This is a genomic window from Streptomyces typhae, from assembly GCF_009755605.1.
GTDB lineage: Bacteria > Actinomycetota > Actinomycetes > Streptomycetales > Streptomycetaceae > Streptomyces > Streptomyces typhae.
This window is the reverse complement of record NZ_WPNZ01000029.1, coordinates 57302-113598: the sequence shown is the minus strand read 5'-3', so window position 1 is coordinate 113598 and position 56297 is coordinate 57302. Positions and strand designations below refer to the sequence as shown.

The following is a 56297-nucleotide window of genomic DNA, read 5'->3' as shown; positions in this document are numbered from 1 at the left end:
TACGTCGACGGGCAGCTGTTCCACAGCGTCGACCAGAACCGGGTGGGCGCCGACGCCTGGAACGCCATGACCGGCCACGCGGGCTACTTCGTCCTGCTCAACGTGGCGATGGGCGGCGCGTTCCCGAACGGCGTCGCGGGCCGGTCCACGCCGGTCGCGGCCACCGTGCCGGGCCGGTCGATGGCCGTGGACTACGTGGCGGTGTGGACGCGCGGCGGCGGGGGCGGCGACCCCGGTACCCCCTCCGCGCTGCATCTGCGCCAGGGCGGCACCCTCGGCCCCGCGGCCGGTTCCGCGTCGGCCGCCACGCTGGCCTCCGCGGGCGGCGCCAACCACGACGGCGCCCCGCACGCCCCGGCGACCTTCACGGCGACCGGCGTCGACGGCGCGTACAACGGCGGCTCGACGCAGTTCGACGTGCTGGCCGACGCGGGCACGGCGGTCGGCAACGGCCAGCAGGTGCGGGTGAGTTACGACCGTACGGGCGACGGCTCCTGGGAGCGCACGGAGACGTACCAGTACTTCGCGACCGACCCGGTGCCGGGCTACGAGCGCTACACCCAGGCAAGCGGGCTCACATCCGCCACCGGGTCGCACGGCACGATGACCGGCGGCACGGTCCGGGTCGAGGTCTGGAACGCCATCGGGAACGCGCCCAGCACGATCGGCACCGGCAACCAGTCGGTGGTGCGGATCCCCTTCGGCTGACGGGCCGGCTTCCTCAGCGCCGGGGCGCCGGCTCCTTCTCACCGAAGGCGTCGGCGTCGGCCTGGTTCTCGGCCTCGGCCCCGGCGGCAGGGTCGGAGGCGGAGGCGGAGGTCTCCCCGCCCGTCGCCGCCCCGCCCATGGCCGCCGACGCCGCCTTGTCCTTGCGGGGCAGCAGCAGCGCGACGACGACCGTGCCCACGCCGAGGATCACCGCGCCCACCAGGCTGGTGTGCGCGACGGCATCCGAGAACGACGCGCCGACGGCGTGCCGCATCTGCTCGGCGCCCTGGGCGAGTTCGCCCGCCTGGGCCTTGAGTTCGGCGGCCTTCTGCGGCGTGGTGCCCGGGGCGCCCGCGCGTTCGGCGAGCTGCTTGGCCTGCTCGCCGATGGCCTGGGCCACGCCGCCGCCCGCGCCGACGGAGTCCTGCGCCTGCTCCAGGGCGGACGCCGGGAGCTTGCTGCCCGCGGTCTCGTCGGCGAGGCCTGAGGAGTAGGAGCCGGCGAGGACCGAGCCGAGGACCGCGATGCCGAGGGAGCCGCCCAGCTCCAGGGAGGTGTCGTTGACGGCACCGCCGACACCGAGTTCGGACTCGGGGAAGGCACCCATGATCGCGTCCGTGCAGGGCGAGACGGCGAAGCCGAGGGACAGGCCGAGGATGGCGAGGGGCAGGACGAAGTCCCCGTACGAGGAGGTGGCGGAGACCTGGGTGAGCAGTGCGAGCGCCGTCGTACCGCCGACCATGCCCGCCGTCACCATGACCTTGGCGCCGAGCCGCGGCGTGAGCACACCGGTCAGCGCGGAGCCGACGAACACGGCACCGGCCAGCGGCAGCATCCGTACGCCCGTCTCCAGCGGGTCGTACTCCAGGACGAACTGGAGGTGCTGGGTCAGGTAGTAGAAGGCGCCGAAGACGGCGACGAAGAACAGGGCGACGGCGAGGTTCGCGCCGGAGAAGCCGCGCTGGGCGAACTTGCGGACGTCCAGGACCGGGCGCGGGTGCCGCAGCTCCCAGCCGACGAACAGGGCGAGGCCCACCGCGGCGATGACGGCGGCGATCACCGCGCTCGCGCCCCAGCCGAAGCCCGGCCCCTCGATGATCATGTAGATCAGCGCGCCGATCCAGACGACGGAGAGCAGCCCGCCGACGTAGTCGATCCGGCCCGCGCCCGCCGCCTTGGACGGCGGTACGAGGACGAAGGCGCCGATGATCGCGAGCACCGCCACGGGGATGTTGATGAGGAACGTCGCGCCCCAGCCGGAGTCCTTCAGGAGCGCGCCCGCGATCAGCGGTCCGGCGGCGATCGCGATGCCGGAGGTCGCCGCCCACAGGGTGATCGCCTTGGCCCGCTCGGCGCGCGGGAACGTCGCGGCGAGCAGCGAGAGGGTGGCGGGCATGATCATGGCGGCGCCGACGCCCATCACCGCGCGCGACGCGATGACGGCGGTGGAGCTGTCGGAGAGGGCGCCCGCCCCCGCGCCCGCGCTGAGGACGAGCAGCCCGAGCACGAGTGCGCCGCGGCGGCTGTACTTGTCGCCGATCGCGCCGAACAGCAGCATCAGCGCGGCGTACGGGACGGTGTAGGCGTCGATGACCCACTGGAGGTCGGAGCTGGAGAGGTCGAGGTCGCGGGTCATGTCGGGCGCGGCCACCGTCAGCGCGGTGTTCGTCATGACCGCGATCAGCAGGCTCAGACAGAGGACGAGCAGCGCCCACCAGCGGCGGGCGTAGGGCTGGTCCATCCGCTCGACCGGCTCCTTGATCAGCAAAGACATCGGGCATCCCTCGGCAGGTCTTCGGGCGCGGGCAGAGGTCCCGCACAGCATTTTGCACAGCGCTGTGCAATTACACGTCAGTGTGCAATGTAGCCGACGCGCGGCAATCTTGCACACTGCTGTGCAAGTACGGGGGTGGCGGCACAATGTCGCCATGAGCCGTACGAAGCCGACGCCGCCGAGCGCCGCGCCAGCCGCCTCGCCCGCCGCCGCTCAGGGGGACCCCGCCGCTCCGGGGAACTCCGCCGTCGCTCCGCGGGACACACCCCCGGCGTCGGCCGCCTCCACCCGTGCCGACGCCAACCGGCGCCGCATCCTCGATGTCGCCTTCGCCGAGCTGACCCGGGACCCGGACGCGTCCATGGACCAGATCGCGCGCGCCGCCGGGGTCGTCCGCCGGACCGTGTACGGCCACTTCCCGAACCGGGAGGCGCTGGTGACGGCGATCCTCGACGAGGCAGTGACGGCGGTGGCGGCCGCGCACGCGGCGGGCTACGAGGGCGTCGACGACCCGCCGCGCGCCATCGCCAGCGCGATGCTCGCCGTCTGGGACGTCACCGACCGCTACCGCCTGCTGCTCTCCCTGGCGCAGCGCGCGGTCACGATGGAGGGCATCCGCGAACGCCTCGCCCCCATCCACGCCACGGGCACCCAGATGCTGCAACGCGCCCTCGACGAGGGCAGGTTCACCACCCCGCTGCCCGCGCGGGCCCTCGTCTACGTCCTGGAGAACATCATGTTCGGCCTGATGGAGGCCGTGAACGACGGGGTGCTCGGCTCGGAGGAGGCGGGCCGGGCGGCCGCCGTCACCTTCCTGACCGGGGCAGGCCTGCCCGCCCAGGAGGCAGCAACCCTCGTCTCCGAAGTGGCCTCGACCAAAGCCCCCTAAGGGGCGCGGGGAACTGCGCGGCCAGCCACGGAAAAGCCGCAGACGCGTCTGCACAGTTGCTCGGCAGACGCGTCTGCGGCTTTTCGCGCGCTGAGCGCGCAGTTCCCCGCGCCCCTTACGGGGCGCAGGAGTGGGGCCCCGGGCCCCACTTCGAGCGAACGTCGCCCCGCGCGACGACCCCGCACAGGAGAGCGGTCCGCGGCCCCGCGGCCCCACCGCGTTCCACGAGCACCAGCTTGTCCTCGGTGAACCTGCCGCCCCCGGCGGCCCCGTGCGCGTCGATACGGCCGGTGGCCCCGTCGAACCCGCCCTCGCCGAGGCCCTGGTGGAGCACGGCCTGGAGGAGGCTGCGGTCGAGGCGTTCGTCGTGGCCGCCGGTGCCGCGCCACGCCTCGTCGATGCCGAGGGCCAGATAGCGCATGGCGTCCCAGGCGAGCGCCACATGGGCGTCGTCGCGCATCGTCGAGGTGCGCGCGTCGCGGTCCTTGCCGTACACGGTGTCGTACGCGGACAGGAAGGCCGCGGCCTCCCCGTTGCCGAGGGCCGCCAGGGCCGGCGCGCGGCCGTGGGAGACGTAGTGCAGCGTGAGACCGCCGAAGACCTGCCAGGGCCTCGGCACCTCGGAGAGCGCGGTGGTCACGTCGTCGTCACCGAGGACGCCGAGCTTCGGGCAGCGGCGCGAGATCCGCGCGATCTCGTTGAGGAACAGCTGGAACTGGCTGCCGCGTGCCGCCCACACGACGGCGGTGCGCGGCTCGTCGGCCACGGCGTCGCACACCTCGCGCGCCAGGTCCTCCACCGCGTCGAGCTTCGTGCCGTCCAGGGGGTCGGTCAGGGGTGCGGGCTCCGGGGCGTCGGCGGGTGTGTACAGCAGGACCCGCGTGTCGCGCCGGTACTCCCTGCGGAAGGAGGCGGCAACGCTGGCGCTGTAGGCGTCGGCGGGGTCGGCGACCAGCAGGGTGCGGCGCGCGGTCCTGCCGCCCCCCGTCATCCGGGCGTGCCGGACGAAGGAGGCCATGACGGTGGCGGCGCGGGAGTCGGTCGGCGCCATCTGGTAGTAGTGCCCGCTCTGCCGCAGCAGTCCGTCCGCGGTGCCCGACGTGCCGACCATGGGGATGCCCGCCTCACCGAGGGTCCTTATGGCCTTGTACGTCTGCCTGCGGCTCTGCCCGAAGCCGATGACGCCGACGATGGACCGGTCGCGCTCGGCCAGTTCGACCACGCGCCGGGCGACGTCCGGGGCGTCCTTGAAGCGGTCGCCCGCGTTGGCGGCGAGCACCCTGAGCGGCACCCGTTCGCCGGAGCGCAGGGCCTGGGCGTTGACGTAGCGCTGGGCGAGGGCGATGCCGCGCAGCTCGGCCAGGGTGCCGCCGCGCACCGGGTCCTCGGCGCGCGCACCGCCGCTGAGGGGCCCGAAGTAGACGACGGTGCGGCTCGCGGGCCCAGTGGGGGCGCTCCCGCCGAGCCCCTGTTCCTTCTGCACCTCGCCGTTCTGCCGCTCGATCAGTTCGAGCACGTCGCGTACGGCGCGCTCGCCGCTGCCGCTGCCGAAGGACGCGGCGCCCTCGGCGACGCCCACGCACTGCCCGTCGGTGCCGAGGAACGTCGAGCCCCGGCACGCGTCGGTGTCCCGGTTCCCGAACGGCGTCCCGCCGATGAGCCCGACCATGATCAGGAGCAGCACGGTCATCCCCCCGACCGTGCTCGCGGCCTCGGTGCGCGGGCCCCAGCGCGGGGCGGGCGGGGCGAGCGTCGGCCTGCGCCGCAGCCAGTACGTGGCCGCCGGGTCGTCCGCGGCCTCGCCGACGTCGCGGCCCACGGTCACGACCATGCCGGTGGGGCGGCCGGGCGCGGTGCCGTGCTCCGCGACGTTGGCGAGTTCCGCGCCCGCCGCCGACAGCGTCGCCGCCTCGATGTCGGGGATGCGGTGGGCCAGGGACCGCACGCCCCCGGCGACCGCCACCACCGACGTGCAGCCCAGGTCCTCCATGGCGGAGCGGAGTTCGCGCAGGAAGCGCTGTTCGCGCGAGTCCTCGTCCCCGGCCTCCGCCACGAGCAGGACGAACCGGCACACGCGCCGGCGCCGCCACGGATGGAACAGCCGCTTACGGCAGGCGGCGTCGAGGTCGGCGAGCAGGGCGAGCAGCAGGATCCGGTCGAACTTCTCGGGGTCGACGCCGTGCACGAGGTCGCGTGCCGAGCGGAAGAAGTCGGTGGGCGGCGTGCCCTGCTGGAGCCGCGCCCACTGCGCGTACCACCGCGGCCGGCGTCGTGACCTGCCGAGCATCAGCCGCTGGGCGCGCCAGGCGTAGACCGCCCGGGGAAGGCGCTGGAACAGCGGTCCGGCGAGGAAGTTCCACAGGAGTTCGAGCAGGGTGCCGCCGCTGGCGTGATCGCGTCCGCCGAGCCACCACAGCACCCGGGCGGGCGCGGAGCCCTCCCGGTGGGCTTCGTAGGCGCGGTCCTTCAGCTCCTGATGGTGCTCCATCGCGAAGTCGGCGGCGGGCGGGGCGGTCACGATGGACCGCAGCAACTGGTAGCAGGGCAGCCGGAGTCGGCCCGTGCCCTCGGGCATGGTCTCCATCAGCTGCCGGATGACGTGCGAGAACAAGTGCAGTTGGGCGAGCACCGGGTCGTCGGGCGGCGCGCCCGCGGACCCGTCCGGGGAGTCCAGGTGGGCGTGCGGGGCGAGCATCGTCTCGCGGCCGTGCAGCCGCCCGTGCAGCCCCGCGACGATGCCGCGCCCGACCTGTCCCTCGCCCGGCTCGCTGAACAGCACCACCGGCACCCGGCTGCGGTGCCGCCGCGGCTGGGTGACCAGTTTGTCGAACGCCTCGACGAACCGCTCGACCCCCGCGAACGCGGGGATCCCTCCGTTGTCCGGCTGTGCCATGAACGCTCCGCCCTTTCCCCCGTAGCAAACCTCAGGCTGGTGTAGCACCACGGGGCGGAGATACGCAGCGCTTCGCGCAACTACCGCACGACGGGAGGGCGGTGCGCGAATCCCGGACCGGCGCCGTGACCGAATCGCACCCGGTCCCGCGGTGGACGCCGTAGCGTACGTGTCGATCACTGCCGAACACCGCGGCATTGCGGTGGCACACACACGGCGTCCGGACGCACCGGGCGCGGCACGGGGGAGGCACGCATGGCGTGGGAGGAGTGGGAGCAGCTCAAGGCCGCGGCGATCGCGCGGGAGTCCTCACGGATGCAACTGAACCAGGTGCCACCGGAACCCGGCGGCGACGGCGGCACCCTGGTGTCGAACAAGGCGGCCTGGTCCAGGGCCGGTCACGACGTCGGTTCCTTCCGCGAGCCCCTCGCGGGGGCCCTGCGGGCGCTCTCCGACGGCCAGGGCGGCCTCGGCGCGGACGCCGGCTGCCGGACCGGCGCCGCCCAGAAGGACGTGTACGACTCCTGGGAGCGCTACGTCGAGAGGCTGGGCAAGCGGTGCGGGAGACTGGCGGGCCTCCTGGAGAAGGCGGGCAGCGACCAGTACAGGACCGACGAGTCCATCATGACCGCGATCGGCAACCTGAAGGTCGCGTACGCCGACACTCCGGCGCTCGGCGGCGACGGCCCCGGACCCGGCGGCCAGGACCCCGGCGGTCAGGGCCCCGGCGGCCACGGCGAGGGACGGTAGCCGCACCCCATGGACCTCAAGACCCTCAAGGGCCTCAGGCCCGCCGAGTACGCGCAGGCCGCCGCCGGATACCGCCGCACCTCGGACCTCGCGGGCGCGGCCCACGACCGCGTGACCAGCCGGATCACCGTGGCCATGCGGACGTCCCTGAAGGGCGAGGCGGCGACGGCGGCCATCGGGCAACTCGTCGGGCTGGGCGAGAACTTCCACTACGTCCAGACCGAGTGCGGTCTCGTCGCCTCGGCCCTCGACGCGTTCTCGTACGAGATGGAGGCGGCGAAGAAGAAGCTCGACGCGGCGCTCGCGGACGCGCGGGCCGGGGGCCTCACCGTGCACGCCGACGGCTCGGTCGGCTACCCGCCGGGCGGTGAGAAGGACAAGGACGGCAAGGTCCCCGACGGCGGCACCGCCACCGGCCTGACGGACTCCACCGCCTCGGCCGTCGGCCGCCAGGCGGCCGGGTTCGACCCCAACCCCAAGGCCCGCCTCGCCCAGGACTGCGCGGACGCGATCGCCACGGCACTGAAGGAGGCCACGGAGGCCGACACCAAGTGGGCCCCGAAGCTGCTGGCCCTGAAGGCCGACGACGACCTGACGGTCAGCGACCGCGACTGGGCCGACGCATCCTCGGACACCGCGGGCGTACGGTCCGCGGGCAAGGAGTACCTCGACTCGCTCCCCCAGCCGCCCCCGAAGGGCGACCCCAAGGCCAACGCGGAGTGGTGGCGGTCCCTCGACGCCGACGAACGCGCCACCTGGACCGCCCTGCGCCCCGACACCGTCGGCAACCTGGACGGCCTCCCCTCCACCACCCGCGACGAGGCCAACCGGATGGTCCTGGCGCAGGCCCGGGGTTCCGCGCAGGTCGCGTACGAGACCTGGCTCGGGAAGCACCCCGAGCCCCCTCGGTACACGGAATTCACCAATCCGCAGACCGGGGAGGTGAACAGGCGTGTGCAGAATCCGGACTGGTGGAAGTGGGAGAAGGAGCGCAGGGCCGCACACAAGTCCATTGACGGGATGGATGCCATCCAGCGCCGTTTCGACGCGTCGGGAGCGAAAGGTGTTCCTCAGGCGTACCTGCTGGGCTTCAGCACCGAGGGGGACGGCCGCGCGATTGTCGCCAACGGGAATCCGGACACCGCCGATCACCAGGCGGTCTATGTGCCGGGCACAAAGGCTTCGCTCGGGAACATCGAGGGAGACATCGGACGCGGGGTCAAGATTTGGAACGCGGCCGACGCCAAATCCGGCGGGGAATCCGTCTCCACCGTCACCTGGCTCGGGTACGACGCCCCCGACACCGTCTTCAAGGACGCCACCTTCAAGCACTATGCGTACGACGGTGCGCCGGCGTTCAACCGGTTCTTGGACGGCCTTGAGACATCTCATACCGGCGACACGGCACCGCACCGCACGGTGATCGGCCATTCGTACGGTTCGACCCTGATCGGCGCGTCGGCCCAGACGGGGGACCTCAACTCCGACGACGTCGTCTTCGCGGGCAGCCCGGGTGTCAGGGTGTCGCATGCCGACCAGATGGATGTGCCCAAGGGGCATGTGTGGAACGAGGAAGCCAAGAACGACTTCGTCCCCGAGGGCGGCCGCCTTCTCCTCGGCGGGCGCGAGAGCGTCTGGGAGGAACCCCAGATTCCCAGCGACGCGGATTTCGGCGCCAACCAGATGACCACGGACACCGAGGGTCACAGCGGCTACTGGGATGAACGCTCCAGAAGCCTGCAGAACCAGGCCCTGGTGGTGGTCGGCAGGGAGGACGACGTGAAGTTGGTGGAGCGTCCTCCCGGACCTCCCGAAGAGCTGATGCGGGCAAAGTAGGAGAAAACCTGACGTGAAGATCCGAACGCGTACGGCAGTGTTCGCCGTACCCCTTGCACTCGCGACTCTGGCAGGATGCGGAATGGGTGACGACAAAGACAGCGGATCCGACGGTGTTCCGTTCGCCGGCACGAGCACCTCACGCGACGCTTCCGATGCGATGAAGAAGACATCCAGCGGAATCTACGAACTGATCGGCGTGAAGGGAAAGGCCTCGGAGAACTTCCCGGGAGTCACGGAGTGTGCGGGCAAGGACAGCAAGACGCACTTCCGCATCTACCATCCCTGGAGCTTCGTTCCCGCCTCGGCCGGTGATCTCGACGAAGCGATGGAGCGCCTCAAGAAAGAGCTGCCGGAACACGGGTGGAAGATCGTCGAATACGGGCCCGACACCAGCAAGAACAGGAACATCAACCTGACTGCCGACAACGACAAGAAAAAGGTCAGCGTAAACATCATCGCCATGGCGAAGGGCAAGCAGCCCATGCTGAGCCTCGACCTCGTCTCCGGCTGCTACCAGGTCCCCGACGGCGAAGAGGTCGACCTCTACCCCTCATGACGCCGACGCCCCGGCCCAGTACCGAGGGGCCGGGGCGATCGGGGCCGGGGGCTACACCTTGGCCGGGGTCTTCTCCAGCGGGACCGCGTCCGCCGACGCGGGCGCGGACCCGTGCTCGTCCAGCAGCGTCCGCTCGTCGAACGGAAGCCCCCCGTCGAGGACCAGAGCGACCCGCTCTCGATCCACCTCCTTCGTCCACGTCCCGATCAGCAGCGTCGCCACCGCGTTCCCCGCGAAGTTCGTGAGCGCCCGCGCCTCGCTCATGAAGCGGTCGACGCCGATGATCAGGCCGACGCCGTCGACGAGGCCGGGCTTGTGGGACTGGAGGCCGCTGGCGAGGACCGCGATGCCGGATCCTGAGACGCCCGCCGCACCCTTGGAGGCGATCATCATGAAGAGGAGCAGCGAGATCTGCTCGCCGATGCCGAGCGGCTGGTCCATCGCGTCGGCGATGAACAGCGACGCCATCGTCAGATAGATCATCGTGCCGTCGAGGTTGAAGGAGTACCCGGTCGGCACGGTGATGCCGACGACCGGACGGCTCACGCCGAGGTGCTCCATCTTCGCGATGAGCCGCGGCAGGGCCGACTCGGAGGAGGAGGTGGAGAGGATGAGCAGGAACTCGCGGCCCAGATACCTGAGCAGCTTGAAGAGGTTCACGCCAGTGGCCAGGCGCAGCAGGGTACCGAGGACGAGCACGATGAACAGGGCGCAGGTCACATAGAAGCCGATCATGATGGTGGCCAGGGCCCTGAGCGCGTCCGTGCCGGTCTCGCCGATGACGGCGGCCATCGCGCCGAACGCACCGACGGGCGCGGCCCACATGATCATGCCGAGGATGCGGAACACCAGCTTCTGGATGTGCTGCACACCGCGGAGCACCGGCTCGCCCGTCCTGCCCATGGCCTGGAGGGCGAAGCCGACGAGGAGCGCGACGAGGAGGGTCTGGAGGACCTCGCCCTCGGTGAAGGCGGAGACCATCGTCTTCGGGATCATGCCGAGCGCGAAGTCCACGAGACCCTCGTCGGCGCTGTCGGCGGCGGTGTGGCCCGCCTTCTTGTCCGTCGGGCTCAGGTCCATGCCGTCGCCGGGGTGCAGGATGTTGCCGACGATCAGGCCGATCGCCAGGGCGACGACGGACATCGCCATGAAGTAGGCGAGCGCGAGCCCGCCGACCTTGCCGACCTTGGCGGCCTGCCGCACCGAGCCGACGCCGAGAACGATCGTGCAGAAGATGATCGGCGAGATCATCATCTTGATCAGGTTCACGAAGCCGGTGCCGAGGGGCTTGAGCTCCTTGGCGAAGTCCGGGGCGATGAAGCCGACGGCGATGCCGAGCAGTACGGCGCCGATGACGGCGATGTACAGATAGTGGGTCCGGTCCCGCTTCGCGGGCGGCGTGCCCGTACCGGCGGCGTCGGCCGCCGTCTGTCCCTGTGCCACGGGGTGCCTCCTTGGGCTGCGCGTACGGCTGTGTACGGCTGTGGACGTCTGGCTGTGTACGTCTGCGGATGTCCTCGCTGGCCGTGCGGCTCACGTGCTGGCGATGTCCTGGAATGCGCCGGCGGAGTCCTGGTGGGTGTACCGGTGGGTGCACCGGCGGCCTGCCGGTCGCTGCACCGGCGGCCTGCCGGTCGCTGCACCGGCGGGTTGCCGGTCGCTGCACCTGCTGGCGTGCGCTCGGACGGGTCCCCGGACGTGACGGCGATTCCGGGTGACTATCTCCCGGCCTGTGACGGCGGTCACCGTTGCGTTCATTTAGTTCGCACACGGACGTCACGGCAGACTGGCACCATGCCCCAGGCCCCCCGACCGCCCCGCAGACCCCGTGGCCCCCGCAGCCTCGCCGGTCAGCTCTTCGCGATGCAGGTGGTCCTGGTGGCGGTCGTGGTCGCGGGCTGTGCCCTGTTCACCTACCTCAGCGACCGGCACCAGGCCGAGGAGGCCGCGCGCCGCCAGGCCACGGCGGCGGCCCGCGCGGTCGCCGACGCGCCCTCGGTGCGTGCGGCGGTCCGCGCCGACGACCCCTCGCGCCAACTCCAGCCGTACGCGTCGGACGTGCGGCGGCACACCGGCGTCGCCTTTGTCACGATCATGGACGTGCGCGGCATCCGCTGGACCCACCCCGACCCGGACCGCATCGGTGAGCGCTTCCTCGGCCACACCGCCGAGGCCCTGCGCGGGGCGACCTTCACGGAGACCTACACCGGCACCCTCGGCGCGTCCGTGCGCGTGGTCACGCCGATCCGGAACGGCGGCGCCGCCGGGGCCGGGGACGACGGCCGCATCGTCGGCCTGGTCAGCGCGGGCATCACCATCGAGACGATCAGCGAGAACGCGCGCGGTCAGCTGCTCGCGCTGCTCGGCGTCGCGGTCGGCGCGCTCGGCATCGGCGCCGTCGGCACCTACGTGATCAACGCGCGGCTCCGCCGCTCCACCCACGGCATGAACGCCACCGAGCTGAGCCGCATGCACGACTACCACGAGGCCGCGCTGCACGCCGTGCGCGAGGGGCTGCTCATGCTCGACGGGCGGCGGCGCGTCGCCCTCATCAACGACGGCGCCCGCGAACTGCTCGGCGCGCCCGAGGGCGTCGTCGGCCGGTACGTCACCGACCTCGGCCTGCCCGCGCCGCTCACCGGCGCCCTCCTCGACACCCGGCCGCGCATGGACGAGGTGCATCTGTCGGCCGACCGGGTCCTGGTCGTCAACACCTCGCCCGTGTCCGGCGGTGACCGCGAGGGCACCGTCGTGACCCTGCGCGACCACACCGAACTCCAGGCGTTGGCGGGCGAGTTGAACTCCGAGCGCGGGTTCACGCGGGCGCTGCGCTCGCAGGCCCACGAGGCCGCGAACCGGCTGCACACCGTGGTGTCCCTGATCGAGCTGGGCCGCGCCGACGAGGCGGTGGAGTTCGCCACCGCCGAGCTGGAGCTGGCCCAGGCCCTCACCGACCAGGTCGTCGCCGCCGTCAGTGAACCCGTCCTCGCCGCCCTGCTCCTCGGCAAGGCCGCCCAGGCCAACGAGCGCGGTGTGGAGCTGGTGGTCTCCGCCGGCACCGGCGTCGACGACGGCATGCTCCCGCCGGGCCTGCCCCCGCGGGACCTCGTCACGATCCTCGGCAACCTCGTCGACAACGCGGTGGACGCGGCGCAGGGCTCCCCCGCGGCCCGGGTGACGGTCACGGTCCGCGCCACCCCGGACGGCCTCCTCCTGCGCGTCACCGACACCGGCCCCGGCGTGCACCCCGACCGGCGCGAGTCGGTCTTCGAGCACGGCTGGAGCACCAAGGCCGCATCGGGCCGGGGCCTCGGCCTGGCCCTGGTCCACCAGGCGGTGACGCGACACGGCGGCACCCTGACCCTGACAGCACCCGGGGAGGGCGGAGCCGAGTTCACGGCGACGCTGCCCAGGACGACCGCCGCGGCGGACGCCACCGCCACCGCCGCGGCCCCACGTACAGAAGACGGGTCCGACAGATGACCAAGCCCACCATCAGAGTCCTGGTCGTCGAGGACGACCCCGTCGCGGCGGACGCCCATGTCCTCTACGTCAACCGGGTCCCCGGGTTCGAGACCACCGCCACGGCCCACACCGCCGCCGAGGCCCGCCGCGCCCTCGACCGCGCCCCCGTCGATCTGATCCTCCTGGACCTGAACCTCCCGGACGGCCACGGCCTGGCCCTCGCCCGCACCCTGCGCGCGGCGGGCCACCGCGCGGACGTCATCGCCGTGACGTCGGCGCGCGACCTGGCGGTGGTCCGCGAGGGCGTCTCCCTCGGCGTCGTGCAGTACGTCCTGAAACCCTTCACGTTCGCGACGCTCCGCGACCGCCTCACCCGCTACGCCGAGTTCCGCGCCGCCGCGGGCGAGGCGACCGGGCAGGACGAGGTCGACCGCGCCCTGGCGACCCTGCGCGCCCCCGCGCCCGCCGCGCTGCCCAAGGGCCTCAGCGGCCCCACCCTGGAGCGGGTGACCCGCACGCTCCAGGACGCGGCGCCCGACGGCCTCACCGCGGCGGCGACCGCGGACACCACGGGCCTGTCCCGCATCACCGCGCGCCGCTATCTGGAGCACCTGGTGACCACCGGGCGCGCCGCCCGCAGCCCGCAGTACGGCCATGTGGGCCGCCCGGAGCTGATCTACCGCTGGCTCGCCGGGGCCTGAGCGCGGGCCTCCAAACCCGTACGCAATAACAACGTTGTCACGTTACTGACAAGCACGGACACGCATCGCCACCCGCCCGGCCCAAGCCCGTTGCAAGGGCATTGACCTTGCTCCGAGCGCACGCTTACGTTCACCGGCAGCAGCCCCGCGCGGCAGCGCCCCGCGCCGCGGCGCAGCTCGCGTCGGACCGTAGGAGGTCGAGCCCCGTGCGCCCCACCGCCCCCGTACCTCTGCTCCTGACAGCCGCTCTCGCCGCCACGGCCCTGACCGCGTGCGGCGGCGGCTCCGGTGACGACCCGGACACCGTGAAGGTCTCGTACAAGCAGTCCATGGACAACAAGATCCGCGTCATGGACGACCACCTGGAGTCGATGAAGAAGCAGTTCGAGGACGCCAACCCGGGCAAGAAGGTGAAACTGGTGCCGATCAAGGCGCCGGACGCGGAGTACTACACGAAGGTACAGCAGATGCTGCGCTCCCCGAAGACCGCCCCGGACCTCGTCTACGAGGACACCTTCCTCATCAACTCCGACATCACCAGCGGGTATCTGAAGCCGCTCGACCCCTATTTGCAGAAGTGGAAGGAGTGGCCGCAGTTCGTCGACACGGCCAAGGCGGCGGCGAAGGCCGAGGACGGCAAGACGTACGGCGTGCCGGACGGCACCGACACGCGCGGCCTGTGGTTCAGCAAGGACATCTTCGAGAAGGCGGGCCTGCCCGCGGACTGGCAGCCGAAGAACTGGGACGACATCCTCGACGCGGCCCGCACCATCAAGAAGAAGGTCCCCGGCGTCGTCCCGCTGAACGTGTACACCGGCAAGCCCGGCGGTGAGACCTCCTCCATGCAGGGCCTGGAGATGCTCCTGTACGGCACCGGCGAGGACCCCCTCTACGACCCGAAGGCCAAGAAGTGGGTGGTGGGCAGCCAGGGGTTCAAGGACTCCCTGAAGTTCGTGGAGACGGTGTACGAGGAGAAACTCGGCCCGGACGTCGAGGACGCCCTCGACCCGAACATGGCGACGCGGGTGCGCGGCGAGTTCCTGCCCGAGGGCAAGCTCGGCATCAACCTCGACGGTTCCTGGCTGCCGCAGGACTGGCTGGAGGGCTCCGGGCACGAGTGGCCCGAGTGGCCGAAGGAGCTGGGGCTCGCGGCGATGCCCACCCAGCACGGCCAGGCGCCCGGCAAGGTGAGCATGTCCGGCGGCTGGACGTGGGCGATCCCCGCCAAGGCGGGCAACCCCGATCTGGCGTTCAAGTTCGTCGAGACGATGCAGACCAAGGAGAACGCCAAGAAGTGGTACATCGCGAACTCCGGGATCTCCGTCCGCAAGGACGTCGCCGAGGACCCGGAGTACGCGCGGGCGCAGCCCGGCACCGAGTTCTTCACCGACCTGGTCGCCTCGACGCACTACCGGCCCGCGTACCCCGCGTACCCGAAGGTGTCCACGGCGATGCAGGAGGCGATGGAGCTGGTGACGACGGGTGACGGCTCGGTGGACAAGGCGGCGTCCGGCTACGACGACGAGGTGAGGTCCGCGACGGACGGCAAGGTGACCGAGAAGTGAGGGAGCCCCCGGGGCAGGGGCACCGCCGCGACGTCACGAAGTCCCCGGGGGCAAGCCCCGGGCGCCGCACCCGTGCCCTGGCCCGGGCCCTGCCCGTGTCCCCCGCGGTCGTCCTGATGCTCCTCTTCCTCGCGGGGCCGATCGCCTACTGCGCGTACATCGCCTTCACCGACCTCCAGCTGACAGGCCAGGCGCACGAGTCCTTCGTCGGCTTCGACAACTTCCGCGCGGCCTTCCGCGACGAGGACTTCCTGAACGCGGTCTGGCTGACGCTGGTGTTCACGTTCCTGTCGTCGATCGTCGGGCAGAACACGCTGGGCCTCGCCCTCGCGAGCCTGATGCAGCGGGCGTCCAAGCCGGTCCGCACGGTCACCGGTGCCGTCGTGATCACGGCGTGGGTGCTGCCGGAGGTGGTGGCGGGCTTCCTGCTCTACGCCTTCTTCCGCCGCGACGGCACCCTGAACGCGATCCTGGACTTCCTGCACCTGCCGTCCCAGAACTGGCTCTTCACGCTGCCGATCCTCGCGGTGTCGTTCGCGAACATGTGGCGCGGCACCGCCTTCTCGATGCTGGTGTACTCCGCGGCCCTGAACGACATCCCCAAGGAGATCACCGAGGCCGCCGAGGTGGACGGCGCGGGCGGCTGGCGCAGGCTGTGGCACATCACGCTCCCGATGATCCGCCGCTCCATCGGCACCAACCTGATGCTGAACACCCTTCAGACGCTCTCCGTCTTCGGCCTGATCTGGGTGATGACACGCGGCGGCCCGGGGAACCGCAGCCAGACCCTCCCCTTGTTCATGTACGAACAGGCCTTCCAGAAGAGCATGATCGGCTACGGCACGGCGGTGGCCCTGCTGCTGCTCCTCGTGGGGTCCCTGTTCTCGCTCGTCTACATGCGTCTGCTGCGTACGGAGGTCTGAGTGTCACGGCGTACGGAAAGCCGGATGTCGCCGCGTACAAGGAGCCAGGGAACAAGGAGCCAGGGAACGCGGCCTACGAGGAACCGGATGTCGCAGCGCGTGCGAAGTCGCAGGCTGGCCGCGGACATCGGGCTCCTGGCGGTCGCGGCGGCGTTCGCGGTGCCGCTCGCGTGGGTGCTCCTGTCGGCCGTCGACCCCAGGGCCGACGTGGGCATGAAGACCCCGGACGGCATCACGTTCGACAACTTCGACGCGGTCCTGACCGACGAGATCACGTACACGCCGATGCTGAACAGCCTGCTCCTGTGCGGCGGCGGCACGCTTCTGACGGTGGTCAGCGCCGCCCTCGCCGCCTATCCCCTCTCCCGCTACACCTCGCGCCTCAACCGCCCCTTCATGCTCACCATCCTGTTCGCGACGAGCCTGCCCATCACGGCGATCATGGTGCCGGTGTACGCGCTGTTCGTCCGGGTCGACCTCATCGACACCATGCAGGGCACGATCTTCTTCTTCGCCGCGTCGCAACTCCCGTTCGCCATCTGGCTGATGAAGAACTTCATGGACGGCGTGCCGAAGGAGCTGGAGGAGGCCGCCTGGACGGACGGCGCGTCGCCCCTCCAGTCCCTGCTGCGCATCGTCCTGCCCCTGATGGGGCCGGGGGTGGCCGTGGTGACCGTCTTCTCCTTCGTGATGATGTGGGGCAACTTCTTCGTCCCGTTCATGCTGCTCCTCTCCCCCGACCAGATGCCGGCGGCCGTCAGCATCAACGACTTCTTCGGCAGCAAGGGCGCCATCGTCTACGGACAGCTCGCGGCGTTCTCGCTCATCTACTCGACGCCGGTGATCCTGCTGTACGTACTGATCGCGCGGCGGCTCGGCGGCGGCTTCGCGCTGGGCGGGGCGGTGAAGGGCTGAGGGGCGCGGCGCCCGGCCGGGGGCGCGGTGGAGGGCTTTCGGCGCGGTGAGAGGCTTCGGGGCGCGGTGAAGGGCTCGGGGGCGTGCGGTGGGGCGCCTCGGTGGATGTGGCTTCCTACGAGCGCAAGCCTCGTGCGAACACACCGTAGTCGCACCGTCGCCACACCCATACCGTGTGCCCGTGCGACCGAGCCAGCCCACACCCCCCTTCAACTTCCCCGCTGCGCGCCGCCTCCGTGAAGCACTGGGGATGGCGCCGGGCCACGTCGCCTACGGCATGCGGGCGAGCTACGGCCTCTCCCATGTCACTCCCGACACGATCGTGTCGTGGGAGCGGGGCCTCAGCACGCCGGACGCGGCCGAGCTCGCCGCGCTCGCGGCGACGCTGTGGTGCTCACCCGGTGAGCTGATGGGCGCCCCCACGACCCTGCGCGAGCACCGTCTCGCGCGCGGCCTCGCCCCGGAGGACGTGGCGCGCGGCGCGGGCGTGGAGCTCCAGGCGTATCTGCGGATGGAGGAGACGGACCGGTGGCGCGGCACCGACCGCCAGTCGGCGGCCCTCGCGCGCACGCTCGGCCTCTCCCTGCGCGACTCCGTCACGGTGACGGGCCGCGCCGACGAGCTTGCGGAGCTGCTGCGCAGCGCGGTACAGAGCCGCTGGCAGGGCCAGGTGCGCCCGGTGAGCAAGCTGCTCGCCCTGGACAAGCGCGCCGTCGAGGGCCCGCTGCGGCACCTGCACGAGGAGTACCAGACCCGGATGGTGCGCACCCTGAGCTGGGGCGTGGGTGCGGGCGCGGACGCCTCGGGCCACGCGGGCCGGGACTTCCTGGACCACGTCCTGGACCACTTCTGGCCATTGCTGCCGGGTGCGGCCTAGAAGGTGCCGGGCCTATGAGGGTGCCGGGCCTGGAAGGGTGCCGGGCCTAGAAGACCGACTCCGCCTCGTCCATACGGTCCTTGGGGACCGTCTTGAGCTCGGTGGTCGCCTCGGCGAGCGGGACCATGACGATGTCCGTGCCCCGCAGCGCGGTCATGTTGCCGAAGTCCCCGCGGTGCGCGGCCTCCACGGCGTGCCAGCCGAAGCGGGTGGCGAGCACCCGGTCGTACGCCGTCGGCGTGCCCCCGCGCTGGACGTGGCCGAGGATGACCGGCTTGGCCTCCTTGCCGAGGCGGCTCTCCAGCTCGTACGCGAGGGCCGTGCCGATGCCCTGGAAGCGCTCGTGGCCGAACTGGTCGATGGCGCCCTTGCCGTAGTTCATGGTGCCGTCGGCGGGGTGGGCGCCCTCGGCGACGCAGATGACGGCGAACTTCTTGCCGCGTGCGAACCGCTCCTCGACCAGCTTGACCAGGTCGGCCGGGTCGAAGGGGCGCTCGGGCAGGCAGATGCCGTGGGCGCCGCCCGCCATGCCGGACTCCAGGGCGATCCAGCCCGCGTGCCGCCCCATGACCTCGACGACCATGACGCGCTGGTGGGACTCGGCGGTGGTCTTCAGGCGGTCCATCGCCTCGGTGGCGACGCCGACGGCGGTGTCGAAACCGAAGGTGCGGTCGGTGGAGGAGATGTCGTTGTCGATGGTCTTCGGCACGCCCACGACCGGCACGCCCGCGTCCGACAGCATCCGCGCCGCGGTGAGCGTGCCCTCGCCGCCGATCGGGATGAGCGCGTCGAAGCCGCTCCGCTCGATCAGCTCCTTGGCGTTGTCGCAGGCGGCGCGGAAGCGGGCGCGCTCCAGGCGGGAGGAGCCGAGGATCGTTCCGCCACGGGCCAGGATGCCGCTGACCGCGTTCAGGTCGAGGGCGCGGTAGCGCCCGTCGAGGAGGCCCGCGTATCCGTCCTCAAAGCCGATGACCTCGTCACCGTGGTGCGTCACGGCGCGGTGCACGACCGACCGGATCACTGCGTTGAGACCCGGGCAGTCGCCGCCCGCGGTGAGAATTCCGATACGCATCGCGCTGTGTCTCCTGCTCGCTGCTGATACTTGTGAGCCGATCCGATTGTTCCACGGCCCCGACAGGGCCGCCGCCTCTTGTCCGGCGGGCGGCTTATCCAGCTGCGGAGGTATTGTCAAGAGGACGCGGCCAACAATATCGGGTGTTTTTCCGGCGCCGCCGGGACAGACGAAACAGCCAGGGCAGCCGAGCAGGCATGTGGGACCAGCGAAGAAACGGAGAGCACGCGTGACGCGCAGCGTGTACGTGACCGGGATCGACCGGGGCGACGGCCGGCAGGTCGTCGAGCTGGGAGTCATGGAGCTCCTGACCCGCCAGGTGGACCGCGTGGGTGTCTTCCGCCCCCTGGTGCACGACGGGCCCGACCGCCTCTTCGAGCTGCTGCGCGCCAGGTACCGGCTCTCGCAGGACCCGGCGACCGTGTACGGCATGGACTACCACGAGGCGTCCGCGCTCCAGGCCGAGCAGGGCACCGACGAGCTGGTCTCCCGGCTCGTCGACCGCTTCCACGCCCTCGCGCGCGCGTACGACGTGGTCCTGGTGCTCGGCACCGACTTCGCCGCCACCCAGCTCCCCGACGAGCTGTCGCTGAACGCGCGGCTCGCGAACGAGTTCGGTGCCTCGGTCCTGCCCGTGGTCGGCGGCAAGAACCAGACCGCGGAGTCGGTGCGCGCCGAGACCCGCAACGCCTTTCGCGCGTACGAGTCCCTCGGCTGCGACGTCCTCGCCCTGGTGACCAACCGGGTGGCGCCCGCCGACCGCGACGGCATCGAGGAGAGCCTGGCGGCGAGCCTGCCCGTGCCCTGCTACGTGCTGCCGGACGAGCCCGCCCTGGCGGCGCCGACCGTCGCCCAGATCACCCACGCCCTCGGCGGCAAGGTGCTCCTCGGCGACGACTCGGGGCTGGCCCGTGACGCCCTGGACTTCGTCTTCGGCGGCGCCATGCTGCCGAACTTCCTGAACGCCCTGACCCCCGGCTGCATGGTCGTCACCCCCGGGGACCGCGCCGACCTGGTGGTGGGGGCCCTCGCCGCGCACAGCGCGGGGACGCCGCCCATAGCGGGCGTGCTGCTGACCCTGAACGAGCAGCCGGGCCCGGAGATCCTGCGCCTCGCCGACCGGCTCGCGCCCGGCACGCCGGTCGTCGCGGTCACGGGCGGGTCCTTCCCGACGGCGGCCGAGCTGTTCGCCCTGGAGGGCAAGCTGAACGCGGCGACGCCCCGCAAGGCGGAGACCGCGCTCGGCCTCTTCGAGCGGTACACCGACACCACGGACCTGCTCGGGCGCCTCTCGGTCCTCGCCAGCGACCGCCTGACGCCGATGATGTTCGAGCACAAGCTCCTGGAGCGGGCCCGCGCCGACCGCCGCCGCGTCGTGCTGCCCGAGGGCACCGAGGAGCGCGTGCTGCGCGCCGCCGACGTGCTGCTGCGCCGCGGCGTGTGCGACCTGACGCTGCTCGGGCCGGTGGAGACCATCCGCAAGAAGGCCGCCGACCTCGGCATCGACCTCCAGGACTCGCAGGTCACCGACCCCGCGACATCCGAGCTGCGGCAGGACTTCGCCGAGGAGTACGCGCGCCTGCGCGCCCACAAGGGCGTGACGGTGGAGCTCGCGTACGACGTGGTGGCGGACGTGAACTACTTCGGCACGCTGATGGTGCAGGGCGGCCTCGCCGACGGCATGGTGTCCGGCTCCGTGCACTCCACCGCCGCCACCATCCGCCCGGCCTTCGAGATCATCAAGACCAAGCCGGACGCGTCGATCGTGTCGTCCGTCTTCTTCATGTGCCTCGCCGACAAGGTCCTGGTGTACGGCGACTGCGCGGTCAACCCGGACCCGGACGCCGAGCAGCTCGCGGACATCGCCGTGCAGTCGGCGGCCACGGCCGAACAGTTCGGCGTGGAGCCGCGGATCGCGATGCTGTCGTACTCGACCGGCACCTCGGGGTCGGGCGCGGACGTCGACAAGGTCCGCGAGGCCACCGAGCGGGTGCGGGCCGGGCGCCCCGACCTGAAGATCGAGGGCCCGATCCAGTACGACGCGGCCGTCGAGCCGTCCGTCGCGGCCACCAAGCTGCCGGGCTCCGACGTCGCGGGCCAGGCCAGCGTGCTGATCTTCCCGGACCTGAACACCGGCAACAACACCTACAAGGCCGTGCAGCGCTCGGCGGGCGCGATCGCCGTCGGCCCGGTCCTCCAGGGGCTGCGCAAGCCCGTGAACGACCTGTCCCGCGGGGCACTCGTCCAAGACATCGTGAACACGGTGGCCATCACGGCGATCCAGTCCCAGGCCCCGGCGGCCCTTCCCTCGTAGCGTCCCTCGTGGGGCATCCGCGCCCCCGCTCCTCCCACAGAAAGCAACTCCTTCGTGACCGCGACCCGTGTACTCGTCCTCAACTCCGGCTCCTCGTCGGTCAAGTACCAGCTGCTCGACATGGCGGACGGCACCCGGCTCGCCGCGGGCCTGGTCGAGCGCATCGGCGAGGAGACCTCCCGGCTGCGGCACGAGCCGCTGGCCGCCGGCGGCGACAGCAGGGAGCGCACCGGGCGGATCGCCGACCACGAGGCGGCGCTGCGGGCGGTGTCCGACGAACTGTCCGCCGACGGGCTCGGCCTTGACTCGCCGGAGCTCGCGGCGATCGGGCACCGGGTGGTGCACGGCGGCCTGAAGTTCACCGAGCCCACGGTGATCGACGACGCCGTGCTCGCGGAGATCGAACGTCTGGTGCCGGTGGCCCCGCTGCACAACCCGGCCAACATCACCGGCATCCGCACCGCGCGGGCGCTGCGCCCCGACCTGCCGCAGGTCGCCGTGTTCGACACCGCGTTCCACACGACGATGCCGGAGTCCGCGGCGCGCTACGCCATCGACGTGGAGACGGCCGACCGGCACCGGGTGCGGCGCTACGGCTTCCACGGCACCTCGCACGCGTACGTGTCGCGCGCGACCGCGAAGCTGCTCGGCAAGGCACCCGAGGACGTCAACGTCATCGTCCTGCACCTGGGCAACGGGGCGTCGGCCTCGGCGGTGCGCGGCGGGCGCTGCGTGGACACCTCGATGGGTCTGACCCCGCTGGAGGGCCTGGTCATGGGCACGCGCTCGGGCGACGCGGACCCGGCGGTGATCTTCCATCTGACGCGGGTGGGCGGCATGTCCATCGACGAGATCGACGTCCTGCTCAACAAGAAGAGCGGCCTGGTGGGCCTGTGCGGCGACAACGACATGCGGGAGATCCGCCGCCGTATCGACGCGGGCGACGAGCAGGCCGCCCTCGCCTTCGACATCTACATCCACCGCTTGAAGAAGTACATCGGCGCCTATTACGCGGTGCTCGGCCGGGTGGACGCCGTCGTGTTCACGGCGGGGGTCGGCGAGAACGCGGCACCGGTGCGCGAGGCTGCCGTCGCGGGCCTGGAGGAGCTGGGCCTCGCGGTGGACGGCGAGCTCAATTCCGTACGTTCCGACGAGGCACGGCTGATCTCGCCGGAGTACGCGCGGGTCGCCGTCGCCGTGGTGCCGACGGACGAGGAGCTGGAGATCGCCGACCAGACCTACGCACTGGTCGGCAAGGAGAATTCCTGACCGGCGGCCGGCCGCATTCTGCCCGACGGCACGGCTGAGCACCCACCCGCCCATTTGTAGATTCCACCAGACGGAATATTCCGAAGCGAAACAAACCGATAGGATCGCCCCCATGCGCCGTTCCAAAATCGTCTGCACGCTGGGCCCCGCCGTCGACACCGAAGAGCAGCTCGTCTCGCTGATCGAGGCCGGCATGAACGTGGCCCGCTTCAACTTCAGCCACGGCACGCACGCCGAGCACCAGGGCCGGTACGACCGGGTCCGTGCCGCGGCCGAGCGGACGGGCCGAGCGATCGGCGTCCTCGCCGACCTGCAAGGCCCCAAGATCCGCCTGGAGACCTTCGCCGAGGGACCCGTCGAGCTGGTGCGCGGTGACGAGTTCGTCATCACCACCGAGGACGTGCCCGGCGACAAGTCGATCTGCGGCACCACCTACAAGGGCCTGCCGGGCGACGTGACCAAGGGCGACCCGGTCCTGATCAACGACGGCAACGTCGAGCTGAAGGTGACGGGCGTCGAGGGCCCGCGCGTGAAGACGATCGTCATCGAGGGCGGCGTCATCTCGGACCACAAGGGCATCAACCTGCCCGGCGCGGCCGTGAACGTCCCCGCCCTGTCCGAGAAGGACATCGAGGACCTGCGGTTCGCGCTGAAGATGGGCTGCGACCTGGTGGCCCTCTCCTTCGTGCGGGACGCGAACGACGTCAAGGACGTCCACAAGATCATGGACGAGGAGGGCCGCCGGGTCCCCGTCATCGCCAAGGTGGAGAAGCCGCAGGCGGTGGCGAACATGGAGGCCGTCGTCGCGGCCTTCGACGGCGTGATGGTCGCCCGCGGCGACCTGGCGGTCGAGTACCCCCTCGAAAAGGTCCCGATGGTGCAGAAGCGCCTCGTGGAGATGTGCCGCCGCAACGCCAAGCCGGTGATCGTCGCGACCCAGATGATGGAGTCGATGATCACCAACTCCCGCCCCACGCGCGCCGAGGCGTCCGACGTCGCCAACGCGATCCTGGACGGCGCGGACGCGGTGATGCTGTCGGCCGAGTCCAGCGTGGGCGCGTACCCGATCGAGACCGTCAAGACGATGTCGAAGATCGTCCAGGCGGCCGAGCAGGAGCTGCTCTCCAAGGGCCTCCAGCCGCTGGTCCCCGGCAAGAAGCCGCGCACGCAGGGCGGTTCGGTGGCCCGTGCCGCCGCCGAGATCGCCGACTTCCTGGACGGCAAGGCCCTGGTCGCCTTCACCAAGTCCGGCGACACGGCCCGCCGCCTCTCCCGCTACCGCGCGGCCCAGCCGATCCTCGCCTTCACCACGGACGCCAGCACCCGCAACCAGCTCGCCCTGAGCTGGGGCGTGGAGACCTACGTCGTCCCGCACGTCGACAACACCGACGCCATGGTCGAACTCGTCGACGCCGAGGTCCTCAAGCTCCAGCGCTACAACGAGGGCGACACCATGATCATCACCGCCGGCTCGCCCCCCGGGATCCCGGGGACGACGAACATGGTCCGGGTACACCACCTGGGCGGCGGCGAACGCGACTGACACGCTCCCGCAACGCACCGAGGGCGCCCCCTGGAAATTCAGGGGGCGCCCTCGGCGTTCCGCGGCTCCCGGAGCGGTGTGCGGGCCGGTCGGCGACCGGCTCGGGGTCAGTCGGTGATCGACTGGTGCAGGCCGGGGATGGTGAGGTCGCCGCCGAACTGGCCCGCCTGCTGGACCTTCACGTTCGTGAAGTAGATCAGCGGCAGGTTCAGCGGTGGCGGGTGCTCGGGGTCGAAGGTGATCGGGATCAGGCCGAAGAGGTTGCCGGAGATCCGCTCGGTGTACATCGTCGTGTCGCCGTTGCGGATCGTGGACATGGAACCCTTGGCGGCCTCGACGTGGTACTTCTTGCCGCCGGGACCTTCGACGATCTGGTGCAGGTCGCCGATGTCCGTGCCGCCGCTGATGATGTACTTCAGCGCCTGCTTCGTCCGGCCGTCGGGCATCTTCAGGTTCACGACGCCCTTGTAGTCCGCGCCCTTCAGGAGCAGCGAACTGGCCTCCAGGTGCCAGGGCTGGTTCGGGATCGGCGCGGGTGCCTGCTCGTCGTCCCCGTCGACCTTCTTCTCCACCACGCACGGGAACGGCTTCTTGCCGTCCTCGTCCGGCGCCATGGGGTCCTGATCCTTGGCGTCATCGGAGTCCTCGGAGTCGGGATCGGCCTCGTCCTTGGCCTTCTCCGCGGCCTTCTCGGCCCTCTCGGCCTTCTCGGCGGCTTCCTCCGCCTTGTCGAGGGCCTTGTCCTTGGTGCCCTTGGTGTCCTTGGTGTCCCCGGTGTCCTCCAGGCCGTCCTTCACCTTGCCGAGGGTGTCCTCGACGGGCTTGGTGACCTTGCCCTTAGAACTCTCGGAGTTCTCGGAGTTCTCGGAGTTCTTGGAGCCCTCGGAGTTCTTGGAGTTCTCGGAGTCGCTGGCGTCCTCGCCGGAGTCGTCGTCGGACTTCGACGCCCCGGAGCGGGCCGACTCCGACTCCTTCTCGGACTTCTCCTTCGGGGTGAGGATGTCCTTGATGGCATCGCCCACGCCCAGCGGGTCCAGCGGGTTCCTGGTCTCGGCGGGGGCCGGGGCCTTGGACGAGCCGTCGTCCGTGTCGTGCGACGAGTCCCGGTCCGAGTCCTTATCGGAGCCCTCGCCGGAGCCGCCGGACGGCTTCGAGCCGGACTTGCCGCCGCCCTCGGAGCCCTCGGAGTCCCCTGAGCCCTCCGAGCCGTTCGAGTCCTCCGAGCCCTTCGAGCCCTTCGAACCCTCGGAGTCCTTGGAGTCCTCGGAACCCGGGGACTCCTTGGCCTCCTCGGCCCTCTTCTTCGCCTCGTCCGCCTTCTTCCGCGCGGCCTCCGCCTTCTCCTCGGCCTTCTTCGCGGCCTTGACCTTGGCGTCCTTCTCCGCCTTCTCGGCCTCTTCGGTGGCCTTGGACTGCTCGTCGGGGGCGGACACGCACGGGCCGTCCCGGAAGGGGTTCTTGGGGACGCCCGGCTTGGCCTGCGCGAGCTGCGGCGTCAGGCCCATGCCCATGAGGACGGCGGTCGGCATCGCCGCGATCGCGATGGCCTTGCCCGCCGGCATCTGCAGCCGGGTCAGCAGCGGCTTCTTCGGGGCCGCGTGGCGCGGCCCCGTTCTCGCGCGGGACGTGGCCGCATCAGTCCCGCGGTGCACCTCGTCAGCCGGCACGGTGCCTCCCGTTCGTCCCGTTGTCCGGGCTCGATCCTGACAAGTCATCGGTCGCACCACCCGCCGCCGGTACGGTCCCGCTCGCGGCCCCCGCGGCCGCGGGCGCGGGGGCCCCGTCGTTGAGGTCTCCGGTGTCCGGAGCCTTCGCGCGTCGCTTCGACCGCTTCTCGAGCCTCGTCGGCATCCAGGAGACACCGAGCGCACCGCCGATGAGGGCGAGCAGGAAACCCATGACGAAGCCGCCGAAGTTGGACACCACGAGGGAGACCAGGGCGAGCAGAATCGCCGCGATGCCCGCGAAGACACGGGACTGCGGCTGGAACCACATGGTCAGGCCGAGCACGACCAACAGCACACCGATGATCAGCGATCCGGCGCCGGCGGTGGTCGCCATCCGGATGGTCATCGTGCCCAGTGTGAGGTTCGCGTACGGGAAGTACATGATCGGGACGCCGCCGAGCAGTGTCAGCAGGCCTCCCCAGAACGGGCGCTGACCGCGCCACCCTCGGAACGATCGGCGCATCCGGCCAAGCCTGTTGCCAAGGCCCACTTGCGCTTCGGCGCTCATGTCGTACAGCTCCTCGGGTATGGCGTTTGGATCTGTGTATGCGGATTCGGGCACGGGGACGACTGGTTCACGATGTACGGATGTGGTGTACGAGGTAAAGGCGCCCCCGCGCCCGGCCGTTCGGCACAACAAGTGCGGCTTAGGACAGCAATGGCCTCTGACACGGCCTCAACGACGGTCTCGATCAGGACGAAGCGGATGAGATCGAATCGGTGTGACCGAGGCCGCTACTGCCTCAGTAGCACTCGTGCTTGCCCTTCTTGACCGACATGTGCAGGCCGGACAGCTTGAAGGTGCCCGCGCTGGTCGCCCAGGCGCGCTGCTTGACGTCGGTGAAGCGCACCTTGTCGGCCTGCTGGGCGAACGAGTCGGGGACATACTGCTTGCCCGGCTGGTCCTGCGGGTTGGTACCGGGACCCTTCGTCGTCCGGTCGACCGAGACACCGATGTCGACGTTGGTGAACGTCGCATTGGCCTTCAGGTCGTCGGCGTCGATGAAGAGCTTCTTCGCGTAGACGCGGGGTGCGCCCTTGCCACCGGCCGTCAGCTTCATCGACACGTCGCCGAAGACGGGGACCGGCACGACGACGGACTGGCAGAGGTTGCGGATCCTCGCCTCTTCCATGCCGACGACGGCGACCGGGTGCTTGCCCGACTTGCCGACGTCCATCGCCCCGTACTGGACGAATCCTTCGCCGTCGAGCGACTTGGCGGTCACCTTGAACTGCTGACCGGACACACTGAACGATGCCGCGAGCGCACCCTGAGCGAGGGCCACGCCTATCGCGGCAGTCGCCGCGACGCTCGGCACCATGACCACGGCGAACCGCTTCCATCTGGTTCCGCCACGAGCCACGGACTCCATGACTTTTCCTCCTTCTCGGACGTACATCTCCGGCCCTTGCTGCTCCCGTCAGGGCGGCTCAGCAGGGCAGGGATGGGAGAAGTGCTACGTCCTCGGTAAGGAGAGCGCCCGTGCGGTAAGACGCACCGTGCGCCTCGATCACCGGCGATCACCCCCGAGCGACAACCACTGGTCGCGCCTGACGCATCACGCACAACCTTGCTGGACAGGCCCTGCCGGGAGTGGCAGAGACCCCCCTGTCCCAGACCGGCGGCGGTGCCACCGGTCTGCTCGGTGGGGACCCAGAACTTCCGTCTCCCGACTGGCTGTCGGGCTGCGGGCAATGGACCGAGCGTGGCCGATCGTGGTGCATTCTCGGCGCCCGCACAAGGGGGTTCGTTACTCGCTGGTAACGGGCGGATAACCGCCCGACGACCGCCCGGCATCGATCAGCAACAGACGGTGGCTTCAACAGTTGGACAAGATCGGGCGATTGGCGAACAGAGTCGGACAGATCGACGCCCTACTCTTACTCCAAGTAACAGCGGCCGCGTTTACCAAGTTTTGGTAAAACGCGGCCACTGTGGTGTCGCTTGGGCAAGCTGTTCACTCACACATCAGGGGCATGGGCGCCGGACCGGCGCGACCCCACAAAAAGCCTCAGAAAAGCACCCGGGCGAGCGCCGTGCGCGCCGTGGCCACGCGCGGGTCGTCCGCGCCCACCACCTCGAAGAGTTCGAGCAGCCGCAGCCGGGCGGCGTCCCGGTCGTCGCCCGCGGTGCGCCGGACGGTGTCGACCAGGCGCCCGAAGGCGTCCTCGACATGGCCGCCGACCAGATCCAGGTCCGCCGCGGCGATCTGGGCCCGTACGTCGCCGGGCTTCTCGGCGGCGTCCTTGCGGACGGCGGCCGGGTCCAGGTCCTGCACCCGCTGGAGCAGTTCGGCCTGGGAGAGGCCGAGCTTGGCCTCGGTGTTGCCGGGGTCGTCGCTCAGCACGTTCTTGTACGCCTGGACCGCGCCGGCCAGGTCACCCGCGTCGAGCGCCTGGACGGCGGCTTCGAGCAGGGCGTCGTAGGGACCGGCCGGGGCGGCGGCCTCGGCTGCGGAGCCCTCGCCCGGGGCGTCGGTGGCGTTCGGGTCGACGGTGAGGCCGGTGAGGCCGAAGCGCTCCTCGCCGACCTGGATGAGCTGGTCGAGGGTGCCGCGGATCTGCGCCTCGGGGGCCGCGCCCTGGAAGAGCGGCAGGGCCTGGCCCGCCACCACCGCGAAGACCGCCGGGATGCCCTGCACCCCGAACTGCTGCATCAGCATCTGGTTCGCGTCGACATCGATCTTCGCGAGGACGAAGCGGCCGTTGTACTCCCGCGTCAGTCGCTCCAGGAGCGGGCTGAGCTGCTTGCAGGGCTCGCACCACTCGGCCCAGAAGTCGATGACGACGGGCACTTCGGTGGAGCGTTGCAGGACATCCCGCTCGAATCCCGCCTCGTCGACGTCGATGACGAGGCTCGCGGGCGACACTCCGGCGCCGGCGGCGCCGCCGCCCTGCCTGGCCGCTTCGGCGCGGGCCTGTTCCGCCTTCGCCTTCGCCTCCTGGGCCGCCTTCACCGCGGCGAGGTCGACGACTCCGCTCATGGACATGTTCCGTGGCTGCATGAGTACATCCTCCCCCAAGCCGCGCGGGAACCGTGCCCGTCTGCACCCCTCGCCGGATTGCGGGGCTGCCGGACGGATCCGGTCCACTTCTGTCTGTGTGCTTTGCCTGTGCGCTTCCGGGCCCGAGGGGACCGTCCGCGTGCTGGTGCGGGGTCCCCACCCCGCACCGGGACTGCCGTGCTGTGGTCGCCGTCCGAGGGACGGAAAGTGCCGTCGCAGGCCACGTCGTACGTGGCTTTCGCTACGGCTCGTAGCGTAACTGGGCGGGTACGGGGCGGGGTCCCGGGGGCAGCGTGATCTGCCTCACTCCCACCTGGTCAGGACGGTCATACTCGCCGGTATGGTCGCGGGATGCAGAGCCGCAGCACACCGTCGACGCGCGCCGGGGGGCGCCCGCGCAGTACCGAGGCGGACACCGCCATCCTCGAGGCGACCAGGCAGGCCCTGGTCGACCTCGGCTGGACCAAGCTCACGCTGGGCGACGTGGCGACGCGGGCAGGGGTCGCCAAGACCACGCTGTACCGGCGGTGGGCGGGCAAGAGCGAGCTCGTCGTGGACGCGGTCGCCGAACTCTTCGACGAGCTGGAACTGCCGGACAGCGGCAGCCTGGCCACCGACATCGAGGGAGTGGTCCTTCAGTTCGCGGCGCTGCTGGGGCGGCCCGAGACGAAGACGGCGCTGATGGCGGTGGTCGCGGAGTCCACGACGGACGAGCCCCTGCGGGAGCGCATCCGGGCGTCCATCGTCGACCGCCAGAAGCGGCTCGTCCTCGCCGGGCGGGCCCGCGCCCAGGACCGCGGCGAACTCCCCGCCGAGCCGGACACCGCCGCGGCGGCCCGCACCGCCGACCTCATCTTCGACGTGATCGCCGGTGCCGTGGTCCACCGCGCCCTGGTCAGCGCGGAGCCCGTCGACGCGGAGTGGGCGGAACAGTTCACTTCCCTGGTCCTGGGCGGCCTCGCAGCGGTCTCTGGCCGGGGGCCCGCCGCGGTGCCCTCCGCTCCGGACACGGCCCCGTGAACGTCCTCCCCCACCCACCCACCCGTTACTCCCACGCGAACGGTGAGCGCCTCCTGCGCGCCCGACGCGGCCCACGCCTACCTAGGGGTTACGCCGGACCCGAGGCCTCCGGCCTTCACGCCATCCACGAAGGACGAGAACGCGTCGGCGTGGACGTCCAGTACCGGGCCGCTCGGGGACTTGGAGTCGCGTATGGGGACTGTGCCGTGTACGGGGATGAGGTTGGCGGCGATCTCTATGCAGGCGCCGCCGTTGTCGCTGTACGAGGACGTGAACCAGTGCGGGGATTCGTTCTTCACGAGGTGCCCTTCACTCTGTGCCGAAGCGCCCGCCCTTCACGCCACCCACGAAGTGGGCGAACGCGCGGGCGGAGACGCCCAGTACGGGGCTGTTCGGGAGCTTGGAGTCGCGGACGGGGACTGCGCCGCATGCGGCGACCAGGTTGACAGCGATCTCCACGCAGGCGCCGCCGTTGTTGCTGTAGGAGGATGTGGACCAGCGAGGGGATTCGATCGCTTTCATGCCGCCCACGAAGGACGCGAACGCCTCGGCGGGCACGCGTAGGACCGGCCCGTTCGGACGCTTGGAATCGCGGAGGCGGACCACTCCGCAGGCGGCGACCGGATCGGCGGCGATCTCTACGCACTGGCCGCCGTTGTTGCTGTAGGAGGACGTGAACCAGTGCGGGGTCTCTGTCTTCACGAGGTGCCCTTCACGCCGTGGGGAACTGTCCGGCCTTCAGGCCGTCCACGAAGGTCGAGAACGCCTCGACGCGGACTGCCAGGACCGTGCCGCTCGGGCGCTTGGAGTCCCGCACGGGGACTATGCCGTGTACCGGGATGAGGTTGGCGGCGATCTCTACGCACTGGCCTCCGTTGCCGCTGTAGGAGGACGTGAACCAGTGCGGGGATTCGGTAGTCACGAGGTGCCCTTTCGTAACTCTTGGATCATGGCCACGGATGCTGCTTGCGACAGCGCTTCTGCCTGCAATTGATGGTAGGCCGCCAAGATGGGCAATACGAACGTGCTTTCGCGCTCAAGGTGACCTCGGTGCGTGGACTCCGCGTAGGACATGAGCGAACGGTCAGGCATCGTGAGTACCGTGACGGGCAAGCTGAACGGCCTGCGCGCCCCCATCGAGAACGGCGCGACTTGAAGCACTGTGTTCGGCAGTTCGGTGAAGTCGAGTAGGCGCGTGAACTGGGCCTCTATGACGGCAGCCGTTCCCATGGGGCGGCGGATGCACCCTTCGTCGAGCACCGCGAAGATCAGCGGCGCCGGTGACCGCAGAAGACCGGTCTGGCGCCGGACCAACAGGTCGACCCGTTCGTCAGCCTGCTCCGAGGTGATCGCCTGCCGTCGTACCGCGTCCGCTTCCAGGGCCGCTGCGTACTCAGGCGTCTGGAGGAGCCCAGGGACGACACCCACCTCGTACAACCGGACTTCCGCCGCTCGCCCCTCATGGGCGACGTACTCGGGGAACCCTTCGATGAGGGCCGTATATCTCGCGGCACGGCTCTGCCGCTCGAATCTGTCCCCCGTCCCGAATGCCCTGTCGACGCTTGCCGCAAAGCGGCGAGTTGGAGGACGACGGCCAGTTTCGACGGCGGAAACGTGTGTTCCAGAGCAGCCGAGTCGCGAGGCGAGCTCGTCCTGCGTCCACCCTCTTTCATCGCGCAGTACACGAAGCCGCTGGCCAAACCGTGCGCTGGGCGATTCCTCCGGGTCCAAGTCCTTACGGTTCAAAGCTCACCACCCAACTCTCCAAGCAAAACGGGCAAGTTGAAGACGGGCACACCCTAGGTCACGCTGATGCCCCTTGGTAGTGGATTCGCTACGGAGAGGCACGGACGACGACATGCTCGACACCCCACCCCCACCCCCCGGCACCCTCCTCCTCGACGTCACCCGCAACCTGGTCGGTGAATTCCGGGGCGAGTGGTGCGGGGTCTGGTCCCTCCGTCCCATGGCAGGTGGGCGGGAGTGGACCGTCACCCCGGAGAACGCGGAACCGGCTACCCCCGCACAGCAGTTGCGGGCGCGGGCCGCGAGGGCGAACGCGCGGAGCCGGGGGGATCTGCTGTGACCGGAATTCATCCTGGAGCGGTGCTCTTCGACCGGACGTACGACATGCCGGGCACCGTGCGCGCGGTCGACGGCGCGTTCGTGATCCTGGAGCGCCCCACGGGCCTGACGTGGCGCGTCCACTACCGGCACCTGCGCCCGGCCACCCCATGGCAGCATCGCCAGCTCCTGGCCTTGGCCCACTTGCACGCACAACGCCTCCGCGGTGCGCTCTGATCGCGCACGGCGGAGGCGTCGGTGGCGCCTCGAGGGAGTCGAGGCAGGACGGGGCTAGAAGCCCGGCGGCTCCACGTACACGCCCCACTCGTCCCGGAGGACCCCGCAGATCTCCCCCATGGTGGCCTCGGCCCGGACCGCGTCCAGCATGGGGGCGATCATGTTGGACCCGTCGCGGGCGGCGGCCAGCATCGCGTCCAGGGAGGACCGCACGCGGGCGTCGTCGCGGGCGGCCTTGCGCTCCGCGAGGGCACGCACCTGCTCGCGCTCCACCTCGTGGCTGACGCGCAGGATCTCCAGGTCGCCGGTCACGGAGCCGTGGTGGACGTTGACGCCGACGACCCGCTTGTCGCCCTTCTCCAGGGCCCGCTGGTAGGTGAAGGCGGACTCGGCGATCTCGCCGGTGAACCAGCCGTCCTCGATGCCGCGCAGGATGCCGGAGGTGACGGGGCCGATGGGGTGCTGCCCGTCGGGGTGCGCCCGCCGGCCCCGCTCCTTGATCTGGTCGAAGATCTTCTCGGCGTCGGCCTCGATGCGGTCGGTGAGCTGCTCGATGTACCAGGAGCCGCCGAGCGGGTCGGCGACGTTGGCGACGCCGGTCTCCTCCATCAGGACCTGCTGGGTGCGCAGCGCGATCTCGGCGGCCTGCTCGCTGGGCAGAGCCAGGGTCTCGTCGAGGGCGTTGGTGTGGAGGGAGTTCGTACCGCCGAGGACGGCGGCCAACGCCTCCACGGCCGTGCGGACCACGTTGTTGTACGGCTGCTGGGCGGTCAGCGAGACGCCCGCCGTCTGCGTGTGGAAGCGCAGCCACTGGGCCTTGTCGGTCTTCGCCCCGTACACCTCGCGCATCCAGCGCGCCCAGATCCTGCGGGCCGCGCGGAACTTGGCGATCTCCTCGAAGAAGTCCACGTGGGCGTCGAAGAAGAAGGACAGACCGGGGGCGAAGACATCGACGTCGAGGCCCCGGCTCAGGCCGAGCTCCACGTACCCGAAGCCGTCCGCGAGGGTGTACGCCAGCTCCTGCGCGGCCGTCGCGCCCGCCTCGCGGATGTGGTAGCCGGACACCGAAAGCGGCTTGTACGCCGGGATGTCGCGGGCGCAGTGCTCCATCAGGTCGCCGATGAGGCGCAGGTGCGGCTCGGGTTCGAAGAGCCACTCCTTCTGCGCGATGTACTCCTTGAAGATGTCCGTCTGGAGCGTGCCGTTCAGCACGCCCGGGTCGATGCCCTGGCGCTCGGCCGCGACCAGGTACATGCAGAACGCCGGGACGGCGGGGCCGCTGATCGTCATGGACGTCGTGACGTCCCCGAGCGGGATGCCCTTGAACAGGACCTCCATGTCGGCGGCCGAGTCGATGGCCACGCCGCAGTGGCCGACCTCGCCGAGGGAGCGCGGGTCGTCGGAGTCGCGGCCCATGAGCGTCGGCATGTCGAAGGCCACGCTCAGGCCGCCGCCGCCCGCGGCGAGGATCATCTTGTACCGCTCGTTCGTCTGCTCGGCGTTGCCGAAGCCCGCGAACTGGCGGATCGTCCACGTACGGCCTCGGTAGCCGGTGGCGTGCAGCCCGCGCGTGTACGGATACTCGCCGGGCCAGCCGATCCGCTCGAAGCCTTCGTAGGTGTCCCCGGGCCGTGGCCCGTAGACGGGCTCGACCGGATCACCGGAGAGCGTCGTGAAATCGGCGTCGCGCTTCTTCGCGGCGTCGTACCGGGCCTGCCAGCGGCGGCGGCCCTCCTCGATGGCTTCAGCGTCCATGCCCTCGAATTTACTTGGACGTCCTAGTAAATGTCCAGAGAAGACCCGCCGGGACAGGGTCCCGGCGGGTCGCTCAGGTCTCGGCGAGCGGCCTCTCAGGCCTTGGTGAGCGGGCCCTCAAGCCTTGGCGAGCGGGCTCGGCGCGTCCGTCAGCAGCGGCTCGACCTCGCGCACGACCTTGCGCTCGACGAAGAACGCGGCCGTCGGGATGGTGCCGGACACCAGGACCCACAGCAGCTTGCCGAACGGCCACTTCGCCTTGGAGCCGAGGTCGAAGGCGAAGACCAGGTAGATGATGAAGAGGACGCCGTGGATCTGCGAGACCGCGAGCGTCAGGCCCTCGCCCTTGTCGAAGCCGTACTTCGCCACCATGCAGGCGCACAGGACCAGCAACATGACGGCGGTGACGTAGGCCATTACCCGGTAGCGGGTCAGCACGCTGCGTTTCATGCCCACGAGCGTAGCCCGCCCCCGTACGCGATCTTCCGCCGCCCCGTTGGGAAAAAGCCCGTCCGGCGATTGAGGACGAGGGCCGCAGGCCCGAAAGGGGGGAACGGGGGCGCAGCCCCCATAGGACGGTCGGCCAGGGCTACTGCCCGGCGAAGTCCTGCGCGGCCACGCGAAGCGGCCGCAGCAGGGCGAAGATCTCCGCGCACTCCTCCGCGTCGTAGACGCCGAGCCCGAAGTCCATGGCCATCAGCTCCCGCGTCGCCCCCTCGACGACCTCGCGGCCCTTCTCCGTGATGGAGGCGAGCGTCCCGCGCCCGTCGTTGGGGTTGGGGCGCTTGTCGACCAGACCGGACCGGACCAGGCGGTCGACGGTGTTGGTGACGGACGTGGGGTGCACCATGAGACGCTCCCCGATCTTCGACATCGGCAGCTCCCCCGCCTTGGAGAAGGAGAGCAGCACCAGCGCCTCGTACCGCGCGAAGGTCAGTCCGTACGGCTTGACGACCGCGTCGACCTCGGCGAGCAGGATCTGCTGCGCGCGCATGATCGAGGTGATGGCGCCCATGGCGGGCACGGAACCCCAGCGCTGCTTCCAGAGCTCGTCGGCGCGGGCGATGGGATCGAAGGGGAGACTGAGCGGCTTCGGCACAGCGTCGACCTTAGTCCCCGGCCACATACCGGTCAGCCCCGGTCTCAGCATTCGGCCCGCCACCCGCGCCCGGAGCGGACGCCTCCGACGGCCCGACCCCCGGCACAGGCGGCACGGAGGCCGACGCCCCCGCCGTCACCCGCACCTCCCGCGCCAGCAGCACACAGCACACCGTCCCGAGCACTCCCGCCCCCGCCACCACACTGCTCACCGCGAAGAACTCGGCGGCGAGGCCCGCCAGGGCCATGCCCGCGCCCTGGAGCGTCATCAGGCCCGCCGTGTGCACGGTCATGGCCCGGCCGCGCAGCTCCGGCGGCACCGCGTCCACGAACCAGCGGTCGAGCCCCAGCGTGTACGCCGATCCGGCGCCGGCGAGGACCAGCGCGGGCAGCGCCCAGGCGAGGCCGGGGGCGAAGCCGTACGCGAGGAGCGGGAGCAGCGTGGTCGCGGCCAGCGGCAGCACGATGCGGGCGCGGGCGGCGGAGGTGAGCGCGGACCCCGCGTACACCTCGCCCGCGATCGTCCCGATGGGCATCGCGCACATCAGCAGCCCGACCCCGGCGGTGCCCACCCCGATCTGCTCCGCGTACGGCGCGGCGAGGGCCTCCGGCGCCACGGCGAACATCGGGGGCGCCCAGAGCAGCAGGAGCAGGGCCCGTACCCGGCGGTGGGCGAGGACTTCGCGGGCACCGGCCAGGGAGTAGCGCATGAGCGCGGGCCCCGGTTCCCCCTGGCCGGCGGCGCCCGCGCCCGGGACCCGCGCGGGCCGTCGTCTCGTACCGAAGCGCAGCAGCAGCGCCGACGCGGCGAACGTCATCACGGTGACGACGAGGGCCCCGCGCGGGGAGACGACGGTGAGCAGCACACCGCCGAGGCCGAAGCCGACGAGGACGGCGCTCTGCGACACCATCCGCAGCAGCGACCGGCCGAGCACGAACAGGTCCCCGTCGCCGAGGACGTCGGTGAGGGTCGCCATCCGCGTGCCGTTGAACACGGGAGCGATCGCCGCGATCAGGCAGCGCAGCGCGAGCAGCCCGGCCACCGGTGTCACGGGCAGGGCCATCAGGGCCGCGCACCCGGCGCACAGCAGGTCGCAGACGACGAGGACGCGGCGCGGCGCGAAGCGGTCGGCGACCCCCGCGAACAGCGTCCCGCCCACCAGGTACGGCAGCATGCCGAGCGCGAACGCCAGCGCGCTGAGCAGCGGCGACCCCGTGAGGTCGTACACGAGGACGGTCAGCGCGATCTCGCTGACGACGACGCCGAGCAGCGACAGGGCGTGCGCGGCGAACACGGCGCGGAACTCCGGTACGGCGAAGACCCGCCGGTAGCCGTCCCGCGGCGGCGTGGGTGTCTCTGTCGGCATGCGCACACCCTGGCCGCCACCGTCCCGGCTCCCTAGAGTTTCGGCTCCAGCCGAAACACTCCAGCCGAAACACTCCAGCTGAATCACTCCGGCCGAAGCACTCCAGCTGAATCACTCCGGCCGAAGCACTCCAGCCGAATCACTCCAGCCGAATCACTCCGGCCGAAGCAAGCGCGGGGGAACAGGAAGAGGAGGGCCGCGTGCCGTTCCAGTTGCACTTCGGCGAGGACGACCTGTTGCGCTGCCGGTTCGCGGTGTCGCCGCTGTGGGAGACGCAGGAGGCCGTGCGGACGCTGAAGCGGCCCGAGCGGCACGGCTATCACCCGCGGTGGCTGCGCGAGGTCCGGGCGGCGGGCGCCCGGCTCGACCTGGCGGCCGTGTGGCTGCTCATGCCGTCGCGGGGGCACAGCCCGGACTTCCTCGGGCCGCCGCCGCTCGGGCCCGCGGCGACGTTCGACGAGGAGATCGCGGCGGTGCGCGCGGCCGACCCCGACGCGGCCCGCGACGACATGGCGAAGGCGCTCGCCGAGACCCCGGGCGCGGCCGTGAGCGCGACCGGACGGCGGCTGCTCGCCGACCCGGCGGGCGCGGTGCGGACGCTGGCGGACGCCATGGAGGCGGCCTGGCACGCGCTGGTCGAGCCGTACTGGCCCCGCCTGCGCGCCCTGCTCGAAGCCGACGTGGCGTACCACTCGCGGCGGCTCGCACAGATCGGACTCGGCGCCCTGCTGCCCGAGCTGGACCGCCGTCTCGCCTGGGACTCGGGGACGCTCACGGCGCAGTGGCGCGGCCGGCACACCCGGCATCTGGACGGGCGCGGCCTGGTCCTGATGCCCAGCGTCTTCAGCTGGCCGGAGGTGATCAGCGGCTACGACCCGCCGTGGCAGCCGACCCTCGTGTACCCGGCCCGGGGCCTCGCGGGGCTCTGGTCCGCCCCCGCGGACCGCGCGCCGGACGCCCTCGCCCGGCTGCTCGGCGCCAACCGGGCCGCCGTCCTCACCGCCCTCGCCGAACCGGCCGCCACGTCACCGCTCGCCCAGCGCCTCGGCCTGGCCCCGTCCTCGGTGTCGGCGCACCTGGCGGCACTGCGGGCGGCGGGCCTTCTCACCTCGCGGCGGCAGGGCCATCAGGTCCTGTACGAGCGCACACCGCTGGGCGTCGCGCTTGCGGCGGGTGGCTGACGGGGCCCGCACGGGCGGTGTCGCGCACGGGTACGAATGATCCCTTGTGCCACGATTGCCGCGCGACTCGTCCGCCCGCCTGCCCGTCACGCCGACCAAGGGGTCTGGATGCACCGGCTGCTCCGTACGTTCACGGCACTCACGGCCGCCGCCGCCCTCGGCCTCACGGCCGGGTGCTCGTCCGGTTCGGGCTCGGGACCCGGGTCGGGCCGGGAGAAGGACGAGGCCTCGCCGCCCGTGAGCCGCGAGGCCGCCGCCCCCGCCGCGCACAGCTTCTGGGTCGACCCGCAGAGCGAGGCGGCCCGCCAGGTGCGGGAGTGGGAGCAGCAGGGCCGCACCGACGACGCCGACGCGCTGCGGCGGATCTCCGAACAGCCGATGGCGACGTGGCCGGCCGGGGACGACCCGGCGCCGGACGTCGAGAAGGCCACCGCGGGCGCGGAGCGGGACGACCGCACGGCGGTGCTCGTCGCGTACAACATCCCGCACCGCGACTGCGGCCAGCACTCCGCGGGCGGCGCCCCCGACGCCTCCTACTACCGGCACTGGATCGACGCGTTCGCCGACGGCATCAAGGACCGCAAGGCCCTGGTGGTCCTGGAGCCCGACGCGATCCCGCACATCGCCGACGGCTGCACCCCCGCCCAGTACCACGAGGAGCGCTACGAACTGCTCTCCGAGGCCATCGAGCGGCTGAAGCGGCAGCCGAACGTCAAGGTGTACCTGGACGCGGGCAACCCCGGCTGGATCACCGAGGCGTACAAGCTCACGACGCCGCTGCGGCGCGCGGGCATCGCGCGGGCGGACGGCTTCTCGCTCAACGTCTCCAACTTCCAGAGCGACGCGACCACCAAGAAGTACGGCCGCGAGCTGTCCGCCGGCGTCGGCGGCAAGCACTTCGTGATGGACAGCAGCCGCAACGGGCAGGGGCCGCTCGCCGGTGACCGCGAGGACGCCTGGTGCAACCCGCCGGGCCGCGGCCTCGGCACCCCGCCCACCGACCGCACCGGCGATCCGCTCCTCGACGCCTTCCTGTGGATCAAGCGGCCGGGGGACTCGGACGGACCCTGCCGCGGCGGCCCCGCCGCGGGGCAGTGGTGGCCCGACTACGCGCTCGGTCTCGTACGCAACGCGAAGGCCTGACGGGCAGCCGCTCTTGAGGGGTTTCCGTAGAGCCCGTAGGGGTGTTTGCGGAATGCCCGTTGATCCGCTGGCCAAAGCGGTTCCGCACCTGGCAGCCTCGGAGCGCATGGGGCGTGAAGACTTCTCACAGGCGGGCTACGGCGTACGGTTCGAATGGGGTGCCTCCGGCGCGAAGCGCCTGGCGCCCGCGGTCTCCTGTCTGGTGATCGTCGATGTCCTCTGCTTCAGCACGTCGGTGTCCGTGGCCGTCGAGTCCGGCTCGCGGGTCTTCCCGTACGCGTGGCGCGACGAGAGCGCCACGGCCTTCGCCCGCCAGATGGACGCGCGACTCGCGGTGGGCCGCCGGGCGGTCAGCGCGGCCAGTCCCTGGTCCCTGTCCCCGGCCGCGCTGCGCCGGGCCCCGCGCGCCCAGCGCCTGGTCCTGCCCTCGCCCAACGGCTCGGCGATCGCCGCGAGCGCGGGGGACGTCACCGTCGCCGCCGGGTCGCTGCGCAACCCCACCGCCCTCGGCCGCTGGCTGTCCGACCGGGGCGAGGGCACCCCCGAGCGGCCCGTCGGCGTGATCGCTGCGGGCGAGCGCTGGCCCGACGGCAGTCTGCGCCCAGCGCTGGAGGACCTCCTGGGCGCCGGAGCCGTGATCGCCGCGCTGCGTGCCCGCGGCGGCAGCGACCTCTCCCCCGAGGCCGCGGCCGCCGCGTCCGCGTACGTGTCGGCCGTGGACGTGGGCGAAGCGGTCGCGTCCTGTTCCTCGGGCCGGGAACTGGCCGACGGCGGCTTCGCGGAGGACGTCGCCGTCGCGACCGAACTGGACGCCTCGACGGTCGTGCCGGTGCTCAAGCACGGGGCGTTCGTCGCGGCGGACTGAGGGCTCCCGCGGGCACGGGCGCCCACCTCGGCGGGCCGGGTCCCGCGGGCACGCGCGCGTGCCCGCGGCCCTCACTTCACGTGCACCCACTTCGCCTCCGACGAGGCGCCCTCGGCGTCCGTCACGAACAGCATGTACCAGCCGGGCGGCACCAGCGCCGTGTCCTCGCGCGGCACGTCCACGGTCACCGACCCCTGGCCCTTGGTGAGGCCGAGCGCGATCGACCGCTGCTCCACGTCGGTGGTGTGCGTGACGGCGCTCGGCCGCATCAGGCGGGCCGAGGCGATCTTCTCGGGGTGCTCGGTGCGGAACGTGGCGCGGCCGTCGGCGGGCAGCACCTCGGGGCCGGTGCCGAGCACGGGGCGGTCCTTGCCCGCCTTGTGCTGCGACGGCGGGGTGAAGATCTCCATGCGCTGCTCGAAGTGGCCGAGCTTGGTGTTCTGCTGGTTGTCGAACAGCGGGTCGGAGCCGAAGGTGGCGACGCGTCCGTCGGGCAGGAGCAGCGCCTCGGAGTGGTAGTTGCGGCCCACCTCGGGCTCGGCAGCGGTGCGGAAGGCGTTCCTCTTCGGGTCGTAGAACTGCGCCTTGAGGATGTTGCTGCCGCTGCGGCCGCGGTAGTCGGACGAGCCGTTGCTGGTGAACACCGCGTCGTCCGGCATCAGGACGCTGTTCAGATAGCGCGTGCCCTGCGGCAGGTCAGGACCGGTCCTGAAGGTGGGGTTGTCCTCCTTCAGGTCGATCACGGCGGTGCGCTTCGTGGCCTTCTCGGACTCGCCGACGCCGCCACCGCCGAGGATCATCACCTTCTGGTCCTGGGCGGGCGGCAGGAGCACGGACCCCGACGTCTCGGTCTGGTCGAGGTCGGTGAGGCCGGGGACCTTCTCGAACTTGTTGGTCTTCGGGTCCCACAGGCCCGGCTCGCGGCCCTTCTCGGCGGGCCCGTAACCGGCGTTGGAGGCCGGGTAGAAGAGCTTCCCGCCCTTGGTGAGGAAGAGAGCCGGATAGGTGGGGAAGTAGCGCTTGGGGCCGTCGGTCCACTTCTTGGTCTTCGGGTCGTAGATCTCGTTGTCGCCGGGGTCGATGACACCGACGTCGTCGAGCCCGGACACGGCGAGCACGCGGCCGTCCTCCAGACCGACGAGCGTCGGGTACCAGCGGGCCTTCTCCATCGGCTCCACGGCCACGTACTTCTCGGCCTTCGGATCGAACTCGTACGCCGCCTTGATGCCCTGGAAGTCCTGCTTGTCCATGGTGATCTTCTCGGCGATGCCGTACGTGTTGTCGGCCGCCTTGCCCGTCAGGCCCTCGATCTCGTACTGCGCGGACTTCTCCGTCACCGACTCCTCGCCGTCGTGGACGGCCTCCACGAAGACCCGGGCCTCGCTCGCGACGACCTTCGTCTTCCAGGGCCGCATGGTGCCGGTCTTGGAGTACGTGATCTCGTAGTCGCGTTTGGCCTCGGGGACCTTCACGTCGAATTTGCTGATGTACTCGACACCGGACGGCGAGCGGAACTTGGTGCCCTTCTTCAGGACGACGGGCTCGTCCGGGTTCTCGTTCTTCACCCGCATGCCGCCGCCCGCCCGGTCCACCTCGCCGTCGAGGAGTTCGTAGCGCGCGGTGCCTCCGGCCACCAGGAGACGGCCGTCGGGGAGTTGGGCGTGCCCGGAACAGAAGAAGTCCTCGGGGGTCTCGATCTTCTTGAAGGTGTTCTTCTTCGGGTCCCAGAGCACCGTGTCGAAGGACCCGGCGTCGAATTTCTTCTGCTCGTTGCCCGATCCGGCGACGATCAGGACCTTCCCGGTGTGCAGCAGAGCCGCGTGAATGGCGTTGGTGCGGAATTCCTTCGGAATGGAGACCTGCTGCCACGAACCGTACTTCTTCTTGTAGCCGGGCTGGTTGATCTTGTACTCGTGGTACTGCTCCTCGGCGAAGGAGACCGCGGCGGGGGCGTTGAGGCCGATGAGGACGGCGCCCGCGCCCACGCCGAAGGCGATCTTCTTGGTGCGCTTGGACAGTTCGGGGAGGCGAGGGGGCATGGTGTCAGTTCCCTCCAGTCGTCGTACCGGTGGCGAGGGCGGGCTCCGGCTCGCTGTCGGGGGCCTCGGCGCGCTCGGCGCGTGCCCTGAGCCGCTGCCGGGCCGCCGCGCGGACCTTGCGCGTGCGGCGCTCCCGCACTTCGGTGCAGCCCCACACCGCGACCGGTGCCAGCGAGATGGCCATGGCGAGCACCGCCCACGTCCGCATCGCCGCGTGGGTGTGGCCGAGCACGAACGAGGCGACGAGCGACACGGCGAGGAGCACCGCCCAGAACAGATGGATACGGAAGGTCAGCAGCCGGTCGGCGGTGACACCGCCGCCCTTGGGCGTCACGACGAAGCGGCTCGGGCGGCGCAGCACGGCCGCGCCGAGCGACTTGGCGTAGATGGGCGCCGAGAGCGCGGACATCGCCATGCCCGCCAGGCCGCCGGAACCCTCGGGTTCGTGCGGTGACACGTTGTGCCGCCGGTTCCAGAGGTACAGGCCGATCTGGAGGGCCGCCGCGTCGCTGTAGAGCATCAGCCACACGGAGGCCGCGACCTGCGTCCCGGAGGCGCCGAACCAGAGGAACAGCACGCAGCTCAGGACGCCCAGGAGCCAGTTGACGGCCGTCATCGGGTAGTAGACGAGCATCAGCGTGTACGAGAACAGGCGGCCCGGCGGCATGCTGGCGGGCGCCCGCCAGTACTGCTTGAACAGCGTCTCGTAGGTGCCGCGCGACCAGCGCATCTGCTGCGTGAAGAAGTCCGTCCAGGAGGCCGGGCCCTCGCCGACGGCGAGCACGTCCGGGGTGTACACCGACCGCCAGTGCCGTCCCGTGCGCGGGTTCTTGCGCCGGTGCAGCTCGAAGCCGGTGGCCATGTCCTCGGTGATGGAGTCGTACAGGCCGCCGATCTGGCGCAGGGCGGCGATGCGGACGACGTTGTTGGTGCCGACGAACATGGGGGCCCGGTAGCGGTTGCCCGCCCGCTGGATCAGGGCGTGGAACAGGAACTGCTGCGACTCGGCCGCCTTGGTGACCGGCGAGGTGTAGTTGCCGTACACCTGCGGTCCGACGACGAAGGCGACGTCCGGGTCCCGGAAGAAGCCCATCATCCGCTCCAGGAAGTTCGGCAGCGGCACGTGGTCGGTGTCCACGGAGGCGAAGAAGTCGTAGTCCCCGCCGTGCATGGCCAGCCAGGCGTTGTAGTTGCCGTGCTTGGTACGGGTCTTGTGCGGTCCCTTGTCGCGGTTCCACTCCGGTACGCCGAGGCGGGTGAAGTGGCGTACGCCGAGTTCGGCGCAGAGCGCCTTGGCCTCGTCGTCGTCGCCCTCGTCGAGCAGCCAGACGTCGAGCGGCCCGGGGTGGTGTATCCGCGCGGCGCCTTCGAGGGTGGCGCGGACCATGGAGAGGGGTTCCTTGCCCGGTACGTACGTCGTCAGGAAGGCGACGCGGGTGCCCGGCTCGGGCACGACCGGCACGGGGTCCCTCGCGACCATCGTGGCGTGCGCGATGGACACCACGTTGACCAGCATGAACACCTCGATCAGGCCGATCGCGAGCAGCATCGTGACATCGAGCCCGACCAGCCAGCGCTCGCCGCCCTCGCGTTCCGTCCAGTGGGTGGGCCAGACGAGGTACACGAGGAGTGCGCCGGTGAGCAGGGGGGCCAGCGACATCAGGAGGATGGCGCGTATTCGGTGCGGCTCGCCCGCGAGGAGTGCGCGGTACTTGACCCGGTAGCCGCCGTGACCGGCGGCGCCGCCGTCACCGCTACCGCCACCGCCGTGGCCGTCGCCGTTGCCGTTGCCGTTGCCGTTGCCGTTGCCTTGGCCTTCCGGCTCGGTGAGCGGTCCGGCGAGCCGGCTGTGGGTGTCGTAGTCGTAGCCCTCCGGCCGCACAGCGCCCTCCAGGTATTCGAACTAGTCGATACCCTCACAAAAGTGGAGATTCTCCGGCGTGTCGAACCGGGCGCGTCCGTGCGGGGGTTTTACTCTCCGCCGCGTCGGCTCTTCTCCGCGTGCCGCGTCACCTCTTCTGCGCGTGCCGCGTCGCCTCTTCTGCGCGTGCCGCGTCAGTCCTTTCCCGGCGCTCCGCGCCGGATTCTTCCCACCCGCCCACCCGGAACCCCGCACCACCGGTGCACCGGGGGCGGGCAACGCCCCTGCCCGGCCTCGACTACGTCCCTCTGCGGGCGACCGGGCGACCGCCTCTGTGGGCAGCTGGTCCGCCAGGGGCGAGGGGGGTACCTCCCTGCTCGAGCGGAGCCGAGAGCTTGGGGGAGGGTGGGCACAGCCCACCCTCCGGTCACTGGGATGTAAGGGGCAAGGGGAGCCCGCTCACCCCCGAGCAGCCCGCCGCAGGCGGTGGCGGACCGCGCGCTGGGCCACGGGCCCGAGGTCGTCCAGGGCGGCCACCACGACCCCCAGGGACTCCAGCGCGTCGAGGGCCCGCCGGGCCCCGTCCCGGTCGACCCCCTCGTACAGCTCGATCCCCACGAACGACGCCGCGACGGCCCGCGCGAGCCCGACGGGATCGGCGAACTCCCCGAGCGGGGAACCGCCGAGCACCCGCACCAGCACCTTCTCGACCTCGGCCACCCACAGGGAGAGCCCCGAGGCCGTGGCCTCGGCGAGCCGCTCCTGCGTCTGCGCCCCCGCGAGCAACTGCGCGAGCACGGCCACATGCCCCTCGGCCCGCTCCTCCTCGTGCAGCTCCCGCCCGAAGGCGAGCAGCTCCGCCAGCGAGGAGATCCCGGCGAGCCGCTCCCGGTAGCGCTCGACGCGCTGCTCGGTCGCGTACCGGCACGCCTCGGAGAGGAGTTCGTCGACCGAGCCGAAGTGGTAGAAGACGAGCGCCTGATTGACCCCGGCCGCCGCCGCCACGCTCCGCGCCGACGTCTTGGCGATCCCCTGCTCGGTGAGCGTTCGGATCGCCCCTTCGAGGAGTTTCTCCCGCGTCCCGGGACGCGCACCGCTCACGCCCGCACCTCCTCGCGCACGGGCCGCAGCCCGGCCCGCACCCCGCACTCCCGCACCTCGCGGTACGTCGCCGCGAACGACCCCTCGTACCCGAAGAGCGGCCCGAAGTACCGGTTCACCACCCGCACCCGGACACGGAACCGCCCGGACCGGTCGTCGTACGACTCCCGCACCTCCGCGTCCGCCCCGATCACACCCGGAACCCGCACGTCCACTGGCCCCTCCCGGAACCGGTGCGCCCCGGACCGGATGACGAGCGACCCGTCGGCGGCGGCCGTGAAGTGCAGGTCGCTGGCGAGGTGCTGATGGGTGCCCAGGTAGTCGAGCACGCGGTCGCGCCGGGGGCCGAGCACCATCTGGGCGTCGAAGCGCCGGGCCCGTCCCGGCAGGTGGAAGGTACGCACGAAGGTCACCGTCTCACGGCCGAACGAGTCCGCGTACGGCACGTTCTCGATGGTGAAGGGGACGTCCCGGCCGGCGCGCGGGACGAGGATGTTGCGCGTCGCGCCGAGTGCGAGGAACGGCTTCACGAAGCTGCGCCCGTGCCAGATCCGGTCCATCACGCCCTGCCCGAAGCACGCCTCGCCGCTGTCGAGCCCGACGGAGAAGCGCCGCTGGAGGGCCGGGTGCAGGCGCTCGAAGTCGGCACCCATCGCGGTACGGAAGATCGAGGTCATGCGTGCTGCTCCTCGGGGAGGGCCGGGTGGCCGGTGGACGTGGCGGGGCGGTCGGTGAGGGCGGTGACGGCGTCGGCAGGCGCGGTGACGCCGTCGGCAGGCCCGGTGAGGCGATCGGCAGGCGCGGTGAGGCGGTCCAGGAGGCGTGGGGCGCGTACCGACGCAGGGGGCGTGCGCAGGCAGCGCCGCGCCGCCGGAGTCGTCGGCAACGGCGGCACGGCGCACGCGAGGACGGCGACGACCAGCGCGGCCACCAGTCCGGGCACCGGACCGGACACCGGACCGGACATCGCTCCGGAATACGGACCGGAGCCCGAACCGGACACCACCCCCGCCACCGGCCCCGCGAGCAGCCCGGCCGCCACGACCACCAGCGCGCGGACGACGACTTCACCGAGGGCGCCCGCGAGCCCCCGCCGGGGGCTGATCCCGCGCTCCAGCCACAGCCGTAGGCGGTCGAAGGACCAGGCCGTCGCCCAGCCCATGAGCGGCCGCAGCACGAACCGGTCCGCCAGGGCTCCGCACCTCCCCCACCGCGGCCGGTAGTCGTAGCCGGTGAGGAAGCGGACACCGTCGCCGTCACCCCTCGGCACATAGCGCCAGTAGCCGCTGCCCTCGGCGAGCAGCGACAGCGGGTGCGGCGAGGCGAACCGGAGCGCGGAGGTCCGGGTCCCGTCGGGCCTGCGCTTCTCGCCCGCGCTGACGCCGGTCCCGGCGATGGTGAGGAACGGCAGGACCCGCGTCGCGTACCGGAACCGCCGCGGCTCCCCCGGCGCGTCGGCGGGCAGATAGGCGATCTCCGTGAACCGCAGGTCCCAGCGCTGATGGAGCGCGGGTTCCTGCGTGCGCTCCCACAGCTCGTCGAGGTCGGCGCGGATCAGCGCTTCGACGTACAGGCTCGCCACCGTCGTCCCCCCCAGGCAGAAAGGCGTTTTGAGCGAGTGCTCAAAATCATTGGGCCACAACGTACAGCGAGTTTGAGCACTCGCTCAAGTCCTTCAGGTCGCCGAAGCAGGGAGGTGGACGGCCGCCGCTCGACCAGGACGGACGGATGCGGGCACGCGAAAGCCCCCGCCAGGAACCCCTGGCGGGGGCTTGGGCCGTACGGGGGTACGGGTGCCGGACGGCGCGGCGGGGGTCAGCCGGACAGGTGCCGCTCCACCGTCTCGACCTTGGACGTCATCCCGTCCGTCACGCCGGGGCGGATGTCGGCCTTGAGGACGACGGAGACGCGCGGCGCCCGCGCCTCGACCGCGGCGACGGCGCGCTTGACGACGTCCATGACCTCGTCCCACTCGCCCTCGACGGAGGTGAACATCGCGTCGGTCCGGTTGGGGAGCCCCGATTCGCGGACGACGCGGACGGCGTCGGCAACGTACTCGCCGACGTCCTCGCCGACCCCGAGCGGGGTGACGGAGAAGGCGACGATCATGCGTTCACGACCCCTTCGCGGCGGGCGCGCGAGGCGATGACCGCGGCCTCGGCCTCCTGCTTGAGCCTGCGGTCGGCGAAGAAGCCGCCGCCGGGCAGGACGGACAGGACGAAGTAGAGGGCCGCCGTCTTGAGCTGCCACTTGGCGCGGTTCCAGGCGTCGAGCCAGAACAGCACGTACAGGACGAAGAGCAGACCGTGGATCATGCCCATCGCCGGCACGGCGTTGAATTCCGTGGTCCGCTTCAGCACCGAGCAGACGATGAGGAGCAGGAAGGACACGGCCTCGGGGATCGAGACCAGGCGGAGGCGGCGGAGTGCGGAGGCGGTCTTGATGTCCACGGGTCACCTTCGGGGCGGGGTCGACGTCGATCTTGTGAACGGATGCACAAGCGCCCCCCATTGTGGCATCAGGGCTTTTACGGGGTGCGTTCAGGGTCGGGTCCCCTGTCGGGCGGGACCGCGCTGCGACTACCTTCGCTCTCGTGGCTACGTTCCGATTGCAGGGCAGCAGAATGCTCGCCGTCGACATGACCGGGGATGCCGTGAAGGCGAAGAACGGCTCCATGGTCGCCTATGACGGCACGATGATCTTCAAGAAGTTAACGGGAGGCGGCGAAGGCATCCGGGGCATGGTGACCCGTCGCCTGACCAACGAGCGGATGACGGTGATGGAGGTGAAGGGCCACGGCACCTGCTGGTTCGCCGACTACGCGACGGAGATCAGCCTGGTCCACCTCCAGAGCGAGAAGCTGTACGTGGAGTCCAGCAACCTCCTGTGCACGGACGCGGGCCTGCGCACGGGCACCACCTTCACGGGCCTGCGCGGCGCGACGCAGGGCAACGGCATCTTCACCACCACGGTCGAGGGCACGGGCCAGGCGGCACTCATCTCGGACGGCCCCGCGGTGATCCTGCGCGTGACCAAGCAGAACCCGCTCACGGTCGACCCGGGCGCGTACGTCGCCCACCAGGGCAAGCTCAAGCAGAGCTTCCAGTCCGGCGTCACCTTCCGCACGCTGATGGGCGAGGGCGGCGGCGAGGCCTTCCAGATCCGCTTCGAGGGCGAGGGCCTGGTCTATGTCCAGCCCAGCGAGCGGAACACGATCGCGGGGGACGTGTGACATGCCATTCCGGGAGATCAACCACAAGATGGTCGAGGCCGTCGTCCAGCCGGGCACCAAGATGTTCAGCCAGCGCGGCGCCATGCTCGCCTACAAAGGAGACGTCTCCTTCACTCCGAACATCCGCGGCGGCCAGGGCGGCCTGGCGTCCATGCTCGGCCGCCGGCTCGCCAACGAGTCGGTCCCGCTGATGACGGTCGAGGGCGACGGCACGGTCATGTTCGGGCACGGCGGCCACCACGTGCACGTGATCAGCCTGACCGGCGACACCATGTACGTGGAGGCGGACCGCCTGCTCGCCTTCGACGGCACCCTCCAGCAGGGCACGATGTTCCTCGGCTCGCAGGGCGGCGTGATGGGCATGGTGCGCGGCCAGGTGTCGGGCCAGGGCCTGTTCACCACGACGCTCAAGGGCCACGGCGCGGTCGCCGTGATGGCGCACGGCGGCGTGATCGAACTGCCGATCACCCCCCAGCGCCCGGTCCACGTGGACCCCCAGTCGTACGTGGCCCACCACGGCGACGTCCGCAACAAACTGTCCACGGCGCTCAGCTGGCGCGACATGGTGGGCCGCGGCTCCGGTGAGGCGTTCCAACTGGAGTTCAGCGGCGACGGCGTGGTGTACGTCCAGGCATCGGAGGAGAAGCTGTGAGCACGCCCGTGATCTTCGACCCGATGACGCTGCCGAGCGACGACAACGTCAACGCGTTCACCTTCTGCGTGGAGCTGACCGGCAGCCAGTGGTTCCTCCAGAAGGGCAAGATGATCGCCTACTACGGGCGCATCGACTTCAACGGCATCGGGCACGGCCGCCTGGAGCGCCTGGTGCGCACGTCGTTCCACTCCCCGCTGCACGCCAGCGACTGGGTGGTGGCCGAGGGCACCGGCAAGATGCTGCTCGCCGACCGCGCCTTCGACGTGAACTCCTACGACCTGGACGACGGCAACCTCACGATCCGCTCGGGCAACCTCCTCGCTTTTCAGCCAAGTCTGTCGTTGAAGCAGTCCATCGTTCCGGGCTTTCTGACCCTGATCGGCACGGGCAAGTTCGTGGCGGTGTCGAGCGGCCCCGTGGTCTTCATGGAGCCGCCGATCCGGGTGGACCCGCAGGCGCTCGTCGGCTGGGCGGACTGCCCCTCGCCCTGCCATCACTACGACCACCAGTACATGTCCGGTGTGATCGGCGGCCTGCGCGCGCTCACCGGAATCGGCGGCACCTCCGGGGAGGAGCACCAGTTCGAGTTCGTCGGCGCGGGCACGGTGCTGCTCCAGTCCTCGGAGTCCCTGATGGCGGAGACGGCGACGGGCGCGCTGCCGCAGCAGGACGGAGTGCCGGGCGCGCACGGCGGACAGGGCGGGCAAGGGTCCCAGGGTTCATCGGGACACCGTGGGCAACCTGGCCAACGTGGACAGCAGACGCAAGGACCGCGCCTTCCCGGACAACTAGGAGACCTCCAGCGTCGCTTCGGCCTGTGAGCGGTAGTCTGCGGAGTGTGACGGCGAACGCCTGTGCCCCTCGCGATCCGGGGGGTGCGAGGCGCGTCACACCCCGACACTCGTTCACCATTCAACTTCTTAGGTAGAATCGATTCCATGGAGACCGAGACGGCCCCGCAGTGGCTGACCGACGAGGAACAGTGCGCCTGGCGTACCCACGTGGAGGTCAACAGGATGCTGACGTACCAGCTGGAGAAGGATCTCCAGCCGTTCAACCTCACCATGAACGACTACGACATCCTCGTACATCTCTCCGAATCCGACGACCACCGGATGCGCATGAGCGACCTCGCGGCCGCCACGCTGCAGTCCAAGAGCCGGCTCTCCCACCAGATCACGCGCATGGAGAACGCGGGCCTGGTCCGGCGGGAGAACTGCGAGTCCGACCGGCGCGGCCTCTTCACCGTGCTCACGGACGAGGGCATGGAGACCATGAAGCGCGTCGCGCCGCACCACGTCACCTCGGTGCGGCAGCACTTCGTCGACCTCATCTCACCGGAAGCCCTCAGCGACCTGCACAAGGCGCTGACACCCATCGCGGAACACCTGCGCGGGCTGCGCGGCAAGCCCTGACGCCGCCCGGGGTCAGGACCCCGCCGTGGCGGCGGGCAGGCGCAGCACGAAGACCGCTCCTCCGCCCGGGGAGTCGTCGACCGTGAGCGTCCCGCCGTGCCGCACGGCGACATCGCGGGCGATGGCGAGGCCGAGCCCCGCACCTCCCTCGTCACGGCTGCGCGCGTCGTCGAGCCGTACGAACCGCTCGAAGATCCGCTCCCGTTCCTGACGCGGCACACCGTCGCCGTCGTCGGCCACCTCCAGGACCGCCCACACCCCGTCGGCCCGGCTGGTGACCGTCACCCTGGACCGGGTGTGCCGCTGCGCGTTGGTCACGAGATTGCCGAGTACACGTGCCAACTGACCACGGGAACCGGCCACTTCGACGCTGTCGAGATCCGATGTGACGACCACCCGGTCCCCCGTGCGCTGCGACAGTTCCTCGCGGGCCAGGGCCGCCAGATCCACGCGTCCCTGGCCCGGCTTCTCCCCGGCGTCGAGACGGGCGAGCAGCAGCAGGTCGGCGGCCAGTTCCTGAAGGCGCACGGTGTCCTCGACGGCGCCGGGCACATCGAGGAGCTCGGGATGGGCGGCGCCCACTTCGAGCTGGGTACGCAGTGAGGCGATGGGGCTGCGCAGTTCGTGGGACGCGTCGGCGACGAAGCGGCGCTGGCGCTCCACGGACGCCTGTAGGGCCGCCAGCGTCTCGTTCGTGGTCCTGGCCAGGCGCGCGATCTCGTCGTGCGTGTCCGGCTCGGGCACCCGGCGCCCCAGGTCCTCGGACGCCGTGATCACGGCCATCTCGGCGCGGACGGCGTCCACCGGGCGCAGCGCGCGCCGGGTGACCAGCCAGGTCACGGCCGCGATCACGGCGAGCAGCAGCGGGAAGCCGATCAGCATCGCGGTCAGGGCCGTGCGCACCGCTTTCTGCTCCGTGGCGAGCGTGGCGCCCGCGTGCACGGTCAGCTCACCCCTCGACTCGGTGTCCACCGTCAGCTCGGCGAAGCGGTAGTCCTCGGTCTCGCCGTCGACCCTCGCCGAGCCCTCGCTCCTGTGGGGGTCGTCGGAGATCTCGCCGCGTTCGAGGGGGTCGTCGCCGGAGCCGCCCGCGGAATCGCCGTCGTCGGCGGCGTCCTCGGCCGCGTCCTCGGCGTCGTCCGTGTCTTCGGCGGCCTCCTGCTTGTCGCTGGGCGGGGGTTTCCGCGGGGTGGGGGCGGGGGTCACGTCGGTCACGCCCGTACCGGTGATCTCCTCCAGGTCGTCGCTGGCCGCGAGGAGCCGGTCGTTCTCGTCCACGACCTGAACGGGATGGTCGTCGCTGTCGGGCAGTTCGAGCTTGTCGGGCGCGACCCCGGCGGAGAGCTGGGTGGCCACATCGCGGGCGGTGGAAGCGGCCTGCCCGTCGGCCTGGTCGATGAGGCTGGTGCGCAGGGACAGCAGCACGGCGGTGCCCGCGGCGACGAGCGCGAGCGCCACGACGAGCGTCGCGCCCACGGCGGCGCGGGCGCGCACGGAGGCGAACAGGCGCTTCACCGGGGTGCCTCCAGGCGGTAGCCGGCGCCCCGCACCGTCTTGATGAGCGGCGCGCCCAGCTTGCGGCGCAGCGTGCTCACGTACACCTCGACGATGTTGGGGTCGCCCTCGTACGCGAAGTCCCAGACGTGGTCCAGGATGTCCGCCTTGGACACCACCTGGCCGACCCGGACGAGGAGATGCTCCAGGACGGCGAACTCCTTCGCGGTGAGGGTGATCTCCGCGCCGGGGCCGCCCTCGCCGCCGCCGCGCACCACGCGCCGGGCCGCGGTGTCGATCCGCAGGTCGCCCAGGGTGTGGACGGGCGAGGGGGACGCGGCGCGGCGGCGCAGCAGGGCCTTCACGCGGGCGACGAGGACGACGTACGAGAACGGTTTGGTCAGGTAGTCGTCGGCACCCGTGTCCAGGCCCTCGGCCTCGTCGTACTCGCCGTCCTTCGCGGTGAGCATCAGGATCGGCACGTCGTGCCCCGCGGCGCGCAGCGCCGAGCAGACGCGGTAGCCGTTCATGCCCGGGAGCATGATGTCCAGGATGACCAGGTCGTACGTGCCCTCGGTGGCCCGGTGCAGGCCGTCCGTGCCGTCGTGGACGACGTCGACGGCGTAGCCCTCGGCGGTCAGGCCCTTGGCCAGGGACAGGGCCAGGCGCTTCTCGTCCTCCACGATCAACAGCCGCATGCGTTCAGGATGCCCGAGTGAAGCTGAAGAGTTCTTCAGGCTTCTTCAGGGGGGCTTCAGGATCGTTCGGCCAGATTGGTTCTCGTCGGAACGGACGGCCCCCCGGCGGGGCCAACCACTCGGGAGGAACCCTCATGAAGCGCAACATCGTCATCGCCACCATCACCGCCGCCGCGCTCGTCGGAGGCGGCACGGCGACGGCCTTCGCGCTGGGCGGCGACGACGAGCCGTCCGCGGCCGGCAGGTCCAGCGTGCAGCTGAAGGACCACGACGACCGGGACGACGATCGGGATGACGCCCGCGACGACGCGCGGGACGACGCGCGGGACGACCAGGACGACAAGGCCGAGGACGCCGCCGAGGCCAAGGGCGCGAAGGTGAGCGCCGCCGAGGCGATCGCCGCCGCGCTGAAGTCGGCGCCGGGGACCGCGGTCTCCGCCGACCGCGACGAGGACGACGGCGCCCTGGTCTGGGACGTGGACGTCCTGGGCAAGGACGGCCGCATCTGGCACAGCGTCGAGGTGGACCCCGGCACGGGCAAGGTGCTCGGCTCGCACGTCGAGCGCGACGACGACGGGGCCGACGGCGACGACGGGGCCGACAGTGACGACGCCGCGGAGGACGCGCGGGTCGCGGCCGCGGTCAAGGGCGCATCGGTGACTGCCGGTGAGGCCGCGAAGGCCGCGGGCGGCAAGGGCACCGTGACGTCCGTCGACATCGACGACGACGGCTCCCGTGTCGACGTCTGGGACGTCGAGACGGTCTCCGCCGATGGCACGGAGGGGCACTGGAACGTGGACCTGGGCAGCGGGAAGGTCACGGCCGACCGCTCCGACGACTGATCTCTTCTCGCCCGGAGGCGTTGGGCGGTCCCCCTTCGGAGCTGCCCTCGCCCCGCCCCCGTCACCACGCCCCGGTGGCGGGGGCCACGCCTGTTTGCAGGTGCACCGGCGTCGGGGGTGTGCCCGCCCGTTTCGCCCTCTGGGCGGCCCAGCCGCCCACAAGGGGAGGTGCTGCGGGCCGACGCCCACAGGGGGGAGGCGCTGCGGCCCGGCCCCCGGCCGCCCCGCCGCTTCCCGCTGTGGGCAGCTGGGCCGCCGGGGGCGACGGGGGTACCTCCCTGCCCGAGCGGAGCCGAGAGCTTGGGGGAGGGTGGGCACAGCCCCGGCCGGCGGTGCCCGGTCTCCCGGCGGGACCTGGGCCGACCCCGGGCCCCCGGCCCGGCTAAGTTGACGTAAGCCCCTCCACCAGCGTGTCCGCCGCCGCGTACGGGTCCAGTTCGCCGGCGACGATGCGTTCCGCCAGGGCGCCGAGGCGAGCGTCCCCGCGCAGGTCGGCGATGCGTTCGCGGAGGGCGGTGACGGCGATGGACTCGACCTCGCCCGCGGCGCGGGTGGCGCGGCGCGCGGCGAGGACCCCGTGCTCCTCCATCCACGCCCGGTGCTTCTCCAGGGCCTCGACGAGTTCGTCGGTGCCCTCGCCGCGGGCCGCGACGGTCTTGACGATGGGGGGCCGCCAGTCACCGGCGGCCCGGGACTCGCCGAGGCCCAGCATGTGGTTCAGCTCGCGCGCGGTCGCGTCGGCGCCGTCACGGTCGGCCTTGTTGACCACGTACACATCGCCGATCTCCAGGATCCCGGCCTTCGCCGCCTGGATCCCGTCGCCCATGCCGGGCGCGAGCAGCACCACCGAGGTGTCGGCCTGCGCGGCGATCTCGACCTCGGACTGCCCGACGCCCACGGTCTCCACGAGGATCACGTCGCAGCCCGCCGCGTCGAGGACGCGGATGGCGTGCGGCGCGGCCCAGGCGAGCCCGCCCAGGTGGCCGCGGGTCGCCATGGAGCGGATGTAGACACCGGGGTCGGACGCGTGGTCCGACATCCGGACGCGGTCGCCCAGCAGGGCGCCGCCGGAGAACGGCGACGACGGGTCGACGGCGAGCACGCCGACCCGCTTCCCCGCCCTGCGGTACGCGCTCACCAGGGCCGACGTCGACGTGGACTTGCCGACGCCGGGGGATCCGGTGAGCCCGACGACGTACGCGTGCCCGGCCAGCGGGGCGAGCGCCGCCATCACCTCGCGCAGCTGCGGTGACGCCCCCTCGACGAGCGAGATGAGCCGGGCCACGGCCCGCGGCCTGCCCTCGCGGGCCTGCTCGACCAGGGAGGGGACGTCCTGCATTGCGGCTCCGTTCCATACGTGTGTACGTATGCACATGGCGTACGTACACGTGCGCGAGAGAGGTTCAGTGGTACCGGTGGCCGGAAGGCCGGGTCAGCTCTTGGTCACCTTCAGGATGAGCGCGTCGCCCTGGCCGCCGCCTCCGCACAGCGCCGCCGCGCCGACACCGCCGCCGCGCCGCTTGAGTTCCAGGGCCAGATGCAGGACGAGGCGGGCGCCGGACATGCCGATCGGGTGCCCGAGGGCGATGGCGCCGCCGTTGACATTCACCTTTTCCGTGGACACGCCGAGGTCCTTCATTGACTGCACCGCGACCGCGGCGAAGGCCTCGTTGATCTCGATGAGGTCGAGGTCGTCGACGCCGAGCCCCTCCTTCTTCAGGGCGTGCAGGATCGCGTTCGACGGCTGCGACTGGAGCGAGTTGTCGGGGCCCGCGACGTTGCCGTGCGCGCCGATCTCGGCGATCCAGCCGAGGCCGAGCTCCTGCGCCTTGGCCTTGCTCATCACGACCACGGCGGCGGCGCCGTCGGAGATCTGCGAGGAGGTGCCCGCCGTGATCGTGCCGTCCTTGGTGAAGGCGGGGCGCAGCTTGCCGAGGGACTCGGCGGTCGTCTCCGGGCGGATGCCCTCGTCGCGGGCGACCAGCACCGGGTCGCCCTTGCGCTGCGGGACCTCGACGGGGGTGATCTCGGCGTCGAAGGTGCCGTTCTTCTGGGCGGCGGCCGCGCGCTGGTGGGAGAGGGCCGCGATCTCGTCCTGCTCGGGGCGGGCGATGCCGAGGCGGGTGTTGTGCTTCTCCGTGGACTCGCCCATGGCGATGGACTCGAAGGGGTCGGTGAGGCCGTCGTGGGCCATCGCGTCGAGCATCTCGATCGCACCGTACTTGTAGCCCTCGCGGGACCCCGGCAGCAGGTGCGGGGCGTTGGTCATGGACTCCTGGCCGCCCGCGACGACGACGTCGAACTCACCGGCGCGGATCAGCTGGTCCGCGAGCGCGATGGCGTCGAGGCCGGAGAGGCACACCTTGTTGACGGTGAGCGCGGGGACGTTCATGGGGATGCCCGCCTTGACGGCGGCCTGGCGCGCCGGGATCTGCCCCGCCCCGGCCTGGAGCACCTGCCCCATGATCACGTACTGCACCTGGTCCCCGCCGATGCCGGCCCGGTCCAGGGCCGCCTTGATCGCGAAGCCCCCGAGGTCCGCGCCGGAGAAGGACTTGAGCGATCCGAGCAGGCGCCCCATGGGCGTGCGCGCGCCCGCGACGATCACTGAGGTGGTTCCGGTCGTTCCAGACATGTGGCACGGCCCCTTCCAGCTGGCGAGCTGAGGAGAGTGAACGAGGGTTTACTCGAATGTACTGAGCGGTACGGCGCGCGTCACCGGGCAGCCGGTGTGATCGCGCGCACGTTGCGTAATCACGGTGGGGAGCGCTGCACTTGACCCATGCTGACGCGCATCGATCACATCGGAATCGCCTGTCGGAACCTCGACGAGACCGTCGAGTTCTATCGTGCTACGTACGGCTTCGAGGTGTTCCACACCGAGGTCAACGAGGAGCAGGGCGTCCGCGAGGCCATGCTGAAGATCAATGAGACGTCCGACGGCGGCGCCTCCTACCTCCAGCTCCTCGAACCGACCCGGGAGGACTCCGCGGTCGGCAAATGGCTGGCCAAGAACGGCGAGGGCGTGCATCACATCGCGTTCGGCACCGCCGACGTCGACGCGGACGCCGCGGCCGTGCGGGACAAGGGCGTGCGGGTCCTCTACGACCAGCCCCGGACCGGCTCCATGGGCTCGCGGATCACCTTCCTGCACCCCAAGGACTGCCACGGAGTCCTCACCGAACTCGTGACTTCCGCACCCGCCGAAGAGACGGAGCACTGACCCCCACATATCCGGGCCGGTAGGGTTGGGGGCGGCCGTCCGTACGTCGGGCGGTCGCTTGCCGGGGTCCGGGTTTCGGGGGACGAGCATCGGGGCAGACGCCCGAGCTCCGCTGTTGATCTGACACCATTCCCCGGGGGCCCCGTTCGGCGGATGGACGGGGCTCGTACGTCAAAGTCATGCGACCAGGGGACGGATGGGACCGCGCAGTGCGGGGCTATG

The 56297-nt window shown here is 71.1% G+C and carries 54 protein-coding genes and 1 pseudogene (2 of these 55 running past the window's edge); 27 read left to right on the top strand and 28 right to left on the bottom strand.

The genetic code is table 11. From position 1 onward, the window contains the following. Positions 1–708 carry the final stretch of a glycoside hydrolase family 16 protein gene (locus tag GPA10_RS36430; RefSeq protein WP_425505882.1) on the top strand. The gene continues 759 nt to the left of window position 1, outside the view, so 708 of the gene's 1467 nt are visible here — the last part of the coding sequence; its start codon lies beyond the left edge, outside the window; it ends in the stop codon at positions 706–708. A 13-nt stretch (positions 709–721) separates the two neighbouring features. Here the strand turns inward: GPA10_RS36430 and GPA10_RS36425 are convergent, their stop codons facing one another. Next, on the bottom strand, positions 722–2482 hold the full coding sequence (locus GPA10_RS36425) for an MFS transporter (protein WP_246260383.1): 1761 nt from the start codon (positions 2480–2482) through the stop codon (positions 722–724). A 154-nt stretch (positions 2483–2636) separates the two neighbouring features. On the opposite strand from GPA10_RS36425, the gene GPA10_RS36420 reads away from it, so the two are divergent. Then, a complete protein-coding gene (locus tag GPA10_RS36420) occupies positions 2637–3371 on the top strand; it encodes a TetR/AcrR family transcriptional regulator (protein ID WP_157169136.1) in 735 nt (244 codons plus the stop codon). A gap of 115 nt (positions 3372–3486) precedes the next feature. On the opposite strand, the gene GPA10_RS36415 is transcribed toward GPA10_RS36420, so the two are convergent. Continuing rightward, the gene (locus GPA10_RS36415; RefSeq protein WP_157169135.1) at positions 3487–6264 is read right to left on the bottom strand and encodes a type 1 periplasmic-binding domain-containing protein; all 2778 of its coding nucleotides are present in this window, start codon (positions 6262–6264) and stop codon (positions 3487–3489) included. Between the two features lie 255 nt (positions 6265–6519). Between GPA10_RS36415 and GPA10_RS36410 the strand changes: the two genes are divergently transcribed. The 3 genes from GPA10_RS36410 to GPA10_RS36400 all read left to right on the top strand — a co-directional run bounded on the left by GPA10_RS36410 (position 6520) and on the right by GPA10_RS36400 (position 9409). Then, positions 6520–7014 (top strand): hypothetical protein, encoded by a 495-nt coding sequence (locus tag GPA10_RS36410; RefSeq protein WP_157169134.1) that lies wholly within the window; start codon positions 6520–6522, stop codon positions 7012–7014. Positions 7015–7023: 9 nt separating this feature from the next. Next, positions 7024–8850, top strand: coding sequence for an alpha/beta hydrolase (locus GPA10_RS36405; RefSeq protein WP_157169133.1), 1827 nt, complete (start codon positions 7024–7026; stop codon positions 8848–8850). 82 nt (positions 8851–8932) lie between these two features. After that, positions 8933–9409 (top strand): hypothetical protein, encoded by a 477-nt coding sequence (locus GPA10_RS36400; protein WP_246260381.1) that lies wholly within the window; start codon positions 8933–8935, stop codon positions 9407–9409. A gap of 51 nt (positions 9410–9460) precedes the next feature. Here GPA10_RS36400 and GPA10_RS36395 read toward each other — a convergent pair whose 3' ends face one another. Continuing rightward, complete coding sequence (locus GPA10_RS36395) at positions 9461–10852, bottom strand: cation:dicarboxylate symporter family transporter (protein ID WP_343041719.1); 1392 nt, start codon at positions 10850–10852, stop codon at positions 9461–9463. Between the two features lie 351 nt (positions 10853–11203). On the opposite strand from GPA10_RS36395, the gene GPA10_RS36390 reads away from it, so the two are divergent. The 6 genes from GPA10_RS36390 to GPA10_RS36365 all read left to right on the top strand — a co-directional run bounded on the left by GPA10_RS36390 (position 11204) and on the right by GPA10_RS36365 (position 17855). Then, entirely contained in the window at positions 11204–12892 is a 1689-nt protein-coding gene (locus GPA10_RS36390; RefSeq protein ID WP_157169132.1) for a sensor histidine kinase, read from the top strand. Continuing rightward, the gene (locus GPA10_RS36385; protein WP_157169131.1) at positions 12889–13575 is read left to right on the top strand and encodes a response regulator; all 687 of its coding nucleotides are present in this window, start codon (positions 12889–12891) and stop codon (positions 13573–13575) included. Before GPA10_RS36390 ends, GPA10_RS36385 begins: the two co-directional genes overlap by 4 nt. A gap of 206 nt (positions 13576–13781) precedes the next feature. Further along, entirely contained in the window at positions 13782–15140 is a 1359-nt protein-coding gene (locus tag GPA10_RS36380) for an extracellular solute-binding protein (RefSeq protein ID WP_343041718.1), read from the top strand. Between the two features lie 116 nt (positions 15141–15256). After that, positions 15257–16063, top strand: a complete 807-nt coding sequence (locus GPA10_RS36375; protein ID WP_157169160.1) for a carbohydrate ABC transporter permease — start codon at positions 15257–15259, stop codon at positions 16061–16063. Between the two features lie 87 nt (positions 16064–16150). Beyond that, complete coding sequence (locus GPA10_RS36370) at positions 16151–16978, top strand: carbohydrate ABC transporter permease (protein ID WP_157169130.1); 828 nt, start codon at positions 16151–16153, stop codon at positions 16976–16978. Positions 16979–17228: 250 nt separating this feature from the next. Continuing rightward, on the top strand, positions 17229–17855 hold the full coding sequence (locus tag GPA10_RS36365) for a helix-turn-helix domain-containing protein (RefSeq protein ID WP_157169159.1): 627 nt from the start codon (positions 17229–17231) through the stop codon (positions 17853–17855). Positions 17856–17901: 46 nt separating this feature from the next. On the opposite strand, the gene GPA10_RS36360 is transcribed toward GPA10_RS36365, so the two are convergent. Beyond that, positions 17902–18927: an ATP-dependent 6-phosphofructokinase gene (locus tag GPA10_RS36360; RefSeq protein WP_058849514.1), complete on the bottom strand. Its 1026-nt coding sequence runs from the start codon at positions 18925–18927 to the stop codon at positions 17902–17904. 229 nt (positions 18928–19156) lie between these two features. Between GPA10_RS36360 and pta the strand changes: the two genes are divergently transcribed. From pta to pyk, 3 genes are all read left to right on the top strand, one after another. Then, positions 19157–21241 carry a phosphate acetyltransferase gene (gene pta / locus GPA10_RS36355; protein ID WP_343041717.1) on the top strand — a complete coding sequence of 695 codons (2085 nt, stop codon included), beginning with the start codon at positions 19157–19159 and terminating at the stop codon, positions 21239–21241. 54 nt (positions 21242–21295) lie between these two features. Further along, positions 21296–22510: an acetate kinase gene (locus GPA10_RS36350; RefSeq protein WP_058849516.1), complete on the top strand. Its 1215-nt coding sequence runs from the start codon at positions 21296–21298 to the stop codon at positions 22508–22510. A 112-nt stretch (positions 22511–22622) separates the two neighbouring features. Next, positions 22623–24053 carry a pyruvate kinase gene (gene pyk, locus GPA10_RS36345; protein ID WP_157169129.1) on the top strand — a complete coding sequence of 477 codons (1431 nt, stop codon included), beginning with the start codon at positions 22623–22625 and terminating at the stop codon, positions 24051–24053. A gap of 107 nt (positions 24054–24160) precedes the next feature. On the opposite strand, the gene GPA10_RS36340 is transcribed toward pyk, so the two are convergent. The 4 genes from GPA10_RS36340 to GPA10_RS36325 form a co-directional block, all read right to left on the bottom strand. Next, positions 24161–25720, bottom strand: a complete 1560-nt coding sequence (locus GPA10_RS36340; protein ID WP_157169128.1) for a hypothetical protein — start codon at positions 25718–25720, stop codon at positions 24161–24163. Beyond that, positions 25710–26288, bottom strand: coding sequence for a DUF6114 domain-containing protein (locus tag GPA10_RS36335; RefSeq protein WP_157169127.1), 579 nt, complete (start codon positions 26286–26288; stop codon positions 25710–25712). The genes GPA10_RS36340 and GPA10_RS36335 overlap by 11 nt, the downstream gene beginning before the upstream one ends. Before the next feature lie 235 nt (positions 26289–26523). Next, positions 26524–27153: a DUF6230 family protein gene (locus tag GPA10_RS36330; protein WP_058849522.1), complete on the bottom strand. Its 630-nt coding sequence runs from the start codon at positions 27151–27153 to the stop codon at positions 26524–26526. Positions 27154–27792: 639 nt separating this feature from the next. Next, positions 27793–28785 carry a tetratricopeptide repeat protein gene (locus GPA10_RS36325; protein ID WP_058849523.1) on the bottom strand — a complete coding sequence of 331 codons (993 nt, stop codon included), beginning with the start codon at positions 28783–28785 and terminating at the stop codon, positions 27793–27795. Positions 28786–29136: 351 nt separating this feature from the next. Here GPA10_RS36325 and GPA10_RS36320 point away from each other — a divergent pair, with 351 nt between their 5' ends. Next, entirely contained in the window at positions 29137–29805 is a 669-nt protein-coding gene (locus GPA10_RS36320; RefSeq protein ID WP_157169126.1) for a TetR/AcrR family transcriptional regulator, read from the top strand. 77 nt (positions 29806–29882) lie between these two features. On the opposite strand, the gene GPA10_RS36315 is transcribed toward GPA10_RS36320, so the two are convergent. From GPA10_RS36315 to GPA10_RS36300, 5 genes and pseudogenes are all read right to left on the bottom strand, one after another. Beyond that, complete coding sequence (locus tag GPA10_RS36315; RefSeq protein ID WP_343041716.1) at positions 29883–30104, bottom strand: DUF397 domain-containing protein; 222 nt, start codon at positions 30102–30104, stop codon at positions 29883–29885. 10 nt (positions 30105–30114) lie between these two features. Next, entirely contained in the window at positions 30115–30327 is a 213-nt protein-coding gene (locus GPA10_RS43095; protein WP_246260389.1) for a DUF397 domain-containing protein, read from the bottom strand. 6 nt (positions 30328–30333) lie between these two features. Next, a pseudogene (locus GPA10_RS43090) lies at positions 30334–30507 on the bottom strand (DUF397 domain-containing protein); the annotation flags it as partial. Between the two features lie 10 nt (positions 30508–30517). Then, positions 30518–30727 carry a DUF397 domain-containing protein gene (locus tag GPA10_RS36305; protein ID WP_343041715.1) on the bottom strand — a complete coding sequence of 70 codons (210 nt, stop codon included), beginning with the start codon at positions 30725–30727 and terminating at the stop codon, positions 30518–30520. Further along, complete coding sequence (locus tag GPA10_RS36300) at positions 30724–31551, bottom strand: helix-turn-helix domain-containing protein (RefSeq protein ID WP_157169125.1); 828 nt, start codon at positions 31549–31551, stop codon at positions 30724–30726. Before GPA10_RS36300 ends, GPA10_RS36305 begins: the two co-directional genes overlap by 4 nt. 112 nt (positions 31552–31663) lie before the next feature. Here GPA10_RS36300 and GPA10_RS36295 point away from each other — a divergent pair, with 112 nt between their 5' ends. Both GPA10_RS36295 and GPA10_RS36290 read left to right on the top strand, forming a co-directional pair. Next, a complete protein-coding gene (locus GPA10_RS36295) occupies positions 31664–31891 on the top strand; it encodes a hypothetical protein (RefSeq protein WP_058849528.1) in 228 nt (75 codons plus the stop codon). Next, the gene (locus GPA10_RS36290) at positions 31888–32106 is read left to right on the top strand and encodes a hypothetical protein (RefSeq protein WP_198351802.1); all 219 of its coding nucleotides are present in this window, start codon (positions 31888–31890) and stop codon (positions 32104–32106) included. The genes GPA10_RS36295 and GPA10_RS36290 overlap by 4 nt, the downstream gene beginning before the upstream one ends. Positions 32107–32160: 54 nt before the next feature. Here the strand turns inward: GPA10_RS36290 and icmA are convergent, their stop codons facing one another. The 4 genes from icmA to GPA10_RS36270 form a co-directional block, all read right to left on the bottom strand. After that, positions 32161–33861, bottom strand: coding sequence for a coenzyme B12-dependent isobutyryl-CoA mutase large subunit (icmA, locus tag GPA10_RS36285; protein WP_058849530.1), 1701 nt, complete (start codon positions 33859–33861; stop codon positions 32161–32163). Positions 33862–33978: 117 nt separating this feature from the next. Next, positions 33979–34311, bottom strand: a complete 333-nt coding sequence (locus GPA10_RS36280; protein ID WP_157169124.1) for a DUF3817 domain-containing protein — start codon at positions 34309–34311, stop codon at positions 33979–33981. A 139-nt stretch (positions 34312–34450) separates the two neighbouring features. Then, the gene (locus GPA10_RS36275) at positions 34451–34960 is read right to left on the bottom strand and encodes a MarR family winged helix-turn-helix transcriptional regulator (RefSeq protein WP_058849532.1); all 510 of its coding nucleotides are present in this window, start codon (positions 34958–34960) and stop codon (positions 34451–34453) included. A 10-nt stretch (positions 34961–34970) separates the two neighbouring features. After that, positions 34971–36326: an MFS transporter gene (locus GPA10_RS36270; RefSeq protein WP_157169122.1), complete on the bottom strand. Its 1356-nt coding sequence runs from the start codon at positions 36324–36326 to the stop codon at positions 34971–34973. 200 nt (positions 36327–36526) lie between these two features. On the opposite strand from GPA10_RS36270, the gene GPA10_RS36265 reads away from it, so the two are divergent. The 3 genes from GPA10_RS36265 to GPA10_RS36255 all read left to right on the top strand — a co-directional run bounded on the left by GPA10_RS36265 (position 36527) and on the right by GPA10_RS36255 (position 39515). Continuing rightward, a complete protein-coding gene (locus GPA10_RS36265) occupies positions 36527–37507 on the top strand; it encodes a DUF5937 family protein (RefSeq protein WP_343041714.1) in 981 nt (326 codons plus the stop codon). A gap of 108 nt (positions 37508–37615) precedes the next feature. After that, positions 37616–38650, top strand: a complete 1035-nt coding sequence (locus GPA10_RS36260) for a glycoside hydrolase family 6 protein (protein WP_157169121.1) — start codon at positions 37616–37618, stop codon at positions 38648–38650. A gap of 106 nt (positions 38651–38756) precedes the next feature. Beyond that, on the top strand, positions 38757–39515 hold the full coding sequence (locus GPA10_RS36255; RefSeq protein ID WP_157169120.1) for a 2-phosphosulfolactate phosphatase: 759 nt from the start codon (positions 38757–38759) through the stop codon (positions 39513–39515). A 71-nt stretch (positions 39516–39586) separates the two neighbouring features. Here GPA10_RS36255 and glxA read toward each other — a convergent pair whose 3' ends face one another. The 7 genes from glxA to GPA10_RS36220 all read right to left on the bottom strand — a co-directional run bounded on the left by glxA (position 39587) and on the right by GPA10_RS36220 (position 46966). Continuing rightward, positions 39587–41554 (bottom strand): radical copper oxidase GlxA, encoded by a 1968-nt coding sequence (glxA, locus tag GPA10_RS36250; protein ID WP_157169119.1) that lies wholly within the window; start codon positions 41552–41554, stop codon positions 39587–39589. Positions 41555–41558: 4 nt separating this feature from the next. Continuing rightward, positions 41559–43436: a glycosyltransferase family 2 protein gene (locus tag GPA10_RS36245; protein WP_343041713.1), complete on the bottom strand. Its 1878-nt coding sequence runs from the start codon at positions 43434–43436 to the stop codon at positions 41559–41561. Between the two features lie 438 nt (positions 43437–43874). Then, positions 43875–44516, bottom strand: coding sequence for a TetR/AcrR family transcriptional regulator (locus GPA10_RS36240; protein WP_343041712.1), 642 nt, complete (start codon positions 44514–44516; stop codon positions 43875–43877). After that, positions 44513–45193 carry a DUF4166 domain-containing protein gene (locus GPA10_RS36235; RefSeq protein ID WP_157169118.1) on the bottom strand — a complete coding sequence of 227 codons (681 nt, stop codon included), beginning with the start codon at positions 45191–45193 and terminating at the stop codon, positions 44513–44515. Before GPA10_RS36235 ends, GPA10_RS36240 begins: the two co-directional genes overlap by 4 nt. Continuing rightward, positions 45190–46098, bottom strand: a complete 909-nt coding sequence (locus tag GPA10_RS36230; RefSeq protein ID WP_343041711.1) for a hypothetical protein — start codon at positions 46096–46098, stop codon at positions 45190–45192. The genes GPA10_RS36235 and GPA10_RS36230 overlap by 4 nt, the downstream gene beginning before the upstream one ends. Positions 46099–46331: 233 nt before the next feature. Further along, positions 46332–46625 (bottom strand): MTH1187 family thiamine-binding protein, encoded by a 294-nt coding sequence (locus GPA10_RS36225; protein WP_058849540.1) that lies wholly within the window; start codon positions 46623–46625, stop codon positions 46332–46334. Continuing rightward, a complete protein-coding gene (locus GPA10_RS36220) occupies positions 46622–46966 on the bottom strand; it encodes a DUF3817 domain-containing protein (RefSeq protein WP_343041710.1) in 345 nt (114 codons plus the stop codon). Before GPA10_RS36220 ends, GPA10_RS36225 begins: the two co-directional genes overlap by 4 nt. A 143-nt stretch (positions 46967–47109) precedes the next feature. Between GPA10_RS36220 and GPA10_RS36215 the strand changes: the two genes are divergently transcribed. From GPA10_RS36215 to GPA10_RS36200, 4 genes are all read left to right on the top strand, one after another. Continuing rightward, the gene (locus GPA10_RS36215; RefSeq protein WP_079086593.1) at positions 47110–47748 is read left to right on the top strand and encodes an AIM24 family protein; all 639 of its coding nucleotides are present in this window, start codon (positions 47110–47112) and stop codon (positions 47746–47748) included. Between the two features lies 1 nt (position 47749). Then, complete coding sequence (locus GPA10_RS36210; RefSeq protein ID WP_058849543.1) at positions 47750–48400, top strand: AIM24 family protein; 651 nt, start codon at positions 47750–47752, stop codon at positions 48398–48400. A 23-nt stretch (positions 48401–48423) separates the two neighbouring features. Continuing rightward, a complete protein-coding gene (locus GPA10_RS36205) occupies positions 48424–49224 on the top strand; it encodes an AIM24 family protein (RefSeq protein WP_058849777.1) in 801 nt (266 codons plus the stop codon). A 117-nt stretch (positions 49225–49341) separates the two neighbouring features. After that, positions 49342–49818, top strand: a complete 477-nt coding sequence (locus GPA10_RS36200; RefSeq protein ID WP_030567343.1) for a MarR family winged helix-turn-helix transcriptional regulator — start codon at positions 49342–49344, stop codon at positions 49816–49818. 12 nt (positions 49819–49830) lie between these two features. Here the strand turns inward: GPA10_RS36200 and GPA10_RS36195 are convergent, their stop codons facing one another. Next, on the bottom strand, positions 49831–51333 hold the full coding sequence (locus GPA10_RS36195) for a sensor histidine kinase (RefSeq protein WP_343041709.1): 1503 nt from the start codon (positions 51331–51333) through the stop codon (positions 49831–49833). Beyond that, positions 51330–52010: a response regulator transcription factor gene (locus tag GPA10_RS36190; RefSeq protein ID WP_157169117.1), complete on the bottom strand. Its 681-nt coding sequence runs from the start codon at positions 52008–52010 to the stop codon at positions 51330–51332. Before GPA10_RS36190 ends, GPA10_RS36195 begins: the two co-directional genes overlap by 4 nt. Positions 52011–52144: 134 nt before the next feature. On the opposite strand from GPA10_RS36190, the gene GPA10_RS36185 reads away from it, so the two are divergent. Continuing rightward, positions 52145–52852 (top strand): PepSY domain-containing protein, encoded by a 708-nt coding sequence (locus GPA10_RS36185; RefSeq protein WP_157169116.1) that lies wholly within the window; start codon positions 52145–52147, stop codon positions 52850–52852. A 382-nt stretch (positions 52853–53234) separates the two neighbouring features. Here the strand turns inward: GPA10_RS36185 and meaB are convergent, their stop codons facing one another. Together meaB and GPA10_RS36175 are read right to left on the bottom strand one after the other, a co-directional pair. Further along, complete coding sequence (meaB, locus tag GPA10_RS36180) at positions 53235–54191, bottom strand: methylmalonyl Co-A mutase-associated GTPase MeaB (RefSeq protein ID WP_157169115.1); 957 nt, start codon at positions 54189–54191, stop codon at positions 53235–53237. Between the two features lie 93 nt (positions 54192–54284). After that, positions 54285–55487 (bottom strand): acetyl-CoA C-acetyltransferase, encoded by a 1203-nt coding sequence (locus GPA10_RS36175; protein ID WP_058849548.1) that lies wholly within the window; start codon positions 55485–55487, stop codon positions 54285–54287. A 147-nt stretch (positions 55488–55634) separates the two neighbouring features. Between GPA10_RS36175 and mce the strand changes: the two genes are divergently transcribed. Beyond that, positions 55635–56075, top strand: coding sequence for a methylmalonyl-CoA epimerase (gene mce / locus GPA10_RS36170; protein WP_157169114.1), 441 nt, complete (start codon positions 55635–55637; stop codon positions 56073–56075). Positions 56076–56284: 209 nt separating this feature from the next. Further along, a protein-coding gene (gene scy / locus GPA10_RS36165) for a polarized growth protein Scy (RefSeq protein ID WP_343041708.1) crosses the window boundary here: on the top strand, positions 56285–56297 show its 5' portion. The gene runs 4037 nt beyond the window's last position; the window shows 13 of its 4050 coding nt (coding positions 1–13); its start codon is at positions 56285–56287; the stop codon falls past the right edge of the window.

Excerpts from the sequence above, each read along its gene's own strand:
- GPA10_RS36370 (WP_157169130.1), top strand. The coding sequence starts at position 16,151 with ATGTCGCAGCGCGTGCGAAGTCGCAGGCTGGCCGCGGACATCGGGCTC.
- pyk (WP_157169129.1), top strand. The coding sequence starts at position 22,623 with ATGCGCCGTTCCAAAATCGTCTGCACGCTGGGCCCCGCCGTCGACACC.
- GPA10_RS36400 (WP_246260381.1), top strand. The coding sequence starts at position 8,933 with ATGGGTGACGACAAAGACAGCGGATCCGACGGTGTTCCGTTCGCCGGC.
- GPA10_RS36270 (WP_157169122.1), bottom strand. The coding sequence starts at position 36,326 with ATGCCGACAGAGACACCCACGCCGCCGCGGGACGGCTACCGGCGGGTC.
- GPA10_RS36385 (WP_157169131.1), top strand. The coding sequence starts at position 12,889 with ATGACCAAGCCCACCATCAGAGTCCTGGTCGTCGAGGACGACCCCGTC.
- GPA10_RS36425 (WP_246260383.1), bottom strand. The coding sequence starts at position 2,482 with ATGTCTTTGCTGATCAAGGAGCCGGTCGAGCGGATGGACCAGCCCTAC.
- GPA10_RS36175 (WP_058849548.1), bottom strand. The coding sequence starts at position 55,487 with ATGTCTGGAACGACCGGAACCACCTCAGTGATCGTCGCGGGCGCGCGC.
- GPA10_RS36280 (WP_157169124.1), bottom strand. The coding sequence starts at position 34,311 with ATGAAACGCAGCGTGCTGACCCGCTACCGGGTAATGGCCTACGTCACC.
- icmA (WP_058849530.1), bottom strand. The coding sequence starts at position 33,861 with ATGGACGCTGAAGCCATCGAGGAGGGCCGCCGCCGCTGGCAGGCCCGG.
- GPA10_RS36420 (WP_157169136.1), top strand. The coding sequence starts at position 2,637 with ATGAGCCGTACGAAGCCGACGCCGCCGAGCGCCGCGCCAGCCGCCTCG.
- GPA10_RS36330 (WP_058849522.1), bottom strand. The coding sequence starts at position 27,153 with ATGGAGTCCGTGGCTCGTGGCGGAACCAGATGGAAGCGGTTCGCCGTG.
- GPA10_RS36375 (WP_157169160.1), top strand. The coding sequence starts at position 15,257 with ATGCTCCTCTTCCTCGCGGGGCCGATCGCCTACTGCGCGTACATCGCC.
- GPA10_RS36410 (WP_157169134.1), top strand. The coding sequence starts at position 6,520 with ATGGCGTGGGAGGAGTGGGAGCAGCTCAAGGCCGCGGCGATCGCGCGG.
- GPA10_RS36190 (WP_157169117.1), bottom strand. The coding sequence starts at position 52,010 with ATGCGGCTGTTGATCGTGGAGGACGAGAAGCGCCTGGCCCTGTCCCTG.
- mce (WP_157169114.1), top strand. The coding sequence starts at position 55,635 with ATGCTGACGCGCATCGATCACATCGGAATCGCCTGTCGGAACCTCGAC.
- glxA (WP_157169119.1), bottom strand. The coding sequence starts at position 41,554 with ATGCCCCCTCGCCTCCCCGAACTGTCCAAGCGCACCAAGAAGATCGCC.
- GPA10_RS36235 (WP_157169118.1), bottom strand. The coding sequence starts at position 45,193 with ATGACCTCGATCTTCCGTACCGCGATGGGTGCCGACTTCGAGCGCCTG.
- GPA10_RS36225 (WP_058849540.1), bottom strand. The coding sequence starts at position 46,625 with ATGATCGTCGCCTTCTCCGTCACCCCGCTCGGGGTCGGCGAGGACGTC.
- GPA10_RS36295 (WP_058849528.1), top strand. The coding sequence starts at position 31,664 with ATGCTCGACACCCCACCCCCACCCCCCGGCACCCTCCTCCTCGACGTC.
- GPA10_RS36320 (WP_157169126.1), top strand. The coding sequence starts at position 29,137 with ATGCAGAGCCGCAGCACACCGTCGACGCGCGCCGGGGGGCGCCCGCGC.
- GPA10_RS43095 (WP_246260389.1), bottom strand. The coding sequence starts at position 30,327 with ATGAAAGCGATCGAATCCCCTCGCTGGTCCACATCCTCCTACAGCAAC.
- GPA10_RS36200 (WP_030567343.1), top strand. The coding sequence starts at position 49,342 with ATGGAGACCGAGACGGCCCCGCAGTGGCTGACCGACGAGGAACAGTGC.
- GPA10_RS36415 (WP_157169135.1), bottom strand. The coding sequence starts at position 6,264 with ATGGCACAGCCGGACAACGGAGGGATCCCCGCGTTCGCGGGGGTCGAG.
- GPA10_RS36205 (WP_058849777.1), top strand. The coding sequence starts at position 48,424 with ATGACGCTGCCGAGCGACGACAACGTCAACGCGTTCACCTTCTGCGTG.
- GPA10_RS36325 (WP_058849523.1), bottom strand. The coding sequence starts at position 28,785 with ATGCAGCCACGGAACATGTCCATGAGCGGAGTCGTCGACCTCGCCGCG.
- GPA10_RS36365 (WP_157169159.1), top strand. The coding sequence starts at position 17,229 with ATGGCGCCGGGCCACGTCGCCTACGGCATGCGGGCGAGCTACGGCCTC.
- GPA10_RS36390 (WP_157169132.1), top strand. The coding sequence starts at position 11,204 with ATGCCCCAGGCCCCCCGACCGCCCCGCAGACCCCGTGGCCCCCGCAGC.
- GPA10_RS36255 (WP_157169120.1), top strand. The coding sequence starts at position 38,757 with ATGGGGCGTGAAGACTTCTCACAGGCGGGCTACGGCGTACGGTTCGAA.
- GPA10_RS36360 (WP_058849514.1), bottom strand. The coding sequence starts at position 18,927 with ATGCGTATCGGAATTCTCACCGCGGGCGGCGACTGCCCGGGTCTCAAC.
- meaB (WP_157169115.1), bottom strand. The coding sequence starts at position 54,191 with ATGCAGGACGTCCCCTCCCTGGTCGAGCAGGCCCGCGAGGGCAGGCCG.
- GPA10_RS36405 (WP_157169133.1), top strand. The coding sequence starts at position 7,024 with ATGGACCTCAAGACCCTCAAGGGCCTCAGGCCCGCCGAGTACGCGCAG.
- GPA10_RS36335 (WP_157169127.1), bottom strand. The coding sequence starts at position 26,288 with ATGAGCGCCGAAGCGCAAGTGGGCCTTGGCAACAGGCTTGGCCGGATG.
- GPA10_RS36260 (WP_157169121.1), top strand. The coding sequence starts at position 37,616 with ATGCACCGGCTGCTCCGTACGTTCACGGCACTCACGGCCGCCGCCGCC.
- GPA10_RS36185 (WP_157169116.1), top strand. The coding sequence starts at position 52,145 with ATGAAGCGCAACATCGTCATCGCCACCATCACCGCCGCCGCGCTCGTC.
- GPA10_RS36210 (WP_058849543.1), top strand. The coding sequence starts at position 47,750 with ATGCCATTCCGGGAGATCAACCACAAGATGGTCGAGGCCGTCGTCCAG.